A 57,671-nucleotide genomic window follows, 5' to 3' on the forward strand; every position below is an offset into this window, starting at 1 on the left:
AGCGCATGGCATTGGCATGCCAGCCGCTGAGATTAGCGATGTGTTGCACTTCGTGTACCATGGCGCCAAGCGACTCCATCGCCGTCGGCAGCAGGACTCGCAGCTCGATTGCGAGTTCGCGGTCCGCGCCGGTGGCGGCATTCGCCAGGTGCATCAGGCGTTCGTCGAGCGAGCGCACATAGTCCACGGCATTCTGCAGCGCGGGAACAATCTCATTTTCGGGATCGGCGAAGACCGTCAGGTGAAACAGCGACTCGAACTTCGGCAATAGCCAGGGAGTGTAACGCTCCACATAGTCGATGAGCTGCTTGCGGCGTCGCTCCGCCTCCGCAAGCACCCACTCTCCCTGGGCTTCGATGCTCGGAAGTTCCATCAGCCAGCGAATACTGTCACGCAGTGCGGCGATGGAAGGAGAAGGTGGGAAGCCTTCGTGGCCCATCATCTTCCGGATCGCCGAAAACATCGTCTGCGTAAGGAGCGGCCGCTTCAAAATATCCTGCACACCGCCGGTAAGGGCGTAAAGACTGGCTGCCAGGTTGCCGCTATCCACAGAAGAGATGGTGAATGGTGGAATCGCCTGCAGTGTGGGGATATCGATCCAGTTATAGATATGACCATTTACTTTCTCCAGGCGATCATAGGAGGCCATGGTGCCCAACGTTGCGCGGGTAAATTCCGGCACGGTAAGGAAGCCCAGCTGCAGCGCCGCCTGGCGGGCATTGAAGAGCATGCCAAGGTTCGTGGGCGAAAGCGTGCGGGTCTGGTGCAGATTCTCTTCGGTGACATTGTCTGGAATCAGCCACTGGTTCTGCTCATCCCCAAACTCCGCATAGTATCGCCAGGTAAGCAGCGCCTGGCGCTCGAGAAACTCGCGATCCTCTGCCGATAAAGGAGCATCCAGCTTCCGCGGCGGCGAATTGAGCCAACCGGTGATCGCCGAGGTCAAGGCCCACAGCACCAGGATTGGCCCGGCGGCGAAGAGATCCTTCCAGTGATGCAACGCAATGACGACGCCGATGGCGAAGGCGATGGCTGGAGAGATCTGCAGATAGATATCCAGCGAGCTGCGTGTACGAGCGGCCTCTGCCTGCGCGGCGGTCTCCCATTCCAGCAACTTTCGTCCAGTGAGAAAACGCCGCACCAGCGAACGCATAATGGCGTCGATGGAGAGCAATGCATGGTGGGGCAGAAACGCGAGGTTCAGAAGATTAAATCCGAGTGAGGACCAGAAGGCGCGGAAGCTCTCGATCACAGCCTCAGAGTTACGGCGTGCCATGGCGCGGCCGATGTTGAAGGCAAGCTGCACAAAGACCGGGAAGAGCAGCAGCATCAAGGTGACGAAGGTCCAGTAGCGAGCCCCTCCGGGCAGAAAAAGCCAGCCGCAGATCAGAAGGATAAAAGTGATCGGTTCCACCAGACTGCGGCGCAGGTTATCGAAGATCTTCCACTGCGAGATCATGCTGATGGGGTTCTCGACCATCCGGCCCGACTCATCCGGAACGCTATTGAAAAGCCACTGCAGAATCTGCCAATCGCCGCGCACCCAACGATGCTTGCGGCGTGTATGCGCTGAATAGTGTGACGGATAATCGTCGATGACCTCGATATCTGTCACCAGACCGGCGCGAGCATAAGCGCCCTCAATCAGATCGTGCGAGAGCAGCATGTTACGCGGGAAGCGGCGATCGAGCACCTCATGCAGCACCGACGCCTCATAGATACCTTTGCCCGTGAAGCTGCCCTCACCGAAGAGATCCTGATAGACGTCGCTTACAGCACGTGTATAGATATCGAAACCGGTCTCACCGGAGTAGAGCGATGCAAGCCTCGAACGCGAGGCAGATTTTACGCTGACACCGACGCGAGGCTGCAGGATACCGTAGCCGCGCGTGACGATCCTGCGACGCGGGTCGATGATGGCCTGGTTAAGCGGATGCGATATGGTGCCGATCATCCGTGCGGCCGTGTTGCGCGGAAGCTGCGTATCGGAGTCGAGCGTGATGATGTAGCGTACCCGCTTCAACACGCTGACCGGCCCTGCCTTCACCGGGAAGCTGTCGAACTCACTCCGCAGCAGCTTATTCAGATCCAGCAGCTTTCCACGCTTACGCTCCCATCCCATCCATACACCCTGACGGGCGTTGAAGACGCGATGCCGGTGCAGCAGAAGGAAGCTTCCGCCTGTATCCTTCGCGTAGCGTGCGTTCAACTGATCGGTCATACGCACCGCAAGATCAACAAGCTCGTTGCGGTCTTCCATACGCGGACGAATTTCGGAGTCGGGCAGATCGGTCAACAGACCGAAATACAGGTTTGGATCGGTGTTCGAGAGATAGCGCGCCTCAAGCTCATCGAAGAGATCGATGATCTGCTCCTCGTTCAGCAGAAGCGTCGGCACTACGATGAAGGTTGCAGCATCTTCCGGAATGCCTTTGGTGTAGTCAAGCTTGGGTAGAGCGCGCGGCCGGATAAAGGCAGTGATGGTGTTGTTGACCAGGTCGCTCGCGCCCTGCGTCGCCGGCAGCAGGGCAAGGAGCAGGGTTCCCATAACCGCCAGAAATGCGTGGTTCGGCACCAGGGGAACGATGAATGCCGCGATCGACAGCACAGAAACGACGAAGATACTGAGGATATAGGCCTCTTCGCGGTTTGCTGCCAAAGCGGCACGTATACGACCGACTAATGTGGGGTGATAGCCGATGCGATTTGCCAGCTCCGGGAACCCTTCTTCGAAGAGGTAGTAGCCCACATGTGCAAGGCGCCGCGCCAGACGCTGATCGGCGGGAGGATTGATCTCCGCCTGCCGGGCAAGGTCAAGTGCAATGTGGGCGACCTGCAGTTCACTGTAGTCGGAACGGCATGCCAAAGCGGCGACACGTTGCAGATATCCGGACCGGGTCTCCTCATCCATCGCTAGAAAGACGCCATAGGGATCACGCGCAAGCACGGGATAGAAGGCCACCATGTCCGGCGTGAGCAGCGACCACTCAAACTGCTGCAGACGCCGCAGTGAGTGAAGCGGCGCAGAGAAAGGTGAGTTCTCAATCGAGGGCATGGTGCCGGTAAACGCCTCAGCGGCGCGGTCGAGCAGAAACTCCACCTGTGCAAGACGCAGGAAGAACGGCAGTGCAATGGTCTCGTGCAGCAGCAAGGGATCTTCGGTTTGAATGACCGAGACAAAAACGAGGAGGGATTCGGGCGACCAGATGCCCTTAGCCGCATCCAGGTACTCTTCTGCGACACGCATAGCCCGAGGCAGAGCGCTATCTCCGGGAACGGTCACGCGCGGAAGCCGGCGGACATTCTTTTTACTGCTCTCGGCCTCGGTAAGCACTGCCTGCAGCATGCGGGAGCTCTCCAGAAGCTCCAGCGGAGGCGTGAGTTTGCGAAGGTCGACCACCGCCTCGCACCGGCGCAGAATCTCGCTCAAACGCGCAGTCACACGTTCCAGCCGCACTCCCAGATCGTCCGGCGCGTCTTTAGGACCCAGTTTCACTGGCCGCCACGCTGCCAGCAATGACTGCGCACGTTGGCGCAGCACCTCATCGCTGACGAAAGGCTTTTCCGGCAGACCCTCGGTCTCAAAAACCGGAGCCGTCAGAGGCAGGTGCTCGAATTCTGTATGGCCCTGAACTTCTGTCATCATCCTTCTTTCGCTCGTTAGCGGTAACTTGCCGCTTGCATCTCAAACATCTCGGCGTAGAGCCCACCGGATTCCATCAGCTTCTGGTGATTTCCTTCTTCGATCAGACGACCGCCGCTCAACACTACGATGCGATCTGCCATGCGGACGGTCGAGAAGCGGTGCGAGATCAGCAGTGCCATCTTTCCCTGCGTCAACTCAGCAAAGCGTTCAAAGACCTCGAGTTCACTGCGGGCATCAAGCGCCGCAGTGGGCTCATCGAGAATCAACAACTGCGCATCTCGCAAATAGGCGCGCGCCAGCGCAATACGCTGCCATTCGCCGCCCGAGAGCTCCACACCGCCCTCGAAGCGACGGCCAAGAAGCTGGTCATAGCCATGCTCCAGCTTCGCCACCACCGTATCCGCGAGACTCTTATGCGCCGCATACTCGATCTCGCCCGCATCGAGTTTCCGATCGACACGGCCGACGCCAATGTTTTCGCGCGCGGTCATCTCGTACTTCATGAAGTCCTGGAAGATAACCCCGATCTCGTGGTGCAACTCCTCCAGCTTGTACTCACGCAGGTCGCGGCCATCCAGAAGGATTTGTCCCTCAGTAGGGTCATACAGCCGCGTGATGAGCTTGACGATAGTTGTCTTTCCTTGCCCGTTTTCTCCGATCAAAGCGACACGCTCCCCGGGGCGAAGCGTGAAGCTGAAGTTTTTGAGCACCGTACGGTTCGTTCCGGGATAGGTGAACGACACATTACGGAACTCGAATCCCTGACGGATGGGATTTGGCGCCGGCAATCCCTTCGGATCGGACCTTACGGTCGGCTCCATGCGGAAGAACTCGATCAGGTCAGTGAGGAACAATGCCTGATCGGCGATGCCGGAGGCGGTGGAGAACACCTGCTGCAGGTTCGAGTTGGCCTGCTGAATCGATGCCGTGAGAAAGGTGAAGTAGCCGATGCTGTACTCGCCCTGGATTGTCCTCCAGATGACGTAGACGTAGGCGCCGTAATAGCCCAGCGTACTGACCACGTTCAGCAGGCCGCCGATCAAAAGCTTGCGGCGCGCAAAGGCGGTGTCTTCGGCATGGATACCACGGGCCAGCTCGTCAAACTTACTGGTGAAGTAGTGACTCAGACCGAAGAGCTTGATTTCTTTGGCGCCGTCGCGGCTGCCGGCCACCTGGCGAAGGTAGTCCATCTGCCGCTTTGCTGGTGTCTGACGGAAGTTCTTCGCATACCCCAGGAACGCAAAGTGAGTCTCGCCAAGGAACGACGGCAGCACCCCTACCAGCATCAGCAACACCAGCCATGGCGATGCCAGCACCAGGGCTGCGGAAAAGACAATGGTCGTGATGATCTGCTGTAGCAACCGGCCGATCTGCTGAATCATCACCAGGCGGTCCGTTGCCTGCACTCGCGCGCGCTCCAGGCGGTCGTGGAAGATGGGATTTTCGTAAGTGGTCAGGTCCAGCCGTGCCGCCTGCTCCATCACCTTGACTGAGGCGTAGTGGGTATAGCTGTTGGCCAGGAGAGCATCGCTGAAATCAATCGCCCGCATCATCAGACCGAGCACGACATTGATACCGATCTCGGCAGCGACCAGATACCAGAATCGCGGATCAAGCGAACGGCCGCGCAACGTATCCGCGATGTCATTGATGATGTACTGCACAATCTTTGCGGCGGCAAAGGGGCACACGGCCACGATGATGCGCAGAATCACACCCCAGATCACGGCCTTCCGGCTGGACCGCCACATGATCGTGAGCACCATCGGTACGTTGCGCAACGCGGCAACACGTTCTCGCCAGGGGTTCTGGTTGGTGGTCTTCTCGCTCATGGACTCTCAGTCAGGTTCAGGACTGCATCAATACATTCGCGTGTGCGGGACGCGACACAATGGCTGGTCCGTAGGATGCGCGCAACTGTAACGGAGGTTGTGCAAACAAGGGCTTCGGAGCCTCTCGTTATGCACAACATGAAGAGTCGGCCGACTGGAATTCCGATGTCGCTTCGCGCATTGCGTCTTAACCCACAGATTGCCGGGGAGAACTTTCATGGTTCTCCCCGCAACTTCTTTCACACACCCGCACTACACTAGCCTGAAGCGAACGGAGGATCCCCCTACTGTGAAGACGATCGGCGTTCTCTTTGGCATGGAAAACACCTTCCCCGGCGCACTGGTGGAAAACATCAATGCGCGCGGGCTCGACGGCATCCGGGCAGAGTTTGTGCAGGTTGGCGGTGTGGAGATGGGTGCCGCTTCGGGCTACGACGTCATCGTCGACCGAATCTCGCATGACATTCCCTTCTACCGCAGCTTCCTGAAGAATGCTGCTCTTCGTGGAACGCAGATCATCAACAACCCCTTCTGGTGGTCGGCGGACGACAAGTTCTTCAACTATGCCCTGGCCTCCCGGGCCGGGGTTGCGGTTCCGCGCACGGTGCTTTTGCCCTCCAAGCAACTGCCTCCGAACACCACGGAGCGCTCCATGCGCAACCTGCAGTATCCGCTCGACTGGGACACTATCTTCAGCTACGTCGGCTTTCCCGCCTTCCTGAAGCCGCACGACGGCGGCGGCTGGCGTGATGTCTACCACGTCCATAACGCGGAAGAGTTCTTCCATGCGTACGACCAGACCCGCGATCTGTGCATGGTACTGCAGGCGGCCGTGAACTTCACGGAGTACTTTCGCTGCTACGTCGTAGGCCAGAAGAAGGTTCGCGTCATGCAGTACGATCCGCGGCGGCCGCACCATGAGCGTTATGTACACGACGGCCCGGCTCCGGCCAAAACCCTGTTGAAGCGCGTTGAAAAAGACGCCCTGACCCTCTGCCAGGCGCTCGGCTACGACCTGAATACGGTCGAATTCGCCTGCGAGAATGGCATCCCTTACGCGATCGACTTCATGAACCCGGCGCCCGATGCCGACCTGCACTCCGTCGGCAAAGCGAATTTTGACTGGATAGTAAATGCCGTCGCCGACCTGGCGATTGCACGGACCAAGCTGAGCGGCAAGCCTCCGGAACTGAAGTGGTCTGCCCTGCTCGGCGCACCGGAGGAAAAGCCGGCGAAGAAGCCCTCAAAGAAAGCGCCTAAGGCTCCAAAGGCCCCGAGGACGCCTAGGAAAAAGTAGAGGCGATGCAGGCTTCGGGCCCGGCGTAGAGTAATACAGATATGGTTGATGAACCGAACAAAGTAGATCAGGTCTCCGTCACCAGCGACGGAGCCTACGTGCTCACTATTCAGGACCACTGGGACTGGGAGGTGGACTTCGATCACGTGCAGGTGCTGGAGGATAAACTGAACGCCTATCTCGGCTTTATCGAGGGCGGCCAGATGGAGGAGCTCTATCCGGCGTCGGCCAGGTTGCCGCTGGAGATCGACATCCAGTTCCAGTTCGCTCCCAGCGAGTTGGGTCTGCAGTTTTTGGCCGCCGCGAAGAACACGATTGAAGAGGGCGGCTACAAACTTACCTGGAACATTGTCACCGAGGCCAATGCCTGACAAGCGGACGGGGGCCTGATACCTTCATCTCACCATGCGCCCATCGTTCTCGCTCGGCATTGAAGAGGAGTATCAGACTGTCGATCCTGAAAGCCGGGATCTTCGCTCGCATATCGCCACCGAGATGCTGGCCAAGGGCAGGCTCCGGCTGGAAGAGCGTGTAAAGGCCGAGATGCATCAGTCTGTCGTCGAGGTAGGCACGCGCGTCTGCCGCAATATTGAAGCGGCCCGCGAAGACCTCTACGATCTGCGGCGCAATATGGTCCGGCTGGCCGAAGAACACGGCCTGCTGCTGGTTGCCGGCGCTACGCACCCCTTTGCGGACTGGCGTGTGCAGGAGATCTATCCGGATGACCGCTATAAACGCGTCGTAGAGGACCTGCAGCTTGTTGCCCGCGCCAACCTGATCTTCGGCCTGCATGTCCATGTTGGCATTGAAGACCGTGAAGCCGCGATCCGCATCATGAATTCGATGCGGTATTTTCTGCCGCACATTCTGGCGCTGAGTACAAACTCCCCATTCTGGCTGGGGATGGAGACGGGCTACAAGAGCTATCGTGCGAAGGTCTTCGAGAACTTTCCCCGGACCAACCTTCCCGACAGCTTCGCGAGTTACTCCGAGTTCGAAAGCTACGTTAACCTGCTGATCAAGACCAACACCATCGACAACGCCAAGAAGATCTGGTGGGACATCCGTCCGCATCCTTTCTTCAATACCGTTGAGGTTCGCATCTGCGACATTCCCCTGCGCGCGGAAGAGTCAATCGCTATTGCCGCGCTGATCCAGGCGACAGCTGCGAAACTCTACAAGCTGCATGAAGCCAATGTGGACTTCCGCCAGTACAGCCGCGCGTTGCTGATGGAAAACAAGTTCCGCGCAGTGCGATACGGCCTTGACGGAAAACTGATCGACTTCGGGAAGGAGGCTGAGGTGCATGAGCGGGATCTGATCCGCGAGTACCTCGCCTTCGTCGATGATGTTCTGGACGAGTTAGGCTCGCGGGCTGCGGTCGAAGCTCTCCATAACATTCTGGAACGGGGTTCCGGCGCTGACCGGCAGCTTGCCGTCTATCGGCAGACCGGGAGCCTGCGTGCGGTAGTCGACTACATGGCAGCGGAGACCAGGGCCGGTTTGTAACGAATTAATGACAATCAAATTTTCTGTTCATTCCTCTTTTCAGAAGATTTAATCCGGCGTACATTTGTCTTCAGATGAGCAGTTCCTATAGTCTTCTGCTCAACAGTTCCGTTACATTTTTGTTCCCTTTTGGGTTGTAGCAAGTTTTTGCAGTCTCCGGCGAAGCTATCGCCGATGTGTATTCGCAATCATCCTTGTAGTCGCCGTCGTGTCGCTGTATCCAACCTGCAGTCTTTTTTGTGAGGGAAACACCCATGAGCTCGATCTTCGACGTCAGTTCCGCAGTCTCTCGCCGCAACTTCATGCGCCTGTTTGGCGCTGGCGCTGCGGCCGCAGCCACGCTTCCTAACTTCTCGCAGACCGCATTCGCGCAGGCAGCTGGCCAGGCTGCCGGTCGTCGCGGTATGGGCGAGCGTCCGATGATGGATAAGGATGTCATCGTGATCTCCTCGAACGAGAACCCGCTTGGACCGGCTCCTTCTGCTCTTGCCGCCGTCGCGCAGGCAGGCCCCACCGGCGGCCGTTATGACAAGTACGGTGTTGGCCCCGGCGTTGTGAAGACTCTCTCCGAGCAGTTTGGTCTGAAGCCCGGTTATGTTCAGCTCTATCCCGGTTCCGGCGGTCCGCTGGATATGGCGCTGATGTCGAACATCGGCCCCGGCAAAGGCCTGGTCACCGCCGATCCTTCCTATGAGCAGGGCTCTCGCGCTGCCATGAAAGTAAAGGCTCCGCTGAAGCAGGTTCCGCTCAACGCCAAGTACGAGCACGATGTAAAAGCCATGCTGGCTGCCGATCCGAACGCCGGCGCTTTTTACATCGTCAACCCGAATAATCCGACCGGCACGATGACGCCGAAGGAAGACATCATCTGGCTGATCAACAACAAGCCCAAGGGCTCGGTTGTAATCGTCGACGAAGCCTATCACCACTTCTCCACCCATGAGTCGATCATCGATCAGGTTGCCGCGGATAAGGACGTCATCGTTCTGCGCACCTTCTCGAAGATCTACGGCATGGCTGGTGTCCGTGCTGGCTTCGCCATCGCCCGCCCGGATCTGCTGGAGAAGTTCGAAACCCTGAGCGGCAACGTCAGCCTGCGCAACACGGCTTCAGTTTCGCTGCTCGCTGCTGCCGCTGCGGGCGCCAGCCTCCGTGATCCTGAGTTGGTTCCGCTGCGCCGCAAGATCAACACCGACATCCGCGAAGCCACGCTGGAGTTCCTGGACAAGAAGGGATACAAGATAGTTCCCGGCTCCCAGGCCAACATGTTCATGGTCGATGTCAAGCGTCCTGGCAAGGACTTCCAGCAGCTCATGATGAAGGAGAAGATCGCGATCGGCCGTACCTGGTCTGCCATGCCGACCTACGTTCGCGTCACCGTCGGCACCAAAGAGGAGATGGATAAGTTCCAGACGGCATTCGTCAAGTGCATGGATGTTCCTCCGGGAGCTGTCAATGCCTCACTGCACTCGGAGCTCTACATTCCCAGCGAACTGCACCGCGCCTGATGGCCGTGCGTTCCAAACCCGGAAACGAACCCCGGCTACGGCCGGGGTTCTTCTTTCCACCGGACTGCACTGCCGTTCACAATGGCTTAAACTTGGAGTAACGCCATGATGCAGACGGCCCAACAGCAGCAGCCCCTCCTCTCCACCTCGTTTCCCGCCGAGTTCACACCTGGCGCCCGCTCCGCAGTGCGTACCTGCCTGCGTGTACAGCCGGAAGAAAAGGTCACTCTCATCACCGATGAAAAGTGCCTTTCCATCGCTGCCTCCATCGCGGCAGAGCTGGAGGACCTGGGTTGTATCTGGAATGGCTTTATCTTGGAACAACTTGCGCCCCGGCCGCTGGCGAACATGCCGCAGGCGGTTCTGGATGATATGGAGACCTCCCAGGTCTCAATCTTCGCCGTGGAAGTGCAGCCGAACGAGCTGCGCAGCCGTATGCAAATGACCGATGTGGTGAACCGCCAGGGAATCCGCCATGCCCACATGGTGAACATCACCCCCGAGATCATGACCCAGGGCATGCGCGCTGATTATCAGGCAGTCGATGAGCTCTCCCAGGCTGTACTGGATCGCGTGCAGAAGGCGACTTACGTCCGCGCCACAACCCCGGCAGGCACTGACCTGCATGTGGCGCTCTCGCCCGAGTACAAGTGGTTCAAGACCTCCGGCATCATCTCGCGGGAGAAATGGGGCAACCTGCCCGGCGGCGAGTGTTTTACCGCGCCAGGAGAGGTGAACGGTGTCTTCGTCGTGGACGGCGTTGTGGGCGACTATCTCTGCGCCCGCTACGGCATTCTGGAGCACACCCCGCTTACGATCTGGATCGAGGGCAACCGCATCCGCCGCGTAGCCTGCGATAACAAGCAGCTTGAAGAAGACTTCTGGGCCTATACCCACACCGACGGTAACTCCGACCGCGTGGGCGAGTTCGCTATCGGCACCAACATCGGCGTCACCAAAGTGATCGGCAACATCCTGCAGGACGAGAAGTTCCCCGGCATCCATATCGCCTTCGGCGACCCATACGGGGCGCACACCGGTGCGCCATGGAGGTCGTCAACGCATATTGATGTCGTGGGCCTGCACTTCAACATCTGGCTTGGTGATGAACATGGCGAAACCCAGATCATGCAGAATGGCGAATTTTTGATACAGCCGTAAATCTCGAGCTGGACTCGATATTTCGTTTGTTTGTCATCCTCGCAGGCAACCATTCGCGAGTGGGAACTCTTCTACTGCAATGCAGTCTGGGAGTTCCCCTATGCGTCGACCTCTTCTGCTTTCGGTTCTCCTCTTTGGAGCATCCACTGCCTTAATCTCTCAAACCATAGCTAGCTTTGAAATGTACGGTACCAACTCCTGGACCATCGCGCCCTCTTATGCTGTCGCTCGCGGTGACTTCCACAATGCAGGCAAGCAGGACGTTGTCTATGTGGGTAGTACGCAATCGCAAACTGTGTTTACGATGTTGACGGGGAACGGCGACGGCACCTTCCAGGCCCCACAAACAGTCGCATCACCGGGCACTTTTACAAGCGATCTCGCTGTGGCCGATCTAAACGGAGACGGCAATCTCGACCTGGTGGCAGCTACCGACAACGGGCTGGCGGTGTTCTACGGCAACGGTAACGGAACCTTTCAGGCGGCGGTGCAATACCCGACGACAGCAACGCCAAATTCTGTTGCTGTGGGTAATTTCTTCAGTGACGGCCACCCCGATGTTGCGGTCGGCGATAGCAAAGGAAACGTCGAGTTCTTCAAAAATGTAAATGGAAACAGCCTGGTGTTGACTTCCAGCGTAAGTATCGCAAGCGGCACCTCAACGCTGGTTCGCGCGGGCAATTTGAATGGGAATGGTCTCACCGATTTGGGTGTGCTGGTTCAGGGCAATTTTTCAGGAACGTACAGCGGCGTGGTCTTTGCGGTATGGAACCTTGGCAACGGCAACTTCAGTGCCGATAACCTGGCGAGCTACCCAAGTCCGTTGTCGCTGAATGTGGGCTCCGCCAATGGCACCGGAATCGACGATATCCTCGTCTCGTACGACTGCAATCCCAGTGTGCCTCCGGGCACTTCCCAAACCGCATCCTGCACCGGGATCGACATCTTCTACGGGCAGGGCAATCAGAGATTAATCCAGCGCACTGCGGTCACCGATCCGCCCGATCTCGCGGCGAACAGCGCGCCCTGGCCTGCTGATGTAAATGGCGACGGCATTATCGATATCGTATCGGCGGGCTACCACAAGCAACTCGATGGCTACGCCGGATTGATGGTGTGGCTGGGCAATGCCGATGGCACATTCCAGCAGACGCCGCAGTATTACTTCGCAGATACCGATAACGCCGGAGCCATCGTCCCTGGAGACTGGAACCGCAACGGAATGATGAGCTTCATCATGGTGGGGGGTGCAGGGACGGAGGTATATATCAACGGCAGCACTCGCGCCGGGTGCAGCACTTATACCATCAGCCCTTCCGTGACCGTATGTCAGCCGATAAACAACACCTACGCGCCGAGCACAGTGACGGTGCAAGCCAACGGCTACGACACTACGCCAATGACCGCGATGCAGGAATACATCGATGGCACACTCGAATACTCAAAGCCGGTGACGAGCTTCAATACAGCCTTCAATCTTAATCCGGGCACTCACCTGCTCGTGACCAAAGGCTGGGACCAGAGCGGTGTCAGCTTTAGGGCCGACCGTACAATCACCGTCTTCAATGGCAGTCCGTACCCGGCCTGCGCCGCAGCGTTCGGTACAGCCAATATCTGCCTGCCTTCGGGCACGACGAGCAGCTCACCGGTGCACATCCTCGCCAATGGGGCGACCGATAGTATCCCCACGGCAGCGCAACTCTACATCGATGGGAACCTGGTGGTGAACAACACGACCGGGGCTACTTCCTATGTGGACACGGCCCAAAGTCTGTCCTCTGGAACACACTACCTCGTCTTCAAGATGTGGGACAGCAATGGAGGCGTTTACCAGGCCACCAAGACCCTCACGGTGAACTAAAAATAGCCATAGTCTGCCGGCATCGTTGGGCGAATGGAAGGGATGTCCCCGCCCGAGGGTTGCGAGCCGATTCGCAATCCTCGGCAAATAGGCATCCTTGAACGGGCTTTCAACCTATCGTTTAGAAACGCCAGGGCATTTTCCCTGTAGGTGTAGTTCAGAGCATCCGCATCTATGGGCGTTTTCCGAAAGGAAAACGCCGCCGTACGCCCCTTCCAGGACATCCAGCAACAGCGAAAATGCTCTAATGGCTAAAAGGAACAAGCAGGGTGAGTCATGCTTTGGCATTTTGGCCCCGCGTCCAACTTCACTCGTGTTCGCCAGGACACAGTGAATTCTGCAATTCATTTGGGATGTTTCGATGAAATTCGCATACCGAAGTCTTTTATTGTCTTCCGTTTTGTTCCCCTGTATTGGCTGCGATCAGGCGACGAAGCAGATTGCAATGTCCGCTCTCGACGACTCGCCTCACACATATTTAGAAGGCATTCTCCGCCTTCAGCTCTCATATAATTCCGGCGCCTTCCTCAGCATCGGAGACAATTTGTCACCCTTCACCAGGCAAAGTATCTTCTTCTGGGGAGTTGCCTCCTTACTCCTAGCCGCTTTGTTGTATTTGCTTTTTGCGCAGCGAATTACTCGACCACAAGTCATCGGACTTGGCCTGTGTTTCGCGGGTGGGGTAAGCAATCTAGTCGATCGAGTCCGTTTCAACGGCACCGTCGTGGATTTTCTCAACCTCGGCGTCAACCATCTCCGTACTGGTATCTTCAACGTAGCGGACATGCTCATCCTTACGGGCGCCGCTATCCTGGCGACATCGTTTTTCAGAAAACCGGCACGCCCTTGCCAAGCGGTTCATGAGGGTATGAGTCCTGAATAAAAAACTCACCTTCCTTTCTTGCGATGCCCGAGGGGATCTGCTTTAGCTCTGTTCCCGCTCGAAACCCAACGGCAGAACGGAAGATTTCTCCGCTACTCTTCACTCCGGCAAAGCTGGCCGGGACCCGAGCGCTACGAAATGACAAAAAATAGCGAAGCCTCCCCTTGGACGTTTTTCCTCGTGTCGCTTGCATCTCATACAAACGCGAGATAGAGCATTTCACTGTTGCTGGGAATCCCGGAAGGGGAGTGCAGCGGCGTTTTCATTGCGAAAAGCACTCATAGATGCGGAAGCCCTGCTCTACGCCTACAGGGAAAATGCTTTAAGCCAGAGAACTGGAGAGGAGTAAGATCGATCCCGTAGTATCTTTCCCGGCCATGACCTCCAGAGAGCAATTCTCTCCGCTATGCGATGTGCACTACACCTCCATGCAAAGAATGATGGTGGAGGAAGATGGCGAGGAGATACAGTCGTATCACATCTGCGAGCGGCGCGATTGCAGCCGGGTATTCCGCGACGCCTTCGGGTATTCAGACTTGATTGAGGGGCAATTCGACAAGAGCCGCGCTTTTATCCGGAAGTGCCCGGCATGCGGGGCGATCCTTTATCTGGCCGAAGTGGATCAGCCCCGGAAGCTCGAGACTTGGGAATGCCCTCGAATGAACTGCGAGTTCTCCGAGGAGTTCCCCTCCCCAGCAGCGCGCTGAGTTTCTGATTAGAGCGTTTTCCCTGTAGATGCGGAGGCTCTGGACTACACCTACGGGCAAAACGCTCTATTCTCTCTTGACATCGACTGTTCGGAACAACCTGCCATCCACTAATCGTAGAGTTCCGGTCATCCTTGCTCCGTCGACATGGAAAGTCCAGGTTCCTTTTTCAAAATGGCACACCAGAGTCTTGTCCCCGTAGCTACAGTCGAGCACGCCCATGGTCTCGCGCTTTCCGGAAACGATCTTATCCGCCTTCCAACTTAACTTACCGGGCGCGATCTCTTTGATCTGGTAAATCACATCTTCGTCGTGGCATGCAGACGGGCGTACCACACAGGTTGACTTTCCACTCCACTCCCCGAGCACGTCTTTGGTCTCTCCTGCCTGTGCAAACCCTGCTGTCCACAAGATCAAAACGGAGAACGAAACGGTGAGAGATCGGTATCGCATCATGCTTTTATCCTCCTTGGGCTCCGCACGACAGGGCTGGCATCCTTCATTGGTTTCCAGCGCTCGCAAGGTCAGCGCTGGCTATTCACATATTCGGTGTCGTGGCGCCTGCCGAACTCAACCAGCGCCTGCTGATTTCTGGGTGGCCAAACTGGTTCCTTCTCCATCCAATCCATCAGTTCTGCAAAAAAGCTCTCATGACCACCGGGGGTTGCGACCAAGAGGAATCGTGTGCGGTCATCGCTGCTGTTACGAAAAGAATGAACGTCACCCGGAAGGGCAACGGCACTATCGCCAGCGCGCAGAGTTCGGGTTTCTCCAGCGATGTCTGTGTCCAAGGAGCCCTCCAGTACAACAAACCTTTCAGCCATGTGCCTATGGAAGTGCAAGGGGGCTCCTGGAAAATGAGGGGGCACCGATAGTTCAATGAGACAATAGCGCCCTTCGGTTTCGGTGGATATTACCCGTAAATGAACCTCTGTATTCATTGGATAGAAGCTGCGACGGAGCTCCGGAATCGCCTGTATACTTGACACGATGTCAACCTCCAAAACAAAACCTAGCGCAACGCTTGACAGGGTGTCAAGCGCAAAGCAGCGTATCTTACAAGCGGTTCTGACATTGCTCGCGCGCCGCGGGAACGCTGAAGTTTCTATGGCCGAGATTGCCCGCGCCGCCGGAATCTCGCGCCAAGCTCTGTACCTGCATTTTCCGGAACGATCAGCTCTCTTTATCGCTCTTGCGGCTTTTGCTGACGAGCACCGCGGATTGGCTTCGGAACTTGACCGAGTGCACAATGCCCCGTCGGGCCTCGCGGCTCTGGAAGCATTCGTGACATTACAGGCGCGGATGAACCCCGGCATCTGGGCAGTTGCACGGAGTGTGGATGCAGTAAGGCGCCGCGATCAAGCGGCTGAAGCAGCCTGGCAGAACCGGCTTCGGAACAGGCTTGCCACCTGCCGACGCATCATAAAGAAGTTGAATCAGGACGGGGCATTGCGTACCGGTCTGAATAGCGACATTGCGGTCGATCTTCTGTGGACGATCACGTCTTTGCGCACATGGGAGGACCTTGTATTGGAACGGAAATGGCCGGCCGAAGTCTACCGCACGCACGTGATGGATATACTCAGCCGCAGCCTGCTTAAATAAGCGGAGGCATTCGCGCCACTTCCTGCGGGCACGTTCTATTGAGAACGCCTACGGCGTCGGGGGCAAAATTGTCAGAAACACCGTCTTGGCTGATTTTTCCTCTTGTCGCGCGCATCTCATACAATCGCGAGATAGAGCATTTCACTGTTGCGGGGAATGCGGGAAGAGGAATGCAGCGGCGTTTTCATTACGGAAAACGCCCATCGATGCGCAAACCCGCACTACACCTACAGCGAACATGCTCTATTGCCAAAGGAGCGAAGCGTGAACTTCAACATTCTCGGTAACTCAGATATGCAGCTTTCTCCCATCGGATTCGGCGCCTGGGCTATCGGCGGCGGCGGATGGGCCTTCGGTTGGGGCGCGCAGGAAGATAAAGACTCCATCGCTGCCATCGAACGCGCTCTGGACCTCGGTGTCAATTGGATCGACACCGCTGCCGTCTACGGGCTGGGACACTCAGAAGAGGTCGTCGCCAAGGCGCTGCGCAAGTCTGCACACAAGCCTTGGATCTTCACCAAGTCCAGTATGGTGTGGGACGACAAGGGCAACATCACCAACTCCATGAAGCAGATCAAACGGGAGTGTGAAGACTCGCTACGCCGGCTGAATCTCGACGTGATCGATCTGTACCAGATTCACTGGCCGAAACCCGACGAAGAGATCGAAGAGGGCTGGACGGCGATGGCCGATCTGCAGCGCGAGGGCAAGGTGCGCTGGATCGGTGTCTCAAACTTCTCTGTCGACCAGATGAAGCGCGCGCAGAAGATTGCTCCCATCACCTCGCTGCAGCCGCCCTACTCCATGCTGAAGCGCGATTACGAGGCGGAGGTGCTTCCCTTCTGCCGGGAGAACGGCATCGGCGTTATTAACTACTCGCCCATGCAGAGCGGTATGCTCACCGGCAAGATGACCAAAGAGCGCGTCGCCCAGATGCCGGACGACGACTTCCGCAAACGCGCCCTGAATTACCAGGAGCCGAAGCTCTCGCAGAACCTCAAGGTCGCAGACAAGCTGAAAGAGATCGGGGCGAAGTACGGCGTGACTGCCGGCGTCATCGCCATCGCCTGGACGCTGAAGAATCCTGCGATCACGGCGGCCATTGTCGGCGGACGCAATCCGCAGCAGGTGGAGGAGACCGCGGCCGCGCTCGACTTCGTTCTGCCGGACGAGGAATACAAAGCGATCAACGACTATCTACAATCAAACGCATAGGCTTTGCGGCTCTGTCTATTCTTTGGATAGGCAGAGCTACACTGCGTGAGCATTTGTATGAAGATTCTTACTGCAGAGCAGATGGGCGAGACGGACCGGCGCACCGCCGCGGAGTTCGGCTTCTCCATGCAGGAGTTGATGGAGAACGCCGGTATCTCCGTCGCGTGCTTTGCGCTGCGGCGTTATCCCGAGGCACGCCGCATCGTCGTCCTCTGCGGCAAGGGCAATAACGGGGGCGATGGCTTCGTCGCTGCCCGACGCCTGCACGCCTCCGCGCGGAAGGTCCAGGTGATCGTTCTGGCCGCAGGCAAAGACGATCTGCGGGGCGACGCCGCCCACGCCTTCAGCGCGCTGGACGCTCCGGTGACCTTCGCGACGGAAAATATCGTCCTTCCCGAAGCTGATCTCTATATCGACGCGATCTTCGGCACTGGATTCAAGCCTCCGATACGTGGCCTGGCCTGCAACCTGCGAGAACAACTGATCCAGCTTGCAAAACCTGTTTTGGCCGTCGATCTTCCCTCGGGGTGGGATGCGGACTCGCACGAACCTACCGCCGGGGGGGCATTTCCCGCCGACTCTGTCGTAACCTTTACCGCCCCGAAGCCGGCGCACATCTTCGGACAGTTGAACCGGGATGCTGCTTTCGGTGCAGTCGCAGTTGCCCCGATCGGCTCTCCCGCGGAATCTCTGCCCAAAACCGACCTTACCTGGACCGGCTCCTCCAAAGCGCTGACGGAGGCGCCTCGCCCACTGAACAGCAACAAGGGACGCTTCGGACACGTTCTGGTGCTCGGCGGCTCGAGAGGAAAATCCGGAGCCGCGGCAATGGCTTCACTCGCAGCACTGCGTTCCGGCGCGGGCCTGGTTACAGCCGCGGTGCCTGATTCCGTGCTCGATTCCGTAGCGCGCATTGCTCCGGAGTTGATGAGCCTGCCGCTTCAGGAGACCGGAGGTCATGTTGCCCTGGCGAACTTCGACACGCGCACGCAGTGGCTGGAGAAGATCAGCGTTCTCGCCATCGGCCCCGGCCTGGGAACACAGCCGGAGACGACCGAGTTCGTTCGGCGCACAGTGCTAAAAACAGCTCTTCCGATCGTTATCGATGCCGATGCCCTGAATGCCTTTGCCGAAAAACCAGAGCTATTGCGCGCACAGGCCGGACGCGTGATGGTGTTGACACCGCACCCAGGTGAGATGGCGCGCCTTCTTCGTATCTCTGTCAAAGAAGTAGAGGCCGACCGAATCGGAATTGCCCGTCACTATGCCACCGATCGCAACCTGACCCTGGTGCTGAAGGGCTGGCGGACTCTGGTGGCCCATCCGGATGGAGAGATCTCGGTCAACACCACCGGACACCCCGCGATGTCGAAGGGCGGCAGTGGAGACATTCTGACAGGCATTGTTGCAGCCATGCTGGCTCAGTATCCCGATCACGTCAAAGACGCCGTAAACGCCGCCGTCTATCTGCATGGTCTCGCCGGCATGATGGCTGCGCGCCACCAGGACGAACATACGGTGCTCGCCACCGACACATTGGCCCATCTGAGCGACGCCTTCCGCTACTGTACCGCGGACGAAGACGGCCTCACCTGGGTTGGAGGACTTCGCTAGATTCATGCTGGTAAAGAGATTCAAGACCCGCTCCGTGGAGGGCACACTTGCTCTTGGCCCGAATATGGCCGAGAAGCTGATGCCGACACCGAAGCTAATTCTGCTGCGCGGCGAGTTAGGCGCTGGAAAGACCACCCTGGTGAAAGGTATCGCCCAGGCACTGACCGGAGTCGATCCAGAAGAGGTCACCAGCCCGACCTTCACGCTAGTGCACGAGTATGCGGGACCCAAGGTGCATCTGTATCACCTCGACCTCTACCGCCTGGAAAAGGAAGAAGAGCTCGCGGCGCTGGGTATCGATGAGATGGCTTCGCAGCCTGATGCGCTTGTTCTGGTGGAGTGGGGTGATAAGTTCCAGAGCGTGATTCAGCGCGCGGATGGACAGATCATGATGCGGGCGAATGATCTGGATGAGCGGGAGATCTTTTTGGAGATTTTGTAGGAGCGCTCTGAGTGGCACGAACTGGGTGCCCCACATACGCGAAGTTTATGTGGGATTATCGAGCGAAGCTCGATCCAGGGAGTGCCAGATTAGAAATAGATTCCTGCGGGATGGCTAAAACGGTTCGCGCATAGCGCGAATGCCGACATAAGCTTCGCGTATGTGGGGCACCCAGAGTATGGGCTAATTCGATTCCAGCGTGATGCACTCCCATCCACATCCGCCGGGATGTCTGCGCCGGTCGAAGTGGAAGTGCAGTTCCTGCTCGCTGCTGATGGGTCTGCCGTTCTTCGTTGCGGGATGAAAGACCCACTGCTGTACTGTCGCCAGCACCATCTGATCGATCTGCGTTCCCATCCCTCTCCGTGCGTGCACGCGGGCGATGTGGCCGGTATCGTCGATCTGCAGGTCGACGAAGATATCACCGGTAGCGCCGACCTCTGACAGGTCAGGACGCTCCTGAGGGAACGCCTGCACGAAGGCGATGCTCACGTTGCCGTCACCCAACGCTTCATTGCCGCGCTCGCCCGGAGGATCGACCGGAGGCATCACCAAAACCGGAGCCTCCACCAACTTCTTCGGAAGGGCGTGGCGCTTGAGGGCTCGCTTCACCTCATGCGTCTGCGAGAGTTTTCCGGGGTTGTAGGTCATAAGTACTCTCGCGCCCTGACGGGTTCCGGCCGGCTTCAGCTTCCGAGCGCCAATCCACCAGGCATTTGCCACCAGAAAGAGAGCGAGCAGATGCAGCCCGGTCGAAACAGCACACCTACCCTGCTGCGTCTGCAGCAGGAGCGCCGATCGCTGTCTCCACACCAGCAACTGCTCTCCCATGAGGACCGTCTCTCCTATGCGGCCCATCGTACCGCAGTGATTCGGCTGGAAGCGATGGCTTTCCTGCGATACAGACTGCGAGATAGACTGCTGCGGTGAAACTCCTGCCATTGTCAGCCGTCGTCGCGACCGCACTCCTCTGCCCTGTTCTTCCTGCCCAGACATCGAAGGTAAACCTCGATCCCAAGGTCCCTGCTGCCAAGACGCTACCGCCTTTTTCCGGTACCTGGATATTAAATCAGCAGCGCAGCAAGCTGACGCGGCGGATCGAGGGCGAGAGCAAAGCGGTCATCCAGTACGACGGCAAGACCTGGCACTACATCCACTCGCACCAGGAGACTCCAAATGACGAACCCGAGGCGTGGCAGGTGACATTGGAAGTCAACTCACCGAAGCTGCATGTCGAACCGGGCGATGAGGTCACCTTCCGCTCTCGAATCCGCCGGCAGGGTAACGCTATGTTATTGGAAGAATGGGGTACGACCGGGCACGGCCAGAAAATTCACAACACCGTGCGCTACACCCTGGAAGATAGCAACAATACGCTGGTGCAGACCGAGGTCTCGGTCGGTCCGCTCGGCCCCGTACGTAATGTCTACGTCCTGGAGCGCGTGCGGACCACTGCAGAGTGAGAAGAATTACTGCGATACACCCACAGCAACCTGCTTGGGCTCGTCCGCGCCGGCGGCAGTCGTCGCCGGAGCCGTCTTCTGCAGGAAGTAGCTCTTATCTGCCATTGCACGATAGAAGAGCCCAGTCAGCTCCGCCGCCTTCGGACCAAAGGTCGGGCGTCCGCCTTCCAGGAAGAAGACCGTCACCATCCGGCCGATCGGGGTATCCGCGTAGGAGGCGAACCAGCCATAGCGGGTTCCGTTATTGGAGCAAGTGCCGGTCTTGCCCAGCACAGGGAACTCCTTGAAGTTGGCCCGCAGTGAGCGTGCGGTACCGTAACGGGCGTCCACCGCGCCGGCCATGCCGGGCAACATCTCCGGAATCAGCGGAGCGATATCGAGGGTCCGCTTCACCTTTGGCTGGAAGTTCGCCACAGCGTCCGCCGTAGTGGGATGCTGCAGGTAGTAGAGCGTGCCACCGTTGGCGATCGCGGAGACCAAAGCACCGAGTTGCAGCGGGGTCATCGAGATGCTCTCACCAAAGGAGCACATGCGGCCCACGCCACCCAGCTTCTCCGGCAGTTCCTCATCGGGATAGACACCGAGCTGCTCGCCCTCAATGTTGTAGCCGGCCAGCTCGCCCAGGCCGAACATGTTGGCGTAGTGTTTGACCCTCTCAAAGCCCATGCGGCGGCCCAAAACTTCAAAGTACGGATTCACCGACTTGGCCAGCGCGTAGTCCAGATCCACGTTGTAGTGGCCGCCGAGGTTGACCGGCGTGTCGTGCTTGATCAGGCCCTCGGAGAGAGCCGCCAGGGCCACACTCAGCTTGATGGTGGAGCAGGGTTCAGCTCCGCGCGAGAGCGCCAGCTTCTGGTTGACCATGGCCAGGACACGGCCGTTAGTGGGATCGATCGCCACCGCAGTGCCATTCATATTGCCCAGGGCCTGAATCAGCGACTCGCGAACGACCGGATCTTCTCCGGCTGTAACATCGCCCAACGTCAGATTGTCCGCAAAGGAACTCGCCGTAAACCGCTCAGAGAAACGGCTGGCGCGGGTTCTCTTAACAGCCAATTTTGGAGAAGCGCCACGCTTCCCTTTTGCGGCAACAACCTTTGACCTCGAAGACGGCGCTGCCTTGGTGGCTGCTGCCGATTTGCCGGCGCGGCGGCTATGCTGCAGGCCGGCGAGATGCGCCTTTCCGCGAGTACTCTCCTGTACCTTAGCGCCTCCGCGGGTATGCCTTGCGCTTGTCGGCGTGGGGTCGGCCGCCAGTGCGGCGGTGGTGGAAACAGCGAGAATACCTACAACGAGTCCTGGAAGAAAGTTCCTGAAGCCCTGAATCATGCGTCGCACATCCCTGCGCCAACCCGTGCTAAGCGCCGATCTTTATTCTTTTTATCCTACCTTGACCTGACCAAAATCGATCAGACCCGGCGCCATACAACTTTAGACGCGTTTGCCCAATACGGAACGCGTTTTTTTTACATGCCTCCACGCCGTAGAAACGCTGGAATGTCCAGCTCATCCTGCTCTTGACGTACGGTAGCCGACGGAGTGGAGGCAAAAGTTGCCACCGGCTCGGGAACCACAGGGGCAGCCGCGACCGGCGCGGGCTGTTCGACCGGTACCGGCGCCGCCACCTCCGGCGTGGTCTCTACCCATTGCTGCGGCGGCGGAGCAGCGGACTCACGGCGCTCGCGGCCGGTCAGGAAGAACTCGTCTTCGAAGACCGAGGGCGACTCGGGCCGCTGGGCGATTGGAATCTCCACCTTTTGCATGACCGGAGTCTCGCTGGCAAAACGCGGCATCGCCGAGGGCCGGGCGTCATAGCGGACCGCAGGCTCCAGCGCCTCCTGCAACATCCGCTCGCGGCGCTGCGGCATCTCCTGCTTGAAGCCGGTGGCGATAACGGTAATCTTCACATCCTCACCCATCGACTCATCCTGCACCGCACCGAAGATGATGTTGGCATCTTCATGCGCGGCGTTCTGAATGATGGTGGAGGCTTCGTTTACCTCGCTCAGCTTCAGTGAGCTCGATCCGGTGATGTTGATCAGGATGCCCCGTGCGCCATCGATGGCTCCGGCTTCCAGCAGCGGCGAAGCCATGGCGGCAATTGCAGCTTCCACCGCACGATTCTGTCCCGCGCGTACCGCTGTTCCCATCACGGCATAGCCCATGCCCGCCATCGTCGTCTTCACGTCGGCGAAGTCGCGGTTGATGATGCCGGGGATGGTGATGATGTCCGAGATTCCCTGCACGCCCTGACGCAGCACATCATCCGCAATACGGAAGCTCTCGAAGAAGCCTGCGTCCTTAGCGACGGCCAGCAGCTTTTCGTTGGGAATAACGATGACGGTGTCAACGGCGTCCAGCAGCTCCTGCAGGCCACGCTCGGCCTGCATCATGCGGCGCTTGCCTTCAAACCCAAACGGCCGCGTCACCACAGCCACGGTCAGCGCACCCATCTCGCTGGCCAGCGAAGCGATCACCGGAGCGGAGCCGGTTCCCGTACCTCCGCCCAGACCGGCCGTGACAAAGACCATGTCCGCGCCTTCCAGCGCCTCAATGATCTTGTCGGAGTCCTCCAGAGCCGCACGGCGGCCCACATCCGGATTCGCGCCGGCGCCCAGACCTGAGGTCAGCTTGACACCCAGCTGCAACTTAACCGGCGCCAGAGAGCCCTCGAGCGCCTGAGCGTCGGTATTGGCAGCGATAAACTCCACGCCTTCCACCTTGGCCGCAATCATGCGATTGACCGCATTGCCGCCACCACCGCCTACGCCGATGACCTTAATCTTGGCGCCGGTGCGGGTCTCATCGTTGTAGTGGATGCGGATCGGATCTTGGGGCGTATTCGACATGGGAATGCGTTAACTCCTGCGTTAATGGTCATTCTGTCATTCGTCCGCGTGCAAAGAAATGCGGAAAAGCAAATGACGGTTATCAAAGTCGATTCCTGAGGCCGAATCAGGACCCAACGCCATAGCTGTATCGCGAATATCCCACCCATCGCGTATCGGGGACCCCGACGAACTTCCTTCGTTGGGGTGATTTGCGATGGATGGGGCACCCAGGACCGGGACCTGCCGTAGATCAAGGCTTCATTTGGCGTTGGATGACACACACTACATCGTGCCGGCGAAGATCGCCTTCAGCTTGGCGCGAAGGCCCATCTCTTCACTGGCACGGCGCACCTGCGTGCGATGTGTATACAGCAACATGCCAATCAGAGCCGCAAACTCCGGCTGCGCCAGCTCCTCGGGCATGCGTGACAGCGGTACCGGATAGCCAACGCGTGCCGGTACACGCAGCATGCTCTCAGCGACATCCAACAGGCCAACCAGCTTGGCCGAGCCACCGGTCAGAACCAGGCCGGCGCCGAGCGCTTCCAGCACACCGCCCTGCCGCAGGTTCTCTCGCAGCATCTGCATCAGCTCACGCGCTCGCGGCTCAAGAATCTCCGCCAGGTAGCGATGACGTACGATGCGTGCCGGCTGTCCTCCGCTGAGCGCCAGGTTGCCGCCAATCTCAATCTCATTCAACTGCGGCACACTCGTCACAACACAGTTGCCCCAGACCTGTTTCAACTGCTCGGCCTCTTCAACGGGCACATGGAGGCCGACCGCAAGATCGTTCGTGAAGTGATCACCGCCGATCGGCAGTACAGCCGTATGCGCGACCGCGCCCTCGAAGAAGACCACCATCTCTGTAGTGCTGGCCCCGATATCCGCAATGCAGACACCGAGCTCGCGCTCATCGGCACTGAGAACAGCCTCAGCCGCGGCAATGCCCTCATAAACTGTGTCCAATACCTCGAGGCCGGCCTTGTTTGCGCAGGTCACAACCGACTGCGCAACACCTCCGGAGCAGGTGGAGAGGTGAAGGTTTACTTCAAGCTTCGTACCCACCATCCCGACAGGATCATGGATACCCGGCTGGTCGTCCAGGATGAACTCCTGTGGCAACAGGTGCAGAATCTCGCGATCCGCCGGCAAAGCCACGGAGCGTGCGCGATCTACAGCCGCCTTGACTTCTTCGCGCGTGATCTCACGCATGCGACTGCCCATGCTGATGCCACCGCGGCTGTTGACGCCACGCACATGCATACCGCCGACGCCAACGATAGCTGTCTCGATCCCTGCCTTGGCTGTACGTTCGGCGGCAAGCGCAGCGCGATTGATCGCATCTGCGGCCGGGCCGAGATCGGCGATCAGCCCCTTGCGCATGCCTTTCGACGTCTCAATGCCGTGGCCGCGATAGCGCAGCACGCCGTCCTGAACCTCGCCCACCAGCACGCAGCTCTTGGAGTTACCTGCATCCAGAACCGTAATCAGAGTCTCTTCACGAGGTTTCACCGGGCCACCCCCGCGGAGGGCACGGTGGAATGTGCCGGCTGACTCAACAGATCCTTTGACGGACGAGCCACCTGTCCGGGTTTGGCAATTGGCATCTTCCACTTCACGGCCGGCTTTGCGGGCTGCTTTGGCGCGGGTCCGGCAAGACGGATGGCAACATCATCCGGAATACCGGAGCTAGTGTCCCGCACCGGAGCTGCACTCGCGACTGCCTGTTGCGGCTTCGCGGCGACGGGCCGCGGCGCAGCAGCCTTGGTTACGGACGCCTTCGCTGTAACAACAGGCTTGCTCTTTGGCGCAGGCAGCTGCGGAGCAGGTGTGGCTGCAGCGACCGGCTTTACCGGAGCATCTTTAGCCGGAGTGACATCTGCGGCAGCAGAAGCCGGCGGAGGGCCTCCTGCATCCTTTGCCATCTCCAGAACGACCTGCGTCTCATAGCGCATATCCGCGGAAGCCAGTCTTGGATACTGCTGCTTCCACTCCGGCAGATGTTGCTGATACTTCTGGTAGCGCTCCAGGAACTTGTCATCGCCAAAGTGCACCAGTACTTCCATCCCGTGATCGGGGATGAGCGCCTTCACATCTTCGGGATTGCTGACATCCACTTCGCTGACCTGGTCGCTGATCTTTGCGCCTCCGCCATCAAGGTCGGCAATGAAGCGCTGGTAGAGCTTCATGCGGGCGGCGCGGGTGCCAGTGGGCTCGTTGGCCACAATCCCGGTGACCACGGGGAAAGAATAGCGTGGATCGCCCGCCGCATCGGCCGGCAGATCCAGAATGACTCCATTGGCGTCGACCAGGCGAATGCCGTCGGGTTGGCGTAGATACGCAACGGGGGTACGTTCCACCACGGCGACACGGAGCCGATTCGGCAACAAGCGCATCACAGTGGCATGCTCCACCCAGGGCAGTTCCTCCAGTTGCGCGCGGCGGTCTGTAAGCGGTACGCGAAAGATATTGCGTTCTACATCTTCTCCAAAGATGCTGAGCATCTGCGGCCGGGAGACATGCGTATTGCCGGCAATCTCAATCGATGCCGAGCTTGCGATGCGAAACCGGTCATCCCGGAGAAGATAGTTCCTCGCCATGAGGAATGCGCCTGTCATGCCGCCGAGCGTGAGTACCAGGCCTGACGCGGCCGCGATGCGGCCCCACTTTGTTTGCGGTAAAAGCCCCTTCCGCACGCGGACGCGCTGACTCGCGCGAAAAAACTCCGCGTCGTCATCGGCAAAATCATCCTCAGAGCGGCGACGCCTGCGGCGGTCGACCTCCTGGTTCGGGTACGAATCGGCTACAGGGTCAGCGTGTTCCGAGGCGCGTTTTGAAAAAAAATCTGGCATCAGGCAAAACGAAATACAGGGAGAAATGCCGCAAACGTGCTCGCGAATCCGCTTCGACTATAAATTGACAAAGCAGGAATTCAGCCGCGCGCGTATCCGGGAAGATACCTCTTTCGAGCATTTTCCCTGTTGCTGGGGATTTCGGAAGAGGCGTGCAGCGGCGTTTTTGTTGCGGAAAACGCCCATAGATGCAGAAGCCTTACTCTACACCTACTGGGAAATGCTCTATGCGCTCGCTTCCAGTTTTGACAACAACAGCGCTCCGGCGTGAGAGACATTCCCTGCTCCCAGGGTCAGGATGACGTCTCCTTCACGGGCTTCCGTTGCCAGTGCCTGCACCGCCGCTTCCATGCTTTCAGCGTGAGACACAGACGGATGCCCGGTAAGGCGAACCTCCTCCACCAGCGCCGGAGTATTCACGCCGGGGATGGGCTGTTCGCTGGCGGCATAGATGTCGAGCACCTGCAGCACATCTGCATCACCAAAGGAACCGGCGAACTCCGCCATCAGATCGCGGGTACGGGTATAACGATGCGGTTGGAAGAGCACCAGTACGCGTCCGTAGCCGCATTCCCTGGCGGCGCGAAGGGTCGCCTGCACCTCGGTGGGGTGATGACCGTAGTCGTCGACGATCGTGATGCCGCGAGCCACTCCTTTAATCTGGAAGCGGCGATCGACTCCGCGAAACGCAGCAATTCCCTCGATGAGCTTGTCATCCGTCACTCCAAGCTGCACCCCGATGGCCACTGCCGCGGTCGCGTTCAGCACGTTGTGCTTCCCGGGAACATGCAGCTCCAGCGGCCCGATCACACGTCCCTGATGGACTACCTGAAAGCACGCGTGGGAGCCCGCTGTGCGCGGCAGCATCTTTAACCGGAAGTCGGCCTCTTCGCGCTCGCCGTAGGTATAGATGCGGCGGCTCGCCCGCGGCAGGATCGCGCGCAACAGGTCATTGTCGATGCATGCTGTGACTGCTCCATAGAATGGCACGCGGTCCATAAAGGTAATGAAGGCGCCTTCGACATCTTCCATGTCGCGGTAGCAGTCCATATGCTCCCGGTCGAGATTGGTCACGACGGCGAGGACGCTGGGGAGCTTGAGGAAGGAGCGATCGCTCTCATCGGCTTCGGCTACCAGATACTGTGAGGTCCCTAGGCGGGCATTCGAGCCCAGAGCAGCGACACGCCCGCCGACCACGACTGTCGGGTCCAGGCCTCCGGCGGCCAGCACCGAGGCCACCATCGAGGTAGTAGTGGTTTTGCCATGCATACCGGCAACGGCGATGCCGTACTTCAGCCGCATCAGCTCGGCCAGCATCTCGGCGCGCTGAATGACGGGAACCTTACGCGATCTTGCATCCAGCACTTCAGGGTTGTCTTTGGCTACGGCAGAGCTGGTCACCACGACATCGGCCTCGGCGGCATTCTCCGCACGATGCCCTTCAAAGATCACAGCGCCGAGCTTTTCCAGCCGGTCGGTCACGGGCGAGCGCCGCAGATCGGAGCCGGAGACGGAATATCCCATCGTCAACAGGATCTCCGCAATCCCACTCATACCGATGCCGCCAATGCCAATAAAGTGAACCCGTTGTGTTGGTGCAAACATAGGTTTCACTGTATCAAGGTGAGGAGTTCTGGCCCTGTGGACACAAAACAGAAGGGCGCGGATTGCTCCGCGCCCCTTCCGGTTATGTCACGTTCCGGTTAGAACATGATCTTCCCACCCAGCGTGATCAGACGCGGGAAGTTGATGGCGTTGGTGGATACCTGGCCGAAGGAAGAGGAACCCACTTTCAGGGCTGCCGAGGAGATCGCGAACTGCGGTGTATTGGTCAGGTTCATGAACTCCGCACGGAACTGCATGGTCACGCGCTCCGCATGGAAATCCTTGAAGATAGATGCATCCACGTTCCGGTATCCGGGAGCCTGGCAGCTGCCGATGGTACGAGGAGCGTTGCCATTGTTCCCCTGTCCCGGGTCCGCAAAGGCGCTGGTATTGAAGAACAGCTTATTGCCATTCTGGCCATTGCGGCTCTGAACCGAACCGGAGGTGCATACGTCCACTCCCGGAACCAGATTCGGACGCTGCACGGCATTTCCGTAGCCGGAGTTGTTATTCGTATTCAACTGAATCGGAACCGGCCCGCCCTGCTGTGCGACGAAGGTTGAATTCAGATCCCAACCGCCAACCGCGAGATCAATCCAGCGGTTGTGGCTGAGGTAGGCGCGGCCTCTTCCGAATGGAAGCTGCCAGGTACCGGCAGCCGTATAACGAAGAGGCGTATTGTTGATCGCGCGAGCATACTCACCATTCAGGTTGTAGATATCCTGCGGTCCGTTGTTGCCGGGGTTCAGGCTGCTGCCCTGACCGAAGCTGGAGTCCCAGTTCGAGGACCAGGTCAATGCCGTCACGAAGGTTGCGCCGTGCGCCATCTTCTTCTGGGCCTTGATGATCATTGAGTTGTACAAGGACTTCGAGTTGCTCGGCTGAATACTGACGGTCGTAAATTCAGGGAATGGTTTGCAGAGCTGCGAGTTGGCTACGGTTGCCGCAGCGATCGCTCCGATTCCACCCTTATTGTAGTAAGGGTTGGAGCTTTTCGCGTTGAGGAAGGTTGCAGCCGAAGCACCGGTGTTGGCAGGGCAGGCACCCTGGCCGTAAGGAATTGCGCCCAGGTTGACCTGATCCAGGTTATAGGTGGTGCCGTTGCCAGGCAGCAGGTTACGTCCCTTCGAACCGACATACCCCAACTGCAACGCCACACCGTATGGCAGTTCACGCTGGATATCGAGCGAGTACTGCTGCACCACCGGCGACCGGCGATTCTGATCGATCGTCGTGAGAGCGTCGCCAAGTCCCTGCGAATATCCGAGCGAATTACCTACAGGCTGGTTGATTCCGTTCGGATAAGGGTTCGCGAGGGAGTTTGCCGGCGTATTGTTGCTGTCGTTAGAGGCAACATACGAGGTGGTCGACACATAACCAGGAGCCAGCGAGGCGCTCGTGGAGTAGTAGATCGGAGCATAAAAGACGCCGTATCCGGCACGAACAACCGTCTTCTGGTCAAGAGAGTAGACCAGGCCGATACGTGGAGCGAACTTCGTATTGCTGTTGTTGCAGCAGGTAGTGGGGTAACCGTTCTGGCCGGCGAACATGATACCGCCCTTGGTCGCTACGCCAGAGGTAGAAGAAATTGGATTGGAGACAGTACGGTCGAAACCGATCGCGTATTTATTGTTCCGCTCGTGGACTCCAGGCTCATATTCATAACGTAGACCGGCATTGAGGGTCAGCCGGCTGGTTAAGCGGTAATCATCCTGGATATAGAAGGCATGGTACGGAACATTGAGTGCGATCTTGCTGGCGATCTGTACCTGGCCGGTTGTTGGGTAGCCGAGCAGCAGGTCGGCAATATCGGCACCAGTGGCGAGACCACCTACGTTTTTCGAGTTCGCATTGATAGCGGTAAAGGTGTTGTTGAAGGTAAAGAAGCCATTACCATTGCTGACGTTGGTGAAGTCTACGCTGATGGAACGGTAGACGTAACCACCTTTCAGTGACTGTTTACCGAGCGACTTGGAAATGCCTGCAACGAAGTTGCGAGAGTAGAACGCCGCCGGTCCGGAGTTATTGGTTCCCAACTGTGCATTGATCTGTGTCAGCGTCACTCGCGGAAACGACTTCTTCTGAAGCGCGCTTACATAGCTGGAAGGTAGACCGAGCTGCGTCTGATCGTAATTATTGGTAAGGTCGAGGGTGTTGTTCGGGAAGCGATTGAACCCCCAGCCAACCGTCAATACCGTCGTCGGATTCAAGGTATAGGTCGTGTTGACGGTGGTGGCGTCTACCTTACGGTAGAGCAGGTAGGAGTTGGTATCACCCGCAAACGAACCCAGCGGATTACCACCTGGCTCCTTCGAGCCATAGTGCATATAGGAGATGTTCGCAGCCCAACGTTGGGTGATCTGATGATCGAGCTTGCCAACGAACTCGTCCGCCCGGTCGCCAAGAAGATCCGTTGGACGGAAGTTGGTACCACCATAGGAAGTAGTCGCTGTGCAGATGGAAGTGCAGGTCGGCAGCGCGGCAAGGATCTTCTGGCCGATCGCAGACTGACGGCTGGAAGGAATGATATTGCCTGCGAACTGCGTACGATTACCCGTCGATCCAGTCGTCGCCGGATCATAAATCTTCAGTTGAGTTGTCCGCGCAACATCTGCATAGCTGCTGGAAAAATCACCGCTGCGCTCTGCCGCCGTTGGCAAATAGTAGTTCGTCGCCAGAGGAGAGCGCTGACGATAACCTTCTTCGGTCAGCCAGAAGAACGTCTTATCTTTGCCGTTGTACAGGTGAGGAATCACAACGGGACCACCAATGGATCCTTCATAGGTGTACTGCGTGATGTTCGGACGTCCGGTGCCGTTGTAGTTGTTGTTCCAGGTGTTCGCTGACCAGTTGGTCTGACGCGTTGTGCCGAGCAGGTTGCCGTGCAGCGTGTTCGTACCGCTCTTCAGCAGCGTGTTGAAGTTACCACCACCGGTACGGCCCATTTCTGCATCGTAGGTGTTGGTCTGGATCTTCATTTCCTGCACGGCGTCGACCGAAGGAATGATCACGGCTCGGTTGGAGAAATCGGTAACCGGTACGCCATCGATCTCGTAGTTATTGCCGTTGATCGGTCCGCCTGAAACGGAGATCGCCGATGAACCGGACTGGTCCTGGAAACGATTGAAGCGCGGATCGCCCGTTGCCGTCACGTTGGTGTTGAGCTTGGTGAGGAGGAAGGGATTGCGGCCCAGGTTGGGAAGATCCTGCAGCTTCTGGGTATCGAAGACCTGACCATTCGATGCGGTAGAGCTATCGACAAGCGGTGCGTCTGCGGTGACTTCAACCGTCGTGGACGAGGCGCCAACCGCGAGAGGGGTATCAATGGTCACCGTCTGCTGCGTGGCGACGTTGACGCCCTTACGGACATATGTCTGGAAGTTTGCCGAGGTCACCGTCAGATCGAAGGTGCCAGGATCGACGGCGCTGAACAGGTACTCGCCGGCTCCATTTGAAACCGCGGTACGTGCAATCTTGGTGTTTACATCGGTCAACGTAACGGTAGCGCCGGCAATTGCGGCACCCTGGGAATCAGTGACACTGCCTTTCAGCGTGCCGTAATAGGATTGCGCGAGCATGCCGGGTGCGAACATCAACGCCACCGCCAGCAGCCCCATCAGCCATTGGAAACGAGTACGGATAACAGCCACTACAACCTCCCTGAGAACTTCTTTTCGTGACACATGCCTTGGGCCACCGGCGGGTACACGTGTGCGCGCACACGGCGGCGGCAGTTCCGTGAGAAAGAACTTTGAGCGGCGACGAGATGCGGCTGTGCATCGACTTATGTCGATGTGCCGACACGACGCCCCTTGGCGTTTTCGCCTTGACTGTCAGTTGCTCTACAAAAAAGGACCGGTACTGCTTACAACTATCTCTGCGAATCTGCTCTTGCTACGACGGAAGAACAAACTTGAACTTACGAGACTGCTGTGAGGGTTCCGCATTGTTCGGCGCGGAACGAAACCACGTACATAGACTCCGGCAGCCTCCTGCGAGTCGTTCGGGCCCGAGGATGCTAACCGTAGGTTGGTGAGATTGGTTTGAGTCTGCCAGCACCCCGGTAACGTGTCAACGAATTTTTATATTGATCTCTTCATCTATTCGCATTCACTTGAAGATTTCTTCGACTTCCCTCAAGATTTGAAGACACCCGGCCCCCGCGATCCACGTGTTTTTCAACAAGGAGATATGTCATGTCGTCCCCGGTTTCCCGCCGCTCGTTCCTCTGTAGTATGGGTGCTGCCGCCGCCAGCATCCCGGTCCTCACCGAATCTCACTTTGCCTGGGCAGCACAACAGACTGGCGCAGCACCCGCAAAACAACCTTCACAGATGCAGATGATGAAGCAGATGATGGCCTCCATGCCGAAGGACGCCGTGCTCATCAATGCCAACGAAAATCCGCTCGGCCCCTGCGAGGCAGCCCGCACCGCCATCGCCGAAGTTGCCGCCAAAGGTGGACGCTACGACTTCCTGGAAATGTTTTCGCTCATGGAGGTCTTCGGCAAACAAAATGGTGTCGAGCCCGACTACGTTGCCGTCTATGCCGGATCGAGCGAGCCACTCCACTACTCCGTCCTGAAGTACACCGGACCCGACAAGCCACTGGTCACGGCCAACCCAACCTATGAGGCTGCGCAGCGCGCCGCTGCAATCGCCGGCGCCAAGACCATCACCAAAGAGCTCACCTCCACCTATTCTCATGACGTGAAGGCTCTAGCCGCCGCGGCGCCGAACGCCGGCGTGATCTATCTGTGCAACCCCAACAACCCGACCGGCACCATCACGTCACGTGAAGACATCCTGTGGCTGCTGGACAACAAGCCGAAGGAGACCATGCTTCTGGTCGACGAGGCTTACATCCATCTCTCCGATGCGAAGAGCGTTGTTGATCAGGTCAACACGCGCAAGGACATCATCATCCTGCGCACCTTCTCGAAGATCTATGGCATGGCGGGTATCCGCGCCGGGCTTGCCGTGGCGCATCCGGAGGTCCTCAAGAAGCTGACCGAGTGCGGCGAAAATGCCATGGCGGTCACCTCTTCGATCGCGGCGCGCGTCTCCCTGGAAGACAAGGACCTGGTGCCCGCGCGCAAGAAGTACATTGGCGAGGCTCGCACCGAGACACTGAAGTTCCTGACCGACTGCGGATACAAGGTCATTCCGGGTTCGCAGTCCAACTGCTTCATGATCGATACCGGCCGTAACGGCCGTCAGGTGATGGCGGCGATGGCGCAGAAGAAGGTCATCATCGGCCGCACCTGGCCCATCTGGCCTAACGTCGTACGCATCTCCGTCGGCACCAAGGAGGATATGGCGAAGTTCCGTACGGCCTTCAAGGAAGTGATGGACACTCCGGTCAAAGCGGACCTCGAACAGATGGAACGTATCGCCGTTCCGGTGCACTTCTCCTGATCGCATCGAACCAGCCGCACAACGGCTCCGGTCACACCGGAGCCGTTTATCTTTTACTCATCCATCCCGCACAAGGAGTTTGTTTTGGTCTCTGCCCGTCGTATCGCCGCCGCTACCCTCTTGCTTCCCATGGCAGCCTTTGCTCAAAAGAAGGTGACCGATGCCGAGGTGAACAAGATCACCCGTGAAGCCATCCTGATCGACATGCATAACGACATCACCTCCGAGACGGTGACGGGATACGATATCGCCACGCCCAACAAGAAAGGACAGACTGACCTTGCCCGCATGAAAGGCGTGCTGGGAGGCGAGTTCTTCGCCGTCTATGTGGGAGCGAATTATGTCGAAGGAAATCACTCGGCGAACCGGGCGCTACAGATGATCGATACGGTGCGCCACGATGTTGTTGAGGGCCATCCGAAAGACTTCCTTCTTGCGACCACTGCCGCCGACGTCTATGAGGCGAAGAAGCAGGGCAAGATTGCAGCCTTGATGGGTATCGAAGGCGGACACGCCATTGAGGATTCTCCTCGCCTGCTGCGCGATTTCTACACCCTGGGCGTCCGTTACATGACGCTGACGCACTTCAACACCAATAACTGGGCAGACTCGCAGGGCGATATCGACAACCCAAAGGTGGAACACCATAACGGCCTCACGCCGCTGGGCAAAGAGATCGTCAAGGAGATGAACCGCCTGGGCATGATGGTCGATATCTCGCACACGGCAGACAAGACCTTCTGGGATGCCCTTGAAACCTCCACCGCGCCCATCATTGCATCGCACTCCGGCTGCCGCGCCGTCACCGGATACACCCGCAATATGACTGACGAGATGATTAAGGCGCTTGCAGCCAAAGGCGGCGTCGTCAATATCAACTTCGGTTGCGAGTTCCTTTCGCAAAGCTACTTTGAAGGCTCGCGGGAGTTGAATGCGAAGATCCGCCCGCAATATGAAGCAGCGCAGAAGATTAGCGATCCCAAGGAGCGTGAGGCCGCCGTGGATAAGATTCGCGAACAGTTCGCGGGAGCGCTTCCACCTGCAACCATTGACGATGTGGTCGCACATATCGATCACGTCCGCCAGGTTGCAGGCATCGACGCCATCGGCATTGGAACTGATTTCGACGGTGTGGCCTGTGTTCCCAAGGACCTTGATTCTTACGCGAAGTTCCCTAACCTGACGCGCAAGCTGCTGGAGAAGGGCTACACCGGGGAAGACATCAAGAAGATCTATGGAGCCAACATGCTGCGCGTGATGAAGGCTGTGGAAGATCGTGCCAAGGCGATTCAGTCAGGAAAGTAAACAATCAACTGACTTTGGAAGCAGTAGACACTCGTTGCCCCATTCTTCGCGGGTTTTATCGCGAAGGGTGGGGTCCCCGGCGAATTTGTTCGCTGGGGTTTAGCGTGGGGTATCGCGCTTTGCGCGACCGTATTTCTATAGCCCTAGCGTCGATTTGGCATCGATAGATAGAAGTGCTTTGGAAAATAAAGGCCGTGCCAATGTCCCCCAGGGACATTGGCACCCGATGCATGGGATCCAGAAATTATCGATGCGCCCTAACTACCGTGACTCCTTCGTTCTTGAGAAGTCATTCGCTTATCTCGCTTCTACTTCGGCGCTTTGTTCTGTGGCTGAAGTCTCGGAAGCTTCTTCGAGCTTTCCGCCTGCTCGTCCATAGTCCAGCAAGGACAAAGACAGAGTTCCCAGCCCGTAAGCACTGCTAATGGCAACGAGTCCCGTATCGTGCGCATGCAAAGCACTTTTCATCAGCTCCACAACACCGTAAGAGCATAGAAGCGCCGACAGCGCATAGGGATGTTTCAACACCGCTCCGAGGAACTTCGCGATGCCGAAACGCGATGCTGTGAGGCGCTGGCCAAATCGGCGCAGTTCATTCTGGAAACCCACAACGGCTGCGGCGGGAATGTAGCCAAGAGGCGTTCTCACCCGGTTCCAATCGATGTATCCCGCATGGAAACCACTTGCTGAAAGCAGCAGACTGCCCAGGATTACTCCCGCGGCATTGAGCCTGGGTGCGGCGACAGGATAACGGGGTTTCTGCCGAAGCGCATAGTCTGACGCAATCCAAAGGAAGCCAACCGCCGTATCAAGGTTCGGGTGGAGACCCCGTCTCAAGAGGAGACCGGTATTCCCTGCCATCAAACTGATAGCGGTAACGGTGGGAGCGGCACTGATTAGGCGACTTCGAACAGCGGCAAACAGGCAGTGACCTCGATAAGGCGACTCATCCAATTGTAGGGGAGTGCAGAAATCGCTACGCATTGCAGTGCTTGACGCGTTTCGAGTTCGTAACGGCCTCGTACAGCAAGCCTCCCTGAAATCTTTAACAACGCGTAACAAGACTTCAGGGTAAGTTAAGGCGGCGCAACGAAACTCAGTGTGCCGGTCAATCCCGAGCTCATCCTGGAGTCTTCGTCATGCGCTTGTTCCCGCTAGCAGGAACCGTTCTTCTCTCTCTTGCCTCCGTCTCTCACGCGCAGGCCTATCACATCGCGGACCACTGGCAGGTTGGCGGTCAGGGTGGCTGGGACTATATGCTCAGCGATGACGCCGCGCATCGCCTCTACATCGCTCACAACGCGCGGGTTGAGGTCGTCGACACTGCCACAGGCAAGCTGATCGGCGCTATTACCGGTCTGAAGAGCACGCATGGCGTCGCGCTTAATCCTGATGGAAAGACGGGTTATATCAGTGACGGCGCGGGCAATGCCATCGTCGTCTTCGATCGCACATCGCTCGCGGTGAAAGCAACGGTTCCTGCCGGAACGAACCCCGACGGCATCGCCTATGAGCCGACTACGAAGACCGTGTGGGCCTTCAACGGACGCAGCAAGAATGTCTCCGTCCTGGACACGAGCAATAACACCATCGTCGCCACCATTGCCCTTCCCGGCAAGCCTGAGTTTCCGCAGGCGGATGGCCACGGCGCTGTCTTCGTCAACATTGAAGATGCAAATTCGATCGTGAAGCTCGACGCCCAAGGCAAGAAGATTGTGGGCACATGGCCGCTGGCCGGCTGCGAGTCTCCTTCGGGCATGGCCATCGACAACGCCAAGCGTCGCCTGTTCTCAGTGTGTGACGGCAAGAAGATGGCTATCGTCGATTTCACCTCCGGCAAGCTGCTTGGCCTCGCATCGATCGGAGACTCGCCCGATGCAGCTGGTTTCGATGCCAAGACCGGCTTTGCCTTCTCTTCGAACGGCGAGGGTTCCCTGAGCGTTGTTGATACCAGCAAGGCGGGCTTCCCAACCATCCAGACGCTGCCCACGGCACGCGGCGCCAAAACCATGGCCTTCGACGCGGCCGCCGGGAAGATCTTCCTGGGCGCCGCCAAGTACGGCCCAGCACCAGCTCCGACGGCTGCCACACCTCGTCCTCGCCCAACGGTTCTTCCAGACAGCTTCGAAATCCTTGTCGTCAGCCGTTAGAGCAATTTCCTGTGGGTGTGCTGTAGGATTCCGCCTCTATGGGGCGTTGTCCGCAATGAAAACGCCGCTGCACTCCTCTTCCGGGATACCCAGCAACAGGGACCCTCCTCTGAGGGTCGTCGGTCGCCAAGAAATGTCATCCCATGAAAGGAGGCCTGCCGGGCGGGCCTCCTTTCATGTTTTCCGGAAATCTTATGGCTTGGAGAACCTGCCTCAGTCCCGGCGGCCGTAGAGCCATCGCAGCCTCTTAATTACGTTAGGCGTCAAGCGCCGACTCTGGTATCCTCACTGGTTCCCCAAGATTTTATGCCTGAGCAGCGAGCCAAAGCCCATCACCGCAACCGAGTCATCGGTACCCTTCGCGACGAGATCGCCATCATGATTGAAGGCGAACTCTCCGACCCACGCATCGGTCTCTGTCACGTCACCGAGGTCGTTCTTGCCCCTGGCGGCAAGTCAGCCCGTGTCTTTGTCTCTGTCGAAGGGGACGAAGCCACCGAACTTTCCACCCGTGAAGGCCTGATGGCCGCACGGGCGTACATCCGTTCCGAGATACGGGAACGGATGGGTGTACGACAGATTCCCGAGCTCACCTTCGTTATTGACCGCTCCGAAAAGCTCACCGCCCGGGTCGATGAGCTGCTCACGCGCACCAGGAAACGTGAGCGAAAGGCGGGTCAGTGACCTATTTTGCCGCCACTTCAGAGCTGTTAAATCAAATCCGCAGCCGGCAGCATTTCCTCATTACCTCGCACGCACGCCCTGACGGTGACGCCATCGGTTCCCTGCTGGCCACAGCAATGCTGCTGGAGCAGCTCGGCAAAACCTGTGACATGGTGGTCGCGGATCCCGTGCCCGCGATCTACCTGAATATGCCGCAGGTGGACCGCATCCGCGTCGCCACGTCCGTCGAAGGCCCCTACGATGCCGTCATTCTTCTTGAATGCGACTCGGTGGAGCGGTCGCGGGTTCGCGGCACCAATGGCACCTTTCTTATCAATATCGACCATCACTCCAGCGGACGGGAGTTTGCCGACTTCAACTGGATTGATCCGCAAGCATGTGCTGTGGCGGCAATGATCTATCACCTGGCGCTGGCGGCTGGAGCCACCATCACCCCCGAGATGGCGACCTGCCTGTATGCCGCCGTGCTTACCGATACCGGTTCATTTACCTTCGCGGGCACCAATGCGGACACCTTCGCTCTCGCCCGTGACCTGGTTCTCGCCGGGGCCAACGCAGCGTGGATTGCCCGTGAGGTCTACTTCACCAATCCGGCGCCCAGGATCCGCATCCTTGGAGCCGCCCTTTCCAAGCTCAATATCCAGGACAAACTTGCCTGGGCGTGGATCACGCTGGAAGACATGCTGGAAAGCACAGCCCAGGAAGAGGATTGCGAGGGCGTCGTGAACTATCTCATCTCCATCGCCGGAATCGACTGCGCAGTTTTTCTGCGGGAGCTGCCTCGGACCACTGCTAACAGCGGTCCTCAGTTCCGGCTCAGCATCCGTAGTAAAGGGCGAGCCAATGTAGCCCGGGTGGCTGAGCACTTCGGCGGCGGCGGACACTTGAACGCCAGCGGCTGCACGGTCGATGGCGACCTCGAAACCGTCATTGATCTGGTCGTCAAACGCCTCCAAGCCGAACTCTGTTAGCCTAGTTTTCATTGCGCGACAAAGCTGAGATGACTCCGCCCAACGATGGCGTACGCCGGTGGCTTCACCGGCTGCGAACGGCTGAGGCTTTTTCTGCGACACAGGAGCTGGTTGTCCTTTTCCTGGTGACCTCCTGGCTGCTGGCCTTCGGCTTGATTCCGCTCCGCATTGGTCACCTGCATATCAGCCGAACCGAGCTGGGCCTGGTTGGCGCAGACGAGCCTCGTTACGCGCAGGTAGCCCGCGAGATGCTGGAGGTCCACTCAGCCGAGTGCCACGCCCTCCACACTACCGTCCGGCCCCGCAGCCTGGCCTGGAAAGATCTGACGGCCAGCTATCACTGTTTGACCGCAGGCGCAATTACTCCGATCCTCTATGGTGTTCCCTGGCTGGAAAAGCCGGCGCTCTATTACTGGCGCGCCATGAGCTTCTTCAAGGAGTTCGGCATCTCCGACTGGTCGGCCCGTTTACCCTCTACAACAGCCACCTTCGCCCTTATCCTGCTGATCTACCTCCACATGCGCCGTTTTCGTCCGGGCGGGCACCTGGATGCAGCCCTGATCACGGCCTCGTGTATCGCGATGGTGGCTTTCTCCCGCGGCGCTTCCACGGATATGCAGCTGGCCGCGCCGTTTTCCATCGGCATGCTCGGCTGGTACGCCTGGTATGAGACAGGCAAGAAGTTCTGGCTCTTCGATCTTTACTTCTTCGGCGGCGCGGCAACTCTGGCCAAGGGTCCGATAGCGCCCTTCATGATCATTTGCATCCTGCTGCTGTTTGCCGGTCTGCGGCGGGAATGGAATATCGTGCGCCGCACCATCTGGCTGCCGGGAGTGGCTCTCTACCTGGCGATGGTGCTGCCGTGGTTCATCGCCGTACAGCTCCGCAACCCGGATTTCTACCGGCTCTTCTTCCTGCAGCACAATCTTGAGCGCTTCGCTACCGATCGCTACCAGCACCACCAGCCGATCTACTACTACCTGGTCGTACTGATCCTGGGTCTGATGCCCTGGACGGTGATGAGCCTCCGGGCCATGGTGGACTCCATCCAGATCTCGGTTGCGGAGTGGAGGGTGCGCCATAATCGGGTTCGCTACGTAGGGAATACCCGCCCGGGTGATGCCTTCCCGGAGTTCCTGGTCATTTGGGCCATCTTTCCGGTGCTGTTCTTCACCTTCTCTGGTTCCAAACTCCCCGGGTACATTCTGCCGGCTATTGCACCGATCACCATTCTGACGGGCGACTACCTGTACCGCGTGCGGCAGTACAAGCTCAAGTGGTGGCTGCTCGGCGGCCACGCTGTCGTCGTCTCCACGATGACGTTTGTGCTTCTGCTCTGCCCGCAGTACATGATCTATGAGCGCTTTGTTCCGGCAGCCAAAACCATCTTCTGGGCGGCACTCTGGGCGGCTGTGACCGGGGCCGCCATTTACCTGACCGTCCGCCGATGGGGAACAAAATACCTGCGCGCCATCACTCTGGCGCCGGTCCTGGCACTGCTCTTCTTCCTGTTGAGGATGAACGGCTGGCTGCTGGACGCCAATTACTCCGCCCGCCCCCTGGCGGAGCGCATCGCCCAGGAAGCCCCGGATATCCCCACGTTGGCGACCTATCACATCCGCCGTGACATGGACTACGGCCTGGCGTTCTACCGCAACCAGCCGCTCCGCCACTACTTCCACGAGGAAAGTGCGACGGAGAAGGTCAATATTATCGCCGAGATTCCCCAGGAACAGCACATCCTGGTCCTTCGGGAACGCGACATTCCCCAGCTTTCCACGATCCTTGCGGGACGCCTCTACACGCCGCTTTTCCTCTATGAGTGGCAGGGACTGGCGGTCTACCGCGTCTCTGCGGGAACCCAGACCGCAAACTTTTCGGAAAAACCTTCCGCACACAATCGGCGTTAACTCCGCTAAGCTGCTGCAAGGCCCCAAACGACCTGTGAGCGCAGCCGCACAACTCGACCTGCTTGACCTTCGGCACTACTCTGGCCGCCAGCTTCGGTCTCTTCTGGAAGAAGAAGCACGGCAGTGGAGGGACCTGCTGGAGTGGGACTACTCCACCTCGATCGAACTGCTGCTGCAGTATCTGGATGCCCGCATCCTGCCGGGCTACGTCGCGCTCGACAACGGTAATGTCTGTGGTTACACCTTCAGCGTTTATGAAGGAGACAAAGCCGTCGTTGGGGACACCTTTGCTCACGCGACCCAATCTGAGAACGCCAAAGATATCGAGCATCGTCTGCTAACCCATCTCATCGAGACCCTGCAGCACTCACCGCAGGTGCAGCGTGTGGAGTCGCAGTTGTTGCTGCATCCAGCCGGATCTCTGGCTGCTCCGTTTTTAACAACGGGCTTCCGCGTACACCCACGGCTCTTCCTGCACTGCGACCTGAAGCAGAACGCAGCCCTGCCTGCGTCCCATCCGGAACACAAGCTTCCCGAGCCGCTGGTGCTGCGGCAGTGGGTCAATGCCAACTTCCAGCCGGCGGGCGAGCTGATCCACCGCACCTACCGCGGCCATCTGGACGCCTCCATCAACGATCAATACCGCTCACTGCATGGATCGTTGCGCTTTCTGCATAACATCGTCCGCTTTCCCGGCTGCGGTGTCTTCGATGCAGAGTCGTCCTGGGTGATGATTGACCCCGACGGCGGCACGCTGGAAGGAATGATCCTCTGTTCCCGCGTCTGCGACCACGTGGCGCATATTACGCAGCTCTGCGTCGCACCCAGGCTGCGCGGCCAGGGCTATGGGCGCATGCTGATCCAGAAGGCGGCAGCCGGCCTGCGGCAGCGCGGATATGAAGCCATTACCCTTACGGTCACCGAAGAAAACACCTCTGCCGTCGGTTTGTACGAGGATCTCGGCTTCCACACCCGCCATCGCTTTGACGCCATGGTCTGGGATAAACGGGAACTTCTAACCACAGCCCGTTAGGCGCGCCTGACGGGCTGATATCATCAGAGACGGAATGGCAACGCATTCACAGGTGCCGGCCTCGCTCGCCGGAGAATCCAAGACACTCCCAATCATGGCGCTTCTGGCCGGATGGCTGGTTCCCGGTGCGGGTCATCTCTTTGTCCGCAAGCCCATCCGCGCGGCGCTGATCTTCGTCTCCATCACGAGCATGTTCTTCATCGGCATCGGCCTGCAGGGCAAGATCTACCAGCCCAATACCGGCGATCTGCTCGATATGTTGAACTTCGCCGGAGACCTCGGCGCGGGACTTCTGTATCTGCTTGCTCGTCTGCTGGATTGGGGACACGCGTCGGTACAGATCGCTGTCGCCGACTACGGCACGCGTTTTATCGTTGTGGCGGGTCTGCTGAATATTATGGCGGCGGTCGATGCACATTCGCTGGCGAACGGGAGGAAGCCCCTGTGAGCCTCTCCCACTTCTCCGCTGTTCTGCTCTTCTCGCTGTTTACATCAGTGGTCTTCGGCATTACGCAGCGTAGCGAACCCAAAGCGATGGTTCGTTTTGGCGCGTACTGCTTTGCGATGTTTGTTGGCGGGGTGATTGTCGCGAGCTGGCTGATGTATTTCATCAAGCACTAAAACGGTTTTAACGAATCACAAATACCCATGTAGAACATGGGTATTTGAATGTTGCCCATTTTGTTTGTCATACCGTAAGGATCTGCTTCTCTTCCTATTCCAGAACTATGGAGCGGGCTTTCAGCCCTTCCTCTGTCTTAGGGGCGGTGACCTGGGGCGCTGCCCCAGGCTGGTATAGAGCGCGCCTTCAGCGCTTTTGTGGCCGGGAAAAGAATTGTGGCTTCTCTGCCACCCTGGAGTATTTTCCCTGTTGCTGGGTATCCCGGAAGGGAGTGCAGCGGCGTTTTCATTGCGGAAAACGCTTATAGATACGGAAGCCCTACTCTACACCTACAGGGAAATGCCCTAGCATTGCGAGGGTGGGGCACCCGACTGGGAAGACGAATCAAAAGCGCTACGCGCGGCTATGGCTTGACCGTTAGATCCGAACGAGTTCCCTCTGGATCTTTCCTGTCACGACCGCTTTGCCCGGCCGCGTGATCATGTTGACTTCACTGCGGAGACCGAACGCACCCGGATAGTACAACCCTGGTTCCACGGAGAAGCAGGTCATCGGCAGGATCAGCCGTTCGTCGTGCGTTTCCAGGTTATCCAGATGCGCTCCGTTGCCGTGCAGCTCGATCGCAATATTGTGACCGGTGCGATGCGTAAACCAGGCTGCCTGGCCGGCGTTGCGAATGACAGTACGCGAAGCCTCATCCGCCTCCCATCCCGCGATCGGACGATTCGCAGCAAACGCCTCTTCGACGGTCTTGATGGCGGCATCGCGCGCTGCTGTTACCGTTGCGAAGGTCTGCTGTTCGCGTTCGGTCGGCTCGCGGTCTACGACACCGGTCCAGGTAATGTCATACCAGACTGCATTTGGGTCGCCCGCCATCTTCGACCAGATATCGATCAGGACAAAGTCTCCCTTGCGGATCGGTCGTGAGCTCGACGGCGAGGGCTCATAGTGAGAGTCGGCCGCATTGGGGCCGACGCTCACATTGGGTCCGTGCTCGGTGATCATGCCGGCTTGCTCGATCTTCTCCTTGAGCCAGTTCACCATGGTGAACTCATCGGTTCCACTGGAGCGCACACGGTCGCCAATCTGCTCCCAGCCCGCAGCAAGAATCTCATCCAGCAATACCTGCGCCTTGTAGTGTGAAGCGACCTGCTCCTCAGTAAGAACCGCCTCAAAGCGGCTGACCATATCCGCAGACGATACGATCTGCTTGCCCCAGCTCCGCAGCAGCTCCACCGTTCCGGCATCCACCATCGACACATACATGATGGCGTTGCGCGGCGAGTACTGCATGGCGATCTTCGTCGCGCCGGTCGTCAGCCGTTCGAGCTTTGCTTCAAGTTCCTGCCAGGAGCTGTACTCTTCCTTCTGGCCAGGAAGCCCATCCAACCGCAGCGATTCGATGCGATGCACCAGCTTCTTCGGCTCGCCATAGGCGGGAACCAGATAGTACCAGCGGCGGGTGACATGCAATCCCCCGCCCAGGCCGAGGATGCGGTACGCGATAGGGTCGCGATAGTGATGGTCATAGAACAGCCATGCATCCGCGCCGATCTCGCGCAGAGCTTCCTGAATCGCTTGAAGGTTCATTGCTCCACTCCGGTTAAAAGACTAAGGCACGTCCTACCGGACGTGCCTTAGTCTTCTCGGAAATCTTAACGAACGATGATCGGCACGGAGGCGTCTGTCGTCTCCCACTTGATGTGCATGTCCGTCCGTTTGCCCACGGTGTTCTCAAAGCTGATGCTCATCTTCTCCTGCGGAGAAGGCAGGGTCTTTACGTCCATGTTGACACGGACCAGATCGCGATCGGCATGGTACTCGGTGCCCCATTGCCCGGTCTCCATGCTGATGATCAGTTGCCACGACTTCTCGCCGGGCAGGGTGTAGATCGTGTAGTTGCCGGCTGCAACCGGCTTTCCAGCGACTGAGATATTGCCGCCGCTCACAACGAAGGTAGTCGCTTCATTCGCTCCGGTACGCCACACCTGTCCGTAGGGCACCAGGCCACCCATGACCTTACGGCCGCGCATCGACGGTGTGTGATAGTCCACGGTGATCTTTACAGGCCCCAGCGCAACCTCAGCCTTGGCCGGCGGACTCGCCATCGCGCCACCCGGTTGACCACCACCCATCTGCGCCATCAGCGGGCTACAACAAAGCCCGGCCACGATACTCAGCAACATCGAACGACGATTCATGACAACCTCCGCCACCACTCTACATGGACGAAGGGTGTGTCATCCAATTCCTGACCGTCAGAAACTGGATGGCACTCCTATGCCATCTTGTTACCGCGGCGCTGCATCGCTTCCATACGGCTGTAGAGCTCCTGCAGCAGATGTACACCAGTCACGGCTTCTTCCTGGTTGGGCGTCTCATCGGTTTCGTTCCAGCCGGACTCTTCGCCGTTGAGACTGGTCTGCACGACAATGCCGTCGCGGCGAGCGACGATGTTTACGTTCTTATAGCCAAGACCGTAGTGCACATTCTCCTGCGGAATGAGCCATGCGATCTGACCGCGTACCGGCGTAATCGACTCGTCATTCCAGAGAGCACGGCCACCGTAGCCCGGACAGTTAATGATGGTCTTCTGCGGCAGCGCCGCGAGATCGGCGGGAGAGTGGAACTCGACCCTCTCAACCTTTCCACCTGCGATCAGAAAGTCGTTCATTAACTGGCGCGAGTAGTCGGCCACATTGAACATCAGGGTCGTATTGCGGCGTACATACTTCGTCGGGAATGGATGCGACCCAGCGGGCAGCAGTTGCGGCATTGCCGTGATATCCCGGATGCGCGAGGCGTAGCGCGCGAACTCATGACGTCCTGCCCCCTGCGCCTGGCTTTCGCGGCGCTTCTGCGCCTCTTCCGGTGAGAAATCGCTCAACTGGTAACTGTCAAAGTACTCGATCGGATTTCCCGGCATTCCGAGATAGCTCTGATACATCGACCAGCTGGTGCGCGCCATAAGCTCCCACAAATCGCCAAACGCGGGCGCCACTACATTGCTGAGAGCGACGCGTGAGTCCGGAGTCCAGCTTCCGGTAGCGCGTGCGGAACGCACCTCGGGTGGACGCTCCTTGGCGTAGATGGTGACATGGGCACCTGCACGCTGCGCCGTGATGGCAGAGGTAAGCCCCAGCGCGCCGCAGCCGATCACGGCAATCTCCTTATCGCCGTTGCTCGCCCTCATCGCGTTCTCGACCGCCACAGCCGCCGAGCCCCAGCTCAACGACCATCCGCTGCCGCCGTGACCGTAATTATGCGAGACGATCTTGTCACCGACCTTCTCTACCTCAAGCCGGGGACCCTGCGCACGGAAAGGACGCAGGCATACCGTAATGCGGAAAAGGCGGTCTTCATGGGCGCGGATCGGCACCAGCTCGGGTACGCGGTCATAGAACGGCAGTGCTGGAGCGGTTGCGCTGCCTGCTGTCACCGGCCTCTTCGCACACCCGGCCAGGCCGAGCATGCCGACCCCCGCAAATGCACTCGACTGTCGCAAAAACTCACGCCGTTTCATTCATTCGACTCCAGGCAAGAGATAGAGACATCCCCGAACGCAACGCGCTGCGCCACTTCAGGATAGGTTTTCCGGATCGAGGTAAGGTCTCACCCCGATTACACCACATTCCGTCGTGCCGTTAAGTCCAACAACGGGCCGGTCATCGCGGTTGTTACCACCGCCATCAACACCAGCAAGGTGAAGACCTGGGCATTGAGAATGCCTTCGCGGTAGCCGGCATTCAGCACAATCAGCTCGACCAGCCCGCGCGTATTCAGCAACACGCCGATCCGCAGGGCCTTCGACCACGGCGTACCTGCAACGACCGCACCGAACATCCCTCCCACGATCTTGCCCAGCACGGCTGCGGCAAGTACCAGCAGCAGATCACTCCAGCCGCCCGCGTGAAAGAGCTCCGGCCGCATCCGCAGGCCGGTCAGTGCGAAGAATGCAGGCAGAGTCCAGGCTGAAACGACCAGGAAGAGCCGCTCCATGATGCCCGCGACGCGTTCCGACGGAACGCAGATACCGGCCAGAAAAGCGCCAAAGAACAGGTGAATGCCAAGCGCGTTGGTCACCCATGCGCTGATGCCAGGCAGCAGCACCAGCACCACGGTCCATACCGGACGCTCCAGTGAGACACGGCGCAACATTGGCCGCACGCCAGCCATCATCACAACGATGAAGGCCACCAGGAGACTGAGCCGCACCACGATCTCAACCGCGCCACCGCCGTGCAGCACTGCCAGCAACGCTGCCAGAACGCACCATGCAAGGGCATCATTAAGGGCTGCGCTCAGCAGCGACTGCTGCGCTACCTCCGCATTTACCGGCACGCCCGCTGTCTCGCGGTCGCGCAGGATGCGAGCAAGCACCGGCAGCGCTGTGATGCTCATGGCCACGGCGAGAAAGATACGGAATCCGCAGCGAGCATCCTCAGCCACGCCATAATGCCGCAGAAGAATCGGAGCCAATAAGGCTCCAACAAGGAACGGCAGTAGAATGCTGCCTGCGGTCGTCGCCACCACGCGCCGTACATGATGCGCCACCTCACGCAGATCCAGCTCCGCGCCGACCAGGAAGAGAAACGCTACCAGCCCAACGTTGCTGAGCAGTTCCAACCAGGACAGACGCGCGGGAGCAAATAACATTGTGGTCACCGCCGGCATCCAGCGTCCCAGCGCGACCGGCCCCAGCAGAATGCCGCCGGCGATCTCGCCGATCACTCGCGGCTGGCTCAACCGCTGCGCCAACGCTCCGCACAGCCAGGTCACTGCCAGGATCACCGCCAGTTGCAGCGGCAACAGAATGAGCAAGGTCATCGAGGCTTCCGCTTCTGCTCGCGGCGTGCGCCCACCACAATCGCAGCTTCAGTTAACAGCAGCACCACTCCTACAGGAAGCAAACGCGCAGCCAGCATACCGGCCCAGTTGATAGTGAAACCCGAGATGATCTCCGCCAGCCCGAGTGCGGCGCCAACACCAAACAGGCTGCCACCCGCCCAACGTCTGAACCGCGCCGAGATCTCGCTGTGGTTAGCTTTGGCCCCATGTGCTTCAAAGAGCGGAGCTCCCACCATACCGCGGCGGTCATACACACGCGTAATCATCGTGGGATATAGGACCACCACCTCGCGTGCATAACGCTCGGCATCGGCCATATCCGCCGCAACAACGCAGAAAGGACCTTCCGGCGTCGCCTCTCCCTCAACTGTCTCCGGGCGATCGCCGCTGAACAACACGGCGAACTCGCCTTCGGCCATACGCTCATTCCAACTGGATGGGCGGTGCGAAGGGTCGTACAAAGGCAGAATGCGAAGGGAGTTCACTCAAAAAGTATAGTGGCCCAATCACATAAGACCTTCATCGGCAAGGGTGACAACGCAAGATCGCACATCGCCGTCTCAACGGCAATTACCTGCAGAGCAGAGGAGGAATTTATGCCACAGGCAACAGAGGTAAAAATAAACGCTCTCACTCCCGAGTATTCCAATGAAGCAGTAGAGCGCATGTATGTGCAATGGGATGATGCGCTATCCCATAACGACCCCGAGCGCTTATTGGCCTGCTACGCTCCTGACGCTGTACTGGAGAGCCCATTGGTCCCGCACCTGATGGATCAGGAAGATGGTGTCTGTCGCGGCCACGAGCAATTGCGCCCCTTTTTCGAGATTCTGGCAAAGCGCAAGCCCTCTCTGCGTCAATATTTCCGCAGCGGATTCTTCACCGATGGGAAACACCTTATCTGGGAGTACCCGCGTGAAACACCGGACAAGGAACAAATGGATTTTGTAGAAGCGATGACCCTCAATGATCAGGGATTAATTCAGCGCCATTGTGTTTATTGGGGTTGGCGAGGAGTCAGCGTACTCCAGAACGATCAGTATCATCAATAAAGCATTTTCACTGTTGCTGGGTATTCCGGACGAGGAGTGCAGCGGCGTTTCATTGCGGAAATCGCCCATAGGCGCGGAAACCCTCCACTACACCTAGAGGGAAGATGCCCTAACCTTTCGATACATTGAACAACGACGATGCCCGCAAAGCATGCAGAACTATAGAGCGGGCCTTCAGCCCTTACCCAGCCTGGGGCACCGAAACCTGGGGCGTTGCCCCAGGCTGGTATAGAACGCGCCTTCAGCGCTTAGAGCAACGGCACGTTTGTTTGTCATTTCGAAGCGCTCGGCGTCCCCGGCCAGCTTCGCTGGCTGGGGTGAAGAGTAGCGGAGAAATCTGCGTCTCGACCAATGTTTTCTTACCTGGGACAACCCTCTGGAAAAGCAGATCCCTGGTGTTTTCATTGCGGAAAACGCCCATCGATGCCGATGCTCTGGACTACACCTACAGGGAAAATACTCTATCCAACAAGAAACTCTTTATCCACCGGAATCTGCATCGCATTCGCCAGGTTATTTGTCTCCGCCGCCATACCGACGACCGCAAGAAACTCAGCGTGTTGCTCGTCGGAAAGCCCCTTCGTTCGTGCGGCCGCAGTATGCGAGTGGATGCAGTAAGGGCAACTGTTCACCGTCGAGACGGCAATATAGATCAGTTCCTTCGTAAGAGGATCGAGAGTTCCGGGCTCGATCATCACCTCTTTGATACTCGCCCATGTCCTCTGCAGCAGCGCGGGCTGGTTCGCGAGAGCACGCCAGAAGTTGTTCACGAAATCCGTCTTGCGAACAGCGCGAATGTCGTCGAAGACAGCTTTGAGTTCCGGCACCTTGTTGATCTCGTCGTCTGTCCAGAGCTTTACAGTGGCCACGGCAGTTCCTCCATTCAGAAGCTCACGAAGTGGCTCCTCGTCTCATTTTCCCACCCGCACGAACAACGTCGGGCAAAACAAAAGGCAGGCCCGAAGGCCTGCCTTTCTTTGTTTCGATGCAACCTGGTTTACGCGTGTGCGGCAGCTGCCTTGGCTGCGGCTTCCCGCAGTTCGGCGGTATTGGCTCCGAGCTCGGCGGCGATCTTCTCGGTGGTGTACGCCTCGATCATGTCGCCGACCTTGATGTCCTTGAAGTTGAGATCGATACCGCACTCATAGCCTTCGCGAACATCGCTGACATCGTCCTTGAAGCGCTTGAGGTTGGTGATCTTGCCCTTCCAGATCTCCTCGCCGTCGCGCTTCACGCGTACCTGCGAGTTGCGGTGAATGACGCCGTCGCGCACTGTGCAACCGGCAATCTGACCCACCTTCGAGATCTTGAAGACATTGAGCACTTCGGCGCGGCCCTGGTACTGCTCGCGGTAGACCGGCTCCAGCAGACCGTACATCGCCTTGGTGATCTCGTCCTGCAGCTCGTAGATGATGGAGTGCATACGGATCTGGACGTTTTCCTGCTCGGCCAGTTCGGCAGCCTTGCGCTCCGGACGCACGTTGAAGCCGATGATGATCGCGTTGGACGCGGTTGCCAGCAGAACGTCGCTCTCGGTGATGGAACCTACACCCGAGTGCAGTACCTTTACGCGCACCTTCTCGGTCGACATGCGCTGCAGCGAGTCGGCCAGAACCTCGACCGAACCCTGCACGTCGCCCTTGAGGATGATGTTCAGGTCCTTCACGCCGGCCTGCTTGATCTGCTCCGCCAGGCCTTCCAGAGACACGCGGCTCGACTTGGCAAGCTGCGCCTCGCGCTCCTTCATCTTGCGGTACTGCGCAATGCCCTTGGCCTTGTCGCGGTCCGCCATCACCAGGAAGGTATCGCCGGCATCCGGAATACCTTCCAGACCCAGGATCTCCACCGGTGTCGACGGCCCCGCCTCGTGGATCGAGCGGCCGCGGTCGTCGAACATGGCGCGCACCTTACCAAAGGTGTTGCCGACGATATAGCTGTCGTTGACGCGCAGCGTACCGTTCTGCACCAGGATCGAGGCCACGGCGCCACGGCCGCGGTCGAGCTTGGCTTCGATGACAGTACCGACCGCCGGACGCTCCGGAGTAGCCTTCTGCTCGTTCGTGTCGGCGACCAGGCAGATCATCTCTTCCAGGCCGTCGAGGTTGATGCGCTTCTTCGCCGATACCTGAACGAACGGCGTATCGCCGCCCCAGCTATCCGGCTGCAGACCGCGATCAGCAAGCTGCTGCATGACGCGATCCGGATTTGCTTCAGGTTTGTCGATCTTGTTGACCGCAACGATGATCGGCACCTTGGCCGCACGTGCGTGATCGATAGCTTCCAGGGTCTGCGGCATTACGCCGTCGTCGGCTGCTACCACGACCACGACGATATCCGTCACCTTGGCGCCGCGGGCACGCATGCGTGTAAAGGCCTCGTGACCCGGCGTATCCAGGAAGACGATCTCACGGCCAAAAGCGGGCGAGCCTTCCTTGGTGACATGGACCTTGTAGGCGCCGATGTGCTGGGTAATGCCACCGGCTTCGCCGCTGGCGACGTCGGTCTCACGCAGCGCATCCAGAAGACTGGTCTTGCCGTGGTCGACGTGACCCATGACGGTGACCACCGGCGGACGAACGATCTCCACCATGCCGGAGGTATCTTCCAGCAGGCCCTCGATGGCCTCGTTCTCGAGCTGTTCTTCCACCGAGATGATGCTGACGTCCGCGCCGAACTGGCGCGACACATCCTTCACCAGTTCATTGTCGAGCGACTGGTTCACGGTGACGAAAACGCCCTTCATCAGCAGCGAGGCGATCAGATCCTTACCACGGACTTCCAGCTTTTCGGCCAGGTCCTTGACGCTGATGCCCTCGGTCACGGTGAGATTTTTCGTGATCGGTACGGGCTCACGCGAAACCGGCATACCGCCGAAGCGCGGAGCGTTGAAGCCCTTCATCGGGCCTTCTTTGCTCTTCTCGTACTGCTGGCCGCGGCGATTTCCGCCGGGGCGCTGTCCGGGACGGCCGGTCGGTGCCCCAGGGACGTCACCCGGAGGCGGCAGCATGCCCGGTGCTCCGCCGGGACGCGGACCACCGAAGCCAGGACGCTGGCCAAAACCAGGACGGCCGCCACCCGGACCACCGGTCGGGTGCGTACGCGTCGGATGCATCGGACGGCGCTCGCCGGGACGCAGGGGAGGACGACCGCCGCCACCTGGACCGCCTTGGCCACCGCCACCCGGTCCGGAAGGACGCGGGCGTTCAAAGATGGGACGGCCACGCTGCACGCCGAGATTCGCCGCGCCGACAGGAGCGGTATACGTCGGGCGCGGTCCGGTCTGCGGCATGATTACGCGGCGTGCGGGTGCTGCCGGTGCGGCAGGAGCCGCAGGTGCTGCCGCGGCGGGGGCAGGAGTGGCAGCCGGTGCCTCCGGCGGTGCCGGAGTAGCTGCCGGCTGCTCCGCCGGAGCAGCCGGTGCGGCATGAGAGGCAGCTGCGGCAGGAGCAGGTGCGTGGGCGACTGGAGCTGCCGGGGTCACGGGCGGCTTGGCCACAACAGCACCAGCGCCCGCCGGAGGTACACCAGCGATAGCCGGACGCGGAGCCGCGACTACCGGACCGGCCGGAGGACGGCCGGCAATGGCAGGAGCAGGGGGCGTCGCCTTAGGAGCGATGATCTGGGGGCCGCGGCGCTCCATCTGCGGCATGATACGCCGCGGAGCAGCCGGTTGTTGTGAAGGGGATGTTGCAGCCGGTGCGCTTGGGGCGGTCACAGCCGGGGCTGCGGGGGCGGCCGGGCTAGACGACGGCGCCGGGGTCGCAGCCGGAGGCGTTGCCACCGGGGGAGCGACTGCCGGACGAGTCACCACCACGCCGGGGCGCGGCGGTGTAGCGACGGCCGGACGCTGCGGAGGCGCAGCCACGGCGGGGCGTTGCGGCGGCGGGGCCGCCGGGCGCGAATGCGCCTGCTGCTCAGCCTGTTTGCGCTCCAGAATCGCCTTCAGCGCATCGCCAGGCTTCGAGATCTTCGAAAGATCGATTTTGGGTTCGCTGGCGGCAGCGCGCGCTCCACTCGACGGCGCACCGCCGCGGAGGTATGTGCGCACACGCTCGGCTTCATCTTCTTCCAGCGAGCTTGAATGCGTCTTCTTTTCGGTCACACCCACTGCGGTCAAAGCGTCGAGAATCGACTTGCTCTTGACCTCCAGTTCGCGCGCCAGATCATTGATTCGAACTTTACTCATCCGTCCCCTATTCGCTACCCCTTGCAGACTCAGCCGTTCATACGCAGCCTCAACCCTTCGGGATGTTTAAAACCGTCAACACACCATCTTACCGCCGTTCCGCATCGGCCGAACGGCGTCCACAGCCTAACCACGGTCGCGGCCATCTTCGTCGCGCTCGTTGTCAATCGTCTCGTTCGAGATCTCCTCCGACTCCGCAACCAGTGTGTCCACACTGTCGTTGTCGAGCTCAATCTGTTCTTCCCGGGCATCCGCGTCCGAGTAGGCATCGGTTCCCGAGTCTGCCTCTTCGGCGTCCTGAAGCTCCTCGGTCGACTCGTTAGCTTCTTGCGCCGTCAGCCCTTTACCTTCGTTTTCTGCTGCCAAGATCTCTTCCGGTGTCTTCGCCACTGAAGATTCCTCCTCAACGGCTTCAGATGCCGCCTGCACCAGGGCAGGACGCTCCTCACCTTCGGCATACTGGCCGAAATAATGGCGAACCGCGACCGAGATCTTCTCCACGGTCTTCTCGCCGATACCCGGAACCTCTTCCAACTGCTCCGGAGTCATGTCGGCCAGCGATTCCACCGTCGTAATTCCGGCAGCGATCAGCTTTTCCAGGATCGTCTCGCCCAGCTCGGTGACCTGCTCGATCGGAGTCGACGGTCCGCCGGAGAGCGCCTGCATGGCCTGCTCGACCTCCTGGCGCTTCTCTTCCTCGCTCTTGATATCGATCTTCCAGCCGAGCAGCTTCGCTGCCAGACGCACATTCTGGCCCTTCTTGCCGATAGCCAGCGACAACTGAGTGTCGTCAACGATCACTTCAAGCTGCTTCTCGGTCAGGTCCGTAATGGAGACACGCGAGACCTTGGCGGGTTGCAATGCCTTCTCTGCGAAGGTTGTGATCTCATCGGAGAATTCGATGATGTCGATCTTTTCGCCGCGCAGCTCGCGGATGATGGACTGTACACGCATGCCCTTCATGCCGACGCAGGCGCCAACCGGATCCACATCCTTGTCTCGTGACTGTACGGCAATCTTCGTGCGCTCGCCGGCCTCACGGGCAATGGCCTTGATCATTACCGTGTTGTCGTAGATCTCCGGAACCTCAGCCTGGAACAGGCTCTGCACCAGTGCAGGAGCGGCGCGGCTGACAATCACCTGCGGGCCTTTGGCGGCGCGGTCCACGCGTAACAAAACGACGCGAACGCGCTCACCCACGGCGAACTGCTCAAGCCGGCTCTGCTCCCGCTTCGGCATGCGGGCCTCGGCCTTGCCGATATCGAAGATCACGTCCATCGGCTCCAGGCGTTTGACTGTCGCCGTGATGATCTCGCCGATACGGTGGTTGTACTCGTTGAAGACCGTGTCACGTTCCGCTTCGCGCACCTTCTGGAAGATGACCTGCTTAGCCATCTGCGCGGCAATACGGCCCAGCGGGCTGGTGTCCTTGTAGAAACGCAGCTCACCACCGGCCTCGACTTCGGGCGCAAGTTCACGTGCCTGCTCCAGCGTGAGCTGGTTCAACTCGTCCTCAACCTGCTCAGGACCTTCCACCACGGTCTTGTACACATAGGCCCGGATCTCGCCCGTCTCCCGATCCAACTCGGCGCGCATATTCTCCTGCGTGCGGTAGTACTTGCGGGTCGCCAGCGCAATCGCGTCTTCCACGGCGGCGACCACAATCTCCGCATCAATACCTTTTTCGCGGCTCAGAATCTGAATCGATTCGTACAGTGCACTTGCCATTTCTGCTTACCTCAACTTCCTCAATCTCATTCACTGCTTGCGCCAGACGCTACTTCCACCAGACAAGCTAAAACTCTGCCACCAGCTGCGCCTTTTCTACGTTCGAGAGCGCTATCTCCACCGTGTCCAACCCGGCCGAGGCCTTCTTCGCCTTCCCCTTCTGCTTCACGGCCGAAAGGTCAAGCTTCACCACACCATCCGCGAAGCTCATCCGCCCGGTCCAATGCCGGTTGCTATTAACCGGCTCGAAGGTTTGCACCTTTACCAGACCGCCGGCAAACCGTTCATAATCTGCTGCACCCCGCAGCTTACGCTCCAGACCCGGCGATGACACCTCCAGGGTGTACTCGGCACCGGGGACCAGATCTTCCACATCCAGCAGCGTTCCAAAGTCCCGCGCAAAAACTTCGCAGTCCTCATGTGTGATGCCCGAGAGAGCTTCTACGGGAACGCCGCTGGGCAGGTCTTCCAGTTCCCCTGCTTTGGCCGCAGCCACCAGCTTTGCCCGCCCCTCGGCATCCTTCTCCAGGTACACGGCGAGCGCACGATGCTTGCCCGCTCCCTGGAAGGTGATATCCACCACCTCCAGATGATGCGAGGCCGCTACCCGCTCCGCCGCAGCCCGAATCTGGTCGATCTGTAATGCCATTGCCAAACCTCTTTTTCCACCGTGGGGAGGCGGTTTTAAGAGCAAATAAAAAGTGGGCTCATCGCCCACTCATCTCTCTCGCCAACGGCCGGCCATATCCACGGTCCCGCGCAAGATCAACGCGTCGCTATCCATTATGGTACGCCCGCGCCCCCCAAAACTCAAATCTTTGGATTTTATCGGATATGGAAGGTCGTCACCGAGATCTTCCGGCCGGCGATCTGGGCTTTCTTCCAGCCGCTCTTATCGTTCAGCGCCACCCAGCGGCGTTCCTCCGCCCGGTAGTGCCAGTCCTTGTCGAGCTGGAAGAAGATCTGCAACCCGTTGGCCTCCATGATGTTCGAAATGGAGTTGTCATGGGCATTGCGGGCGTCATAGTCCACATAGGCGTTCTGCCCCATCTCTGCATACACCGCATTCAGCTCGAAGAGAAGATGGTTCACACTGTCTTCCATCTGCTCCGCATGCAGGCCGATACGCTGCGCCTCCCGCAGAGTGATGGGATAACTGTGCGAAGGATAGCCCGAGTTCAGCACATTGCTGATCTTCTTTGCTTTCTGTGCATCCTTCAGGTGATACGACAGAATCTCCAGGCAGAGCTTGGTCGAAAGAGCGCTCGACCGGTCCACAGCGCCGATCACCAGCGGATGGACATACTGAAACAGGGCTCCATACGGATTGCTCTTTTCCCCTCTCGCCTGCCGCCGCCAGAGATTGATGACCCGCTGCAGCTCGTCCTGACTCACGCTGACGCGGTCGTTATCGCGGTCGATCGGCGACAGGTCATGCGTCAGCGAGGTATCCACCGCGGACAGATGGGCGAGCGGCCCCATCAGAATGTTGTCCGCTCCCAGCGCCAGCATGGTGGCGGCGCTCTGGCACTCGAAAGGAGCCAGCACCGTCAGTCTCTTGACGTACTGCCGCAGCAGATTCACCATCCGCAGCGAGGCCTGGCCGTTGCCGCCATCGCTCTTGATAAACAGGCAGAGCCGGTCGACCTTGCCGACGCTCTGCAACAGGCCATACAAGCCGGAGACGTCGTTGTGGCAGATCGATCCCTTATTGGAGTTCCAGTAGGTGATAACCGGTTGATCAAGCGCCACCTCCAACTGCTTGAGAATCGTCTGTGTCTTCTCCAGCAGCATGGGAGGCTTAATCGCCTTTGGCTTCGCCTCCTCCGGATTGATGACTTCCCTTTTCCTGGCCATTTATTTCCTTATCCCGCCGTTACGATCTCCGAGAAGTCAGCGATACGTGAGAAGTCCTGCAGCACACGGTTCAGCAATCCCAGGCGGGCAGCGCGCAGGCGTTCTTCCGGCGCCATCACCATCACCTTATCGAAGAAGGCATCGACATGAGGACGCAGTGTCGCGATGGTCTGCAGCGCCTCGACGTACTGCTTTTCACGACGCTGACCTTCCACCCAGGCAGCCAGACGGCCACTCTGCTCAGCCAGCGTACGCTCGGCCGGCTCGACGAGGAAGTCCGGAGTCCACGCGGCGTTCTCGCCCTTCTCGCGTGCCTGCGTCAGGATATTCTTCATACGCTTGAAGGCCGCTGAGATTGCCGCGAAGTCCTCCGAGCCGCGAACCTCCGTCACCGCCTGGGCACGCGCCACAGCATCAGGCACATCATCGGCTCCAGCAGCCTGAACCGCCTTCACGACGTCGTACGCATAGCCCTTTACGTCCTTGAGGTAGAACTCGACACGCTCCGTAAAGAACTGTTCGACCTTCGTCGCCGTCGCGGAATGCTCCGATCCAAGTCCAGCGATCTCGCTCAACAGCAGCGGAAGCTTTGCCTCGGCCAGCATCTTCACAATGCCATTGGCGGCGCGGCGCAGACCGAAGGGATCCTTCGATCCGGTTGGCTCCAAACCCAGACCGAACATGCCGCCGATGGTGTCAGCCTTATCGGAGATTGAGAGCAGCAACCCTTCAACCGTGCGCGGCACGGAATCTTCCATCGATGCCGGCAGATACTGGTCATAGACCGCCAGCGCGACCGTCTCGCTTAGCCCCTGAGCGCGGGCATACAGGCCACCGACGATGCCCTGCAGCTCCGTAAATTCCTTCACCAGCTCGCAGGTCAGGTCGGTCTTGGCGATGGTTGCTGCCTGATCCAGAGCCGCGGCATCGGCATCGGTCTTCCGTTCTTCGCACAGACGCGCCAGCTCTGCAGCGACCTTACGCACCCGCTCCGACTTGGCGAAGTAGCTGCCGAGGTCCTTCTGGAAGGTGACGTGCTTGAGATTTTCCATGCGGTTGACCAGCGTCGTCTTCTGATCGAACTCCCAGAAGAACCGAGCATCGTTGAAGCGTGCGCGCAGTACTCGCTCGTTGCCGGTGCGGATGATCTCCAGTCCCTCGGCATCGGGTTCAATGTTCAACACCGTCAGGAAGTGCGCCACGAGCTTGCCGCCCGCATCCTCGACGGCGAAGTACTTCTGGTGGTCGCGCATCACGGTCACCAGAACTTCTTCCGGAAGCTCAAGGTACTCGGTCTCGAAGCCGCCCAGCACCACATACGGCCACTCGGTCAGGTGTGTGACGGTCTCAACCAGTTCCAGATCCTCGCGCCAGCGGGCTCCGGAAACCGTACGGGTCACGGCATCCAGAGCCTTACGAACCTTCTGGCGCCGTACCGCTACATCGGCGAGCACAAAGGCCTTCTCCAACGCCGCAAGGTACTCCGACGGCCGGGCAATCGCGATGGCCTCAGCGCCGAAAAGGATGCGATGGCCGCGAGTCGTATTGCCGGCGGTCACACCGGCGAACTCAACCGGAACAACAGCTTCACCGAGCAGGGCGATCATCCACTTGACCGGACGGACAAAACGCTCCGGCTTCCCGGCGCGCCAGTACATGTTCTTCGCCCAGTAAAGGCCGGCAATTTCTTTCGGCAGTTCGGCGGCAATGACCTCGGCGGCGGCTTTACCCGGCCGCGTCACCGTCGCGCCAAGATATTCGCCTTTGGCATTGGTCACCGTCCTCAGATCGCTGAGGCTGACACCTGCCTTCTTTGCGAAGGCCGAAGCGGCTGGTGTCGGCTCTCCGTCCTTGTAGGCCACCTTCAGCGAAGGTCC

General features: G+C 58.9%; 45 protein-coding genes (2 of these 45 running past the window's edge). 22 read left to right on the plus strand and 23 right to left on the minus strand.

The window, feature by feature from the left end; all coding sequences use genetic code 11:
- Both OHL21_RS11740 and OHL21_RS11745 read right to left on the minus strand, forming a co-directional pair.
- Nucleotides 1-3,646: the 5' portion of a glucoamylase family protein gene (locus OHL21_RS11740; protein WP_263417460.1), read on the minus strand. 818 nt of this gene lie to the left of the window's left edge; only the first 3,646 of its 4,464 coding nucleotides appear in the window; it begins with the start codon at nt 3,644-3,646; the stop codon falls past the left edge of the window.
- 14 nt (nt 3,647-3,660) lie between these two features.
- Nucleotides 3,661-5,478, minus strand: a complete 1,818-nt coding sequence (locus OHL21_RS11745; protein WP_263417461.1) for an ABC transporter ATP-binding protein — start codon at nt 5,476-5,478, stop codon at nt 3,661-3,663.
- Between the two features lie 289 nt (nt 5,479-5,767).
- On the opposite strand from OHL21_RS11745, the gene OHL21_RS11750 reads away from it, so the two are divergent.
- The 7 genes from OHL21_RS11750 to OHL21_RS11780 all read left to right on the plus strand — a co-directional run bounded on the left by OHL21_RS11750 (nt 5,768) and on the right by OHL21_RS11780 (nt 13,697).
- Nucleotides 5,768-6,775: an ATP-grasp domain-containing protein gene (locus OHL21_RS11750; protein WP_263417462.1), complete on the plus strand. Its 1,008-nt coding sequence runs from the start codon at nt 5,768-5,770 to the stop codon at nt 6,773-6,775.
- Nucleotides 6,776-6,816: 41 nt separating this feature from the next.
- The gene (locus OHL21_RS11755) at nt 6,817-7,146 is read left to right on the plus strand and encodes a DUF6572 domain-containing protein (RefSeq protein WP_263417463.1); all 330 of its coding nucleotides are present in this window, start codon (nt 6,817-6,819) and stop codon (nt 7,144-7,146) included.
- A 34-nt stretch (nt 7,147-7,180) separates the two neighbouring features.
- Nucleotides 7,181-8,284, plus strand: coding sequence for a carboxylate-amine ligase (locus OHL21_RS11760; RefSeq protein WP_263417464.1), 1,104 nt, complete (start codon nt 7,181-7,183; stop codon nt 8,282-8,284).
- A 254-nt stretch (nt 8,285-8,538) separates the two neighbouring features.
- Complete coding sequence (locus OHL21_RS11765; protein WP_263417465.1) at nt 8,539-9,792, plus strand: pyridoxal phosphate-dependent aminotransferase; 1,254 nt, start codon at nt 8,539-8,541, stop codon at nt 9,790-9,792.
- A gap of 105 nt (nt 9,793-9,897) precedes the next feature.
- A complete protein-coding gene (locus OHL21_RS11770; protein ID WP_263417466.1) occupies nt 9,898-10,953 on the plus strand; it encodes an aminopeptidase in 1,056 nt (351 codons plus the stop codon).
- A gap of 100 nt (nt 10,954-11,053) precedes the next feature.
- Nucleotides 11,054-12,814 carry an FG-GAP repeat domain-containing protein gene (locus OHL21_RS11775; protein ID WP_263417467.1) on the plus strand — a complete coding sequence of 587 codons (1,761 nt, stop codon included), beginning with the start codon at nt 11,054-11,056 and terminating at the stop codon, nt 12,812-12,814.
- Nucleotides 12,815-13,175: 361 nt separating this feature from the next.
- Nucleotides 13,176-13,697, plus strand: a complete 522-nt coding sequence (locus OHL21_RS11780; RefSeq protein ID WP_263417468.1) for a signal peptidase II — start codon at nt 13,176-13,178, stop codon at nt 13,695-13,697.
- A 773-nt stretch (nt 13,698-14,470) separates the two neighbouring features.
- Here OHL21_RS11780 and OHL21_RS11785 read toward each other — a convergent pair.
- Nucleotides 14,471-14,860: a hypothetical protein gene (locus tag OHL21_RS11785; protein ID WP_263417469.1), complete on the minus strand. Its 390-nt coding sequence runs from the start codon at nt 14,858-14,860 to the stop codon at nt 14,471-14,473.
- A 68-nt stretch (nt 14,861-14,928) separates the two neighbouring features.
- Nucleotides 14,929-15,345 (minus strand): cupin domain-containing protein, encoded by a 417-nt coding sequence (locus OHL21_RS11790; protein ID WP_263417470.1) that lies wholly within the window; start codon nt 15,343-15,345, stop codon nt 14,929-14,931.
- A gap of 49 nt (nt 15,346-15,394) precedes the next feature.
- Here OHL21_RS11790 and OHL21_RS11795 point away from each other — a divergent pair, with 49 nt between their 5' ends.
- The 4 genes from OHL21_RS11795 (at nt 15,395) to tsaE (ending at nt 19,280) form a co-directional block, all read left to right on the plus strand.
- Entirely contained in the window at nt 15,395-16,009 is a 615-nt protein-coding gene (locus OHL21_RS11795) for a TetR/AcrR family transcriptional regulator (protein ID WP_263417471.1), read from the plus strand.
- Nucleotides 16,010-16,273: 264 nt separating this feature from the next.
- Nucleotides 16,274-17,224 carry an aldo/keto reductase gene (locus OHL21_RS11800; RefSeq protein ID WP_317889975.1) on the plus strand — a complete coding sequence of 317 codons (951 nt, stop codon included), beginning with the start codon at nt 16,274-16,276 and terminating at the stop codon, nt 17,222-17,224.
- A gap of 57 nt (nt 17,225-17,281) precedes the next feature.
- On the plus strand, nt 17,282-18,838 hold the full coding sequence (locus OHL21_RS11805) for an NAD(P)H-hydrate dehydratase (protein ID WP_263417472.1): 1,557 nt from the start codon (nt 17,282-17,284) through the stop codon (nt 18,836-18,838).
- Between the two features lie 4 nt (nt 18,839-18,842).
- Complete coding sequence (gene tsaE / locus OHL21_RS11810; protein ID WP_263417473.1) at nt 18,843-19,280, plus strand: tRNA (adenosine(37)-N6)-threonylcarbamoyltransferase complex ATPase subunit type 1 TsaE; 438 nt, start codon at nt 18,843-18,845, stop codon at nt 19,278-19,280.
- A gap of 183 nt (nt 19,281-19,463) precedes the next feature.
- Here tsaE and OHL21_RS11815 read toward each other — a convergent pair whose 3' ends face one another.
- Complete coding sequence (locus OHL21_RS11815; protein WP_263417474.1) at nt 19,464-20,222, minus strand: energy transducer TonB; 759 nt, start codon at nt 20,220-20,222, stop codon at nt 19,464-19,466.
- Here OHL21_RS11815 and OHL21_RS11820 point away from each other — a divergent pair.
- Nucleotides 20,207-20,743: a hypothetical protein gene (locus tag OHL21_RS11820; RefSeq protein ID WP_263417475.1), complete on the plus strand. Its 537-nt coding sequence runs from the start codon at nt 20,207-20,209 to the stop codon at nt 20,741-20,743. The two genes, OHL21_RS11815 and OHL21_RS11820, sit on opposite strands and share 16 nt — an antisense overlap.
- A 6-nt stretch (nt 20,744-20,749) precedes the next feature.
- On the opposite strand, the gene OHL21_RS11825 is transcribed toward OHL21_RS11820, so the two are convergent.
- The 6 genes from OHL21_RS11825 to OHL21_RS11850 all read right to left on the minus strand — a co-directional run bounded on the left by OHL21_RS11825 (nt 20,750) and on the right by OHL21_RS11850 (nt 31,681).
- Complete coding sequence (locus OHL21_RS11825; protein WP_449649505.1) at nt 20,750-22,072, minus strand: penicillin-binding transpeptidase domain-containing protein; 1,323 nt, start codon at nt 22,070-22,072, stop codon at nt 20,750-20,752.
- Between the two features lie 137 nt (nt 22,073-22,209).
- Nucleotides 22,210-23,592 carry a cell division protein FtsZ gene (gene ftsZ / locus OHL21_RS11830; protein WP_263417477.1) on the minus strand — a complete coding sequence of 461 codons (1,383 nt, stop codon included), beginning with the start codon at nt 23,590-23,592 and terminating at the stop codon, nt 22,210-22,212.
- A gap of 264 nt (nt 23,593-23,856) precedes the next feature.
- Nucleotides 23,857-25,086: a cell division protein FtsA gene (ftsA, locus tag OHL21_RS11835; protein ID WP_263417478.1), complete on the minus strand. Its 1,230-nt coding sequence runs from the start codon at nt 25,084-25,086 to the stop codon at nt 23,857-23,859.
- The gene (locus tag OHL21_RS11840; RefSeq protein WP_263417479.1) at nt 25,083-26,426 is read right to left on the minus strand and encodes a cell division protein FtsQ/DivIB; all 1,344 of its coding nucleotides are present in this window, start codon (nt 26,424-26,426) and stop codon (nt 25,083-25,085) included. The genes ftsA and OHL21_RS11840 overlap by 4 nt, the downstream gene beginning before the upstream one ends.
- A 225-nt stretch (nt 26,427-26,651) precedes the next feature.
- Nucleotides 26,652-28,031 carry a UDP-N-acetylmuramate--L-alanine ligase gene (gene murC, locus OHL21_RS11845; protein ID WP_263417480.1) on the minus strand — a complete coding sequence of 460 codons (1,380 nt, stop codon included), beginning with the start codon at nt 28,029-28,031 and terminating at the stop codon, nt 26,652-26,654.
- A gap of 98 nt (nt 28,032-28,129) precedes the next feature.
- On the minus strand, nt 28,130-31,681 hold the full coding sequence (locus OHL21_RS11850; RefSeq protein WP_263417481.1) for a TonB-dependent receptor: 3,552 nt from the start codon (nt 31,679-31,681) through the stop codon (nt 28,130-28,132).
- Nucleotides 31,682-32,227: 546 nt separating this feature from the next.
- Between OHL21_RS11850 and OHL21_RS11855 the strand changes: the two genes are divergently transcribed.
- Nucleotides 32,228-33,448: a pyridoxal phosphate-dependent aminotransferase gene (locus OHL21_RS11855; protein ID WP_263417482.1), complete on the plus strand. Its 1,221-nt coding sequence runs from the start codon at nt 32,228-32,230 to the stop codon at nt 33,446-33,448.
- 84 nt (nt 33,449-33,532) lie between these two features.
- Nucleotides 33,533-34,753, plus strand: a complete 1,221-nt coding sequence (locus tag OHL21_RS11860) for a dipeptidase (protein WP_263417483.1) — start codon at nt 33,533-33,535, stop codon at nt 34,751-34,753.
- 297 nt (nt 34,754-35,050) lie between these two features.
- On the opposite strand, the gene OHL21_RS11865 is transcribed toward OHL21_RS11860, so the two are convergent.
- Nucleotides 35,051-35,590, minus strand: a complete 540-nt coding sequence (locus OHL21_RS11865; protein ID WP_263417484.1) for a hypothetical protein — start codon at nt 35,588-35,590, stop codon at nt 35,051-35,053.
- Nucleotides 35,591-35,892: 302 nt separating this feature from the next.
- Here OHL21_RS11865 and OHL21_RS11870 point away from each other — a divergent pair, with 302 nt between their 5' ends.
- The 7 genes from OHL21_RS11870 to OHL21_RS11900 all read left to right on the plus strand — a co-directional run bounded on the left by OHL21_RS11870 (nt 35,893) and on the right by OHL21_RS11900 (nt 42,122).
- A complete protein-coding gene (locus OHL21_RS11870) occupies nt 35,893-36,903 on the plus strand; it encodes a YncE family protein (protein WP_263417485.1) in 1,011 nt (336 codons plus the stop codon).
- Nucleotides 36,904-37,209: 306 nt separating this feature from the next.
- Complete coding sequence (gene rbfA, locus OHL21_RS11875) at nt 37,210-37,587, plus strand: 30S ribosome-binding factor RbfA (protein ID WP_263417486.1); 378 nt, start codon at nt 37,210-37,212, stop codon at nt 37,585-37,587.
- Nucleotides 37,584-38,558 carry a DHH family phosphoesterase gene (locus OHL21_RS11880; RefSeq protein WP_263417487.1) on the plus strand — a complete coding sequence of 325 codons (975 nt, stop codon included), beginning with the start codon at nt 37,584-37,586 and terminating at the stop codon, nt 38,556-38,558. Before rbfA ends, OHL21_RS11880 begins: the two co-directional genes overlap by 4 nt.
- Before the next feature lie 29 nt (nt 38,559-38,587).
- Nucleotides 38,588-40,468, plus strand: coding sequence for an ArnT family glycosyltransferase (locus OHL21_RS11885; RefSeq protein WP_263417488.1), 1,881 nt, complete (start codon nt 38,588-38,590; stop codon nt 40,466-40,468).
- Nucleotides 40,469-40,502: 34 nt separating this feature from the next.
- Nucleotides 40,503-41,501: a GNAT family N-acetyltransferase gene (locus tag OHL21_RS11890; RefSeq protein ID WP_263417489.1), complete on the plus strand. Its 999-nt coding sequence runs from the start codon at nt 40,503-40,505 to the stop codon at nt 41,499-41,501.
- A gap of 34 nt (nt 41,502-41,535) precedes the next feature.
- Nucleotides 41,536-41,949, plus strand: coding sequence for a DUF6677 family protein (locus OHL21_RS11895; protein WP_263417490.1), 414 nt, complete (start codon nt 41,536-41,538; stop codon nt 41,947-41,949).
- Nucleotides 41,946-42,122: a hypothetical protein gene (locus OHL21_RS11900; protein ID WP_263417491.1), complete on the plus strand. Its 177-nt coding sequence runs from the start codon at nt 41,946-41,948 to the stop codon at nt 42,120-42,122. The genes OHL21_RS11895 and OHL21_RS11900 overlap by 4 nt, the downstream gene beginning before the upstream one ends.
- 418 nt (nt 42,123-42,540) lie before the next feature.
- Here the strand turns inward: OHL21_RS11900 and OHL21_RS11905 are convergent, their stop codons facing one another.
- From OHL21_RS11905 to OHL21_RS11925, 5 genes are all read right to left on the minus strand, one after another.
- The gene (locus OHL21_RS11905) at nt 42,541-43,713 is read right to left on the minus strand and encodes a M24 family metallopeptidase (RefSeq protein WP_263417492.1); all 1,173 of its coding nucleotides are present in this window, start codon (nt 43,711-43,713) and stop codon (nt 42,541-42,543) included.
- Between the two features lie 65 nt (nt 43,714-43,778).
- Complete coding sequence (locus tag OHL21_RS11910) at nt 43,779-44,324, minus strand: DUF2911 domain-containing protein (RefSeq protein WP_263417493.1); 546 nt, start codon at nt 44,322-44,324, stop codon at nt 43,779-43,781.
- A gap of 77 nt (nt 44,325-44,401) precedes the next feature.
- Nucleotides 44,402-45,646, minus strand: coding sequence for an FAD-dependent oxidoreductase (locus OHL21_RS11915; RefSeq protein WP_263417494.1), 1,245 nt, complete (start codon nt 45,644-45,646; stop codon nt 44,402-44,404).
- 98 nt (nt 45,647-45,744) lie between these two features.
- Nucleotides 45,745-46,950, minus strand: coding sequence for a cation:proton antiporter domain-containing protein (locus tag OHL21_RS11920; protein ID WP_263417495.1), 1,206 nt, complete (start codon nt 46,948-46,950; stop codon nt 45,745-45,747).
- On the minus strand, nt 46,947-47,390 hold the full coding sequence (locus OHL21_RS11925; RefSeq protein ID WP_263417496.1) for a hypothetical protein: 444 nt from the start codon (nt 47,388-47,390) through the stop codon (nt 46,947-46,949). Before OHL21_RS11925 ends, OHL21_RS11920 begins: the two co-directional genes overlap by 4 nt.
- A gap of 177 nt (nt 47,391-47,567) precedes the next feature.
- Between OHL21_RS11925 and OHL21_RS11930 the strand changes: the two genes are divergently transcribed.
- Nucleotides 47,568-48,023, plus strand: a complete 456-nt coding sequence (locus OHL21_RS11930; RefSeq protein ID WP_263417497.1) for a nuclear transport factor 2 family protein — start codon at nt 47,568-47,570, stop codon at nt 48,021-48,023.
- Between the two features lie 461 nt (nt 48,024-48,484).
- Here OHL21_RS11930 and OHL21_RS11935 read toward each other — a convergent pair whose 3' ends face one another.
- The 6 genes from OHL21_RS11935 to glyS all read right to left on the minus strand — a co-directional run.
- Nucleotides 48,485-48,892 carry a carboxymuconolactone decarboxylase family protein gene (locus OHL21_RS11935; protein ID WP_263417498.1) on the minus strand — a complete coding sequence of 136 codons (408 nt, stop codon included), beginning with the start codon at nt 48,890-48,892 and terminating at the stop codon, nt 48,485-48,487.
- Between the two features lie 128 nt (nt 48,893-49,020).
- Complete coding sequence (gene infB / locus OHL21_RS11940) at nt 49,021-52,209, minus strand: translation initiation factor IF-2 (RefSeq protein ID WP_263417499.1); 3,189 nt, start codon at nt 52,207-52,209, stop codon at nt 49,021-49,023.
- Between the two features lie 126 nt (nt 52,210-52,335).
- Nucleotides 52,336-53,937, minus strand: a complete 1,602-nt coding sequence (gene nusA / locus OHL21_RS11945) for a transcription termination factor NusA (protein WP_263417500.1) — start codon at nt 53,935-53,937, stop codon at nt 52,336-52,338.
- Nucleotides 53,938-54,004: 67 nt separating this feature from the next.
- Nucleotides 54,005-54,586 carry a ribosome maturation factor RimP gene (locus tag OHL21_RS11950; protein ID WP_263417501.1) on the minus strand — a complete coding sequence of 194 codons (582 nt, stop codon included), beginning with the start codon at nt 54,584-54,586 and terminating at the stop codon, nt 54,005-54,007.
- Between the two features lie 176 nt (nt 54,587-54,762).
- Nucleotides 54,763-55,794 (minus strand): SDH family Clp fold serine proteinase, encoded by a 1,032-nt coding sequence (locus OHL21_RS11955; protein WP_263417502.1) that lies wholly within the window; start codon nt 55,792-55,794, stop codon nt 54,763-54,765.
- 8 nt (nt 55,795-55,802) lie between these two features.
- Nucleotides 55,803-57,671 carry the 3' portion of a glycine--tRNA ligase subunit beta gene (gene glyS, locus OHL21_RS11960; RefSeq protein ID WP_263417503.1) on the minus strand. It continues 219 nt past the right edge of the window, so the window shows 1,869 of its 2,088 coding nt (coding positions 220-2,088); its start codon lies beyond the right edge, outside the window; the stop codon is at nt 55,803-55,805.

It is taken from the genome of Terriglobus albidus (genome assembly GCF_025685425.1).
Taxonomy (GTDB): domain Bacteria; phylum Acidobacteriota; class Terriglobia; order Terriglobales; family Acidobacteriaceae; genus Terriglobus; species Terriglobus albidus.

Bases quoted from the DNA above. Each gene is read 5' to 3' on its own strand.
- rbfA (WP_263417486.1), top strand. From the start codon at position 37,210: ATGCCTGAGCAGCGAGCCAAAGCCCATCACCGCAACCGAGTCATCGGT.
- OHL21_RS11840 (WP_263417479.1), bottom strand. From the start codon at position 26,426: ATGCCAGATTTTTTTTCAAAACGCGCCTCGGAACACGCTGACCCTGTA.
- OHL21_RS11790 (WP_263417470.1), bottom strand. From the start codon at position 15,345: ATGAATACAGAGGTTCATTTACGGGTAATATCCACCGAAACCGAAGGG.
- OHL21_RS11915 (WP_263417494.1), bottom strand. From the start codon at position 45,646: ATGAAACGGCGTGAGTTTTTGCGACAGTCGAGTGCATTTGCGGGGGTC.
- OHL21_RS11770 (WP_263417466.1), top strand. From the start codon at position 9,898: ATGATGCAGACGGCCCAACAGCAGCAGCCCCTCCTCTCCACCTCGTTT.
- OHL21_RS11895 (WP_263417490.1), top strand. From the start codon at position 41,536: ATGGCAACGCATTCACAGGTGCCGGCCTCGCTCGCCGGAGAATCCAAG.
- OHL21_RS11905 (WP_263417492.1), bottom strand. From the start codon at position 43,713: ATGAACCTTCAAGCGATTCAGGAAGCTCTGCGCGAGATCGGCGCGGAT.
- OHL21_RS11805 (WP_263417472.1), top strand. From the start codon at position 17,282: ATGAAGATTCTTACTGCAGAGCAGATGGGCGAGACGGACCGGCGCACC.
- OHL21_RS11930 (WP_263417497.1), top strand. From the start codon at position 47,568: ATGCCACAGGCAACAGAGGTAAAAATAAACGCTCTCACTCCCGAGTAT.
- OHL21_RS11785 (WP_263417469.1), bottom strand. From the start codon at position 14,860: ATGATGCGATACCGATCTCTCACCGTTTCGTTCTCCGTTTTGATCTTG.
- OHL21_RS11745 (WP_263417461.1), bottom strand. From the start codon at position 5,478: ATGAGCGAGAAGACCACCAACCAGAACCCCTGGCGAGAACGTGTTGCC.
- OHL21_RS11815 (WP_263417474.1), bottom strand. From the start codon at position 20,222: ATGGCAGGAGTTTCACCGCAGCAGTCTATCTCGCAGTCTGTATCGCAG.
- murC (WP_263417480.1), bottom strand. From the start codon at position 28,031: ATGTTTGCACCAACACAACGGGTTCACTTTATTGGCATTGGCGGCATC.
- OHL21_RS11755 (WP_263417463.1), top strand. From the start codon at position 6,817: ATGGTTGATGAACCGAACAAAGTAGATCAGGTCTCCGTCACCAGCGAC.
- OHL21_RS11920 (WP_263417495.1), bottom strand. From the start codon at position 46,950: ATGACCTTGCTCATTCTGTTGCCGCTGCAACTGGCGGTGATCCTGGCA.
- OHL21_RS11870 (WP_263417485.1), top strand. From the start codon at position 35,893: ATGCGCTTGTTCCCGCTAGCAGGAACCGTTCTTCTCTCTCTTGCCTCC.
- OHL21_RS11775 (WP_263417467.1), top strand. From the start codon at position 11,054: ATGCGTCGACCTCTTCTGCTTTCGGTTCTCCTCTTTGGAGCATCCACT.
- OHL21_RS11910 (WP_263417493.1), bottom strand. From the start codon at position 44,324: ATGAATCGTCGTTCGATGTTGCTGAGTATCGTGGCCGGGCTTTGTTGT.
- ftsZ (WP_263417477.1), bottom strand. From the start codon at position 23,592: ATGTCGAATACGCCCCAAGATCCGATCCGCATCCACTACAACGATGAG.
- infB (WP_263417499.1), bottom strand. From the start codon at position 52,209: ATGAGTAAAGTTCGAATCAATGATCTGGCGCGCGAACTGGAGGTCAAG.
- OHL21_RS11955 (WP_263417502.1), bottom strand. From the start codon at position 55,794: ATGGCCAGGAAAAGGGAAGTCATCAATCCGGAGGAGGCGAAGCCAAAG.
- OHL21_RS11885 (WP_263417488.1), top strand. From the start codon at position 38,588: ATGACTCCGCCCAACGATGGCGTACGCCGGTGGCTTCACCGGCTGCGA.
- nusA (WP_263417500.1), bottom strand. From the start codon at position 53,937: ATGGCAAGTGCACTGTACGAATCGATTCAGATTCTGAGCCGCGAAAAA.
- OHL21_RS11825 (WP_449649505.1), bottom strand. From the start codon at position 22,072: ATGATTCAGGGCTTCAGGAACTTTCTTCCAGGACTCGTTGTAGGTATT.
- OHL21_RS11925 (WP_263417496.1), bottom strand. From the start codon at position 47,390: ATGGCCGAAGGCGAGTTCGCCGTGTTGTTCAGCGGCGATCGCCCGGAG.
- OHL21_RS11795 (WP_263417471.1), top strand. From the start codon at position 15,395: ATGTCAACCTCCAAAACAAAACCTAGCGCAACGCTTGACAGGGTGTCA.
- OHL21_RS11855 (WP_263417482.1), top strand. From the start codon at position 32,228: ATGTCGTCCCCGGTTTCCCGCCGCTCGTTCCTCTGTAGTATGGGTGCT.
- OHL21_RS11760 (WP_263417464.1), top strand. From the start codon at position 7,181: ATGCGCCCATCGTTCTCGCTCGGCATTGAAGAGGAGTATCAGACTGTC.
- OHL21_RS11780 (WP_263417468.1), top strand. From the start codon at position 13,176: ATGAAATTCGCATACCGAAGTCTTTTATTGTCTTCCGTTTTGTTCCCC.
- OHL21_RS11950 (WP_263417501.1), bottom strand. From the start codon at position 54,586: ATGGCATTACAGATCGACCAGATTCGGGCTGCGGCGGAGCGGGTAGCG.
- OHL21_RS11765 (WP_263417465.1), top strand. From the start codon at position 8,539: ATGAGCTCGATCTTCGACGTCAGTTCCGCAGTCTCTCGCCGCAACTTC.
- tsaE (WP_263417473.1), top strand. From the start codon at position 18,843: ATGCTGGTAAAGAGATTCAAGACCCGCTCCGTGGAGGGCACACTTGCT.